At 71.3% G+C, this 45,165-nt stretch carries 36 protein-coding genes and 1 rRNA gene (1 of these 37 cut by a window edge); 19 read left to right on the forward strand and 18 right to left on the reverse strand.

The window, feature by feature from the left end; all coding sequences use genetic code 11:
* From ACZ5K7_RS05865 to ACZ5K7_RS05880, 4 genes are all read left to right on the forward strand, one after another.
* On the forward strand, positions 1-308 hold the final stretch of the coding sequence (locus ACZ5K7_RS05865) for a bifunctional glycosyltransferase family 2 protein/CDP-glycerol:glycerophosphate glycerophosphotransferase (RefSeq protein WP_468910819.1). It extends 1,894 nt beyond the left edge of the window; 308 of the gene's 2,202 nt are visible here — the last part of the coding sequence; the start codon falls outside the window, past its left edge; it ends in the stop codon at positions 306-308.
* A 2-nt stretch (positions 309-310) separates the two neighbouring features.
* Positions 311-2,509, forward strand: a complete 2,199-nt coding sequence (locus ACZ5K7_RS05870; protein WP_468910822.1) for a bifunctional glycosyltransferase/CDP-glycerol:glycerophosphate glycerophosphotransferase — start codon at positions 311-313, stop codon at positions 2,507-2,509.
* Positions 2,506-3,882, forward strand: a complete 1,377-nt coding sequence (locus tag ACZ5K7_RS05875; protein ID WP_468910824.1) for a hypothetical protein — start codon at positions 2,506-2,508, stop codon at positions 3,880-3,882. The genes ACZ5K7_RS05870 and ACZ5K7_RS05875 overlap by 4 nt, the downstream gene beginning before the upstream one ends.
* A gap of 78 nt (positions 3,883-3,960) precedes the next feature.
* Complete coding sequence (locus ACZ5K7_RS05880) at positions 3,961-5,643, forward strand: hypothetical protein (protein WP_468910826.1); 1,683 nt, start codon at positions 3,961-3,963, stop codon at positions 5,641-5,643.
* On the opposite strand, the gene ACZ5K7_RS05885 is transcribed toward ACZ5K7_RS05880, so the two are convergent.
* Positions 5,630-6,046 (reverse strand): organic hydroperoxide resistance protein, encoded by a 417-nt coding sequence (locus ACZ5K7_RS05885; protein ID WP_351701464.1) that lies wholly within the window; start codon positions 6,044-6,046, stop codon positions 5,630-5,632. The two genes, ACZ5K7_RS05880 and ACZ5K7_RS05885, sit on opposite strands and share 14 nt — an antisense overlap.
* Positions 6,047-6,171: 125 nt before the next feature.
* Between ACZ5K7_RS05885 and ACZ5K7_RS05890 the strand changes: the two genes are divergently transcribed.
* On the forward strand, positions 6,172-6,654 hold the full coding sequence (locus ACZ5K7_RS05890; protein ID WP_351701467.1) for a MarR family winged helix-turn-helix transcriptional regulator: 483 nt from the start codon (positions 6,172-6,174) through the stop codon (positions 6,652-6,654).
* 2 nt (positions 6,655-6,656) lie between these two features.
* Here the strand turns inward: ACZ5K7_RS05890 and ACZ5K7_RS05895 are convergent, their stop codons facing one another.
* Positions 6,657-8,219: a glycosyltransferase family 39 protein gene (locus ACZ5K7_RS05895; RefSeq protein ID WP_468910982.1), complete on the reverse strand. Its 1,563-nt coding sequence runs from the start codon at positions 8,217-8,219 to the stop codon at positions 6,657-6,659.
* 433 nt (positions 8,220-8,652) lie between these two features.
* Between ACZ5K7_RS05895 and ACZ5K7_RS05900 the strand changes: the two genes are divergently transcribed.
* Positions 8,653-9,870, forward strand: a complete 1,218-nt coding sequence (locus tag ACZ5K7_RS05900) for a glycosyltransferase 87 family protein (protein ID WP_468910985.1) — start codon at positions 8,653-8,655, stop codon at positions 9,868-9,870.
* Between the two features lie 39 nt (positions 9,871-9,909).
* The gene (gene galE / locus ACZ5K7_RS05905) at positions 9,910-10,890 is read left to right on the forward strand and encodes a UDP-glucose 4-epimerase GalE (RefSeq protein ID WP_468910829.1); all 981 of its coding nucleotides are present in this window, start codon (positions 9,910-9,912) and stop codon (positions 10,888-10,890) included.
* Between the two features lie 332 nt (positions 10,891-11,222).
* Here the strand turns inward: galE and ACZ5K7_RS05910 are convergent, their stop codons facing one another.
* The 3 genes from ACZ5K7_RS05910 to ACZ5K7_RS05920 all read right to left on the reverse strand — a co-directional run bounded on the left by ACZ5K7_RS05910 (position 11,223) and on the right by ACZ5K7_RS05920 (position 13,293).
* Entirely contained in the window at positions 11,223-12,146 is a 924-nt protein-coding gene (locus ACZ5K7_RS05910; protein WP_351701476.1) for an RNA polymerase sigma-70 factor, read from the reverse strand.
* 62 nt (positions 12,147-12,208) lie between these two features.
* Entirely contained in the window at positions 12,209-12,586 is a 378-nt protein-coding gene (locus ACZ5K7_RS05915; protein ID WP_468910832.1) for a DoxX family protein, read from the reverse strand.
* A gap of 80 nt (positions 12,587-12,666) precedes the next feature.
* Positions 12,667-13,293 carry a TetR/AcrR family transcriptional regulator gene (locus ACZ5K7_RS05920; RefSeq protein ID WP_351701481.1) on the reverse strand — a complete coding sequence of 209 codons (627 nt, stop codon included), beginning with the start codon at positions 13,291-13,293 and terminating at the stop codon, positions 12,667-12,669.
* A gap of 360 nt (positions 13,294-13,653) precedes the next feature.
* Between ACZ5K7_RS05920 and ACZ5K7_RS05925 the strand changes: the two genes are divergently transcribed.
* Together ACZ5K7_RS05925 and ACZ5K7_RS05930 are read left to right on the forward strand one after the other, a co-directional pair.
* On the forward strand, positions 13,654-14,571 hold the full coding sequence (locus ACZ5K7_RS05925) for an ABC transporter permease (RefSeq protein ID WP_351701484.1): 918 nt from the start codon (positions 13,654-13,656) through the stop codon (positions 14,569-14,571).
* Complete coding sequence (locus ACZ5K7_RS05930) at positions 14,564-15,433, forward strand: ABC transporter ATP-binding protein (protein WP_351701487.1); 870 nt, start codon at positions 14,564-14,566, stop codon at positions 15,431-15,433. Before ACZ5K7_RS05925 ends, ACZ5K7_RS05930 begins: the two co-directional genes overlap by 8 nt.
* A 132-nt stretch (positions 15,434-15,565) precedes the next feature.
* Here ACZ5K7_RS05930 and ACZ5K7_RS05935 read toward each other — a convergent pair whose 3' ends face one another.
* From ACZ5K7_RS05935 to ACZ5K7_RS05945, 3 genes are all read right to left on the reverse strand, one after another.
* Entirely contained in the window at positions 15,566-20,503 is a 4,938-nt protein-coding gene (locus tag ACZ5K7_RS05935; protein ID WP_468910837.1) for an NAD-glutamate dehydrogenase, read from the reverse strand.
* A 524-nt stretch (positions 20,504-21,027) separates the two neighbouring features.
* Positions 21,028-21,693 carry an HAD family hydrolase gene (locus ACZ5K7_RS05940; RefSeq protein ID WP_351701493.1) on the reverse strand — a complete coding sequence of 222 codons (666 nt, stop codon included), beginning with the start codon at positions 21,691-21,693 and terminating at the stop codon, positions 21,028-21,030.
* 91 nt (positions 21,694-21,784) lie between these two features.
* A complete protein-coding gene (locus tag ACZ5K7_RS05945; protein WP_468910841.1) occupies positions 21,785-22,300 on the reverse strand; it encodes a DUF6912 family protein in 516 nt (171 codons plus the stop codon).
* A gap of 328 nt (positions 22,301-22,628) precedes the next feature.
* On the opposite strand from ACZ5K7_RS05945, the gene ACZ5K7_RS05950 reads away from it, so the two are divergent.
* Complete coding sequence (locus ACZ5K7_RS05950; RefSeq protein ID WP_468910844.1) at positions 22,629-23,090, forward strand: Rv3235 family protein; 462 nt, start codon at positions 22,629-22,631, stop codon at positions 23,088-23,090.
* A gap of 369 nt (positions 23,091-23,459) precedes the next feature.
* Here the strand turns inward: ACZ5K7_RS05950 and secA are convergent, their stop codons facing one another.
* A complete protein-coding gene (secA, locus tag ACZ5K7_RS05955; protein ID WP_351701502.1) occupies positions 23,460-26,306 on the reverse strand; it encodes a preprotein translocase subunit SecA in 2,847 nt (948 codons plus the stop codon).
* 346 nt (positions 26,307-26,652) lie between these two features.
* Here secA and ACZ5K7_RS05960 point away from each other — a divergent pair, with 346 nt between their 5' ends.
* Both ACZ5K7_RS05960 and ACZ5K7_RS05965 read left to right on the forward strand, forming a co-directional pair.
* Positions 26,653-27,228 (forward strand): GNAT family N-acetyltransferase, encoded by a 576-nt coding sequence (locus ACZ5K7_RS05960; protein WP_351701505.1) that lies wholly within the window; start codon positions 26,653-26,655, stop codon positions 27,226-27,228.
* A 49-nt stretch (positions 27,229-27,277) separates the two neighbouring features.
* Complete coding sequence (locus ACZ5K7_RS05965; protein WP_351701508.1) at positions 27,278-28,468, forward strand: winged helix-turn-helix domain-containing protein; 1,191 nt, start codon at positions 27,278-27,280, stop codon at positions 28,466-28,468.
* 15 nt (positions 28,469-28,483) lie between these two features.
* Here ACZ5K7_RS05965 and ACZ5K7_RS05970 read toward each other — a convergent pair whose 3' ends face one another.
* From ACZ5K7_RS05970 to ACZ5K7_RS05980, 3 genes are all read right to left on the reverse strand, one after another.
* A complete protein-coding gene (locus ACZ5K7_RS05970) occupies positions 28,484-29,230 on the reverse strand; it encodes a response regulator transcription factor (protein WP_351701511.1) in 747 nt (248 codons plus the stop codon).
* Between the two features lie 206 nt (positions 29,231-29,436).
* Entirely contained in the window at positions 29,437-30,129 is a 693-nt protein-coding gene (hpf, locus tag ACZ5K7_RS05975; protein WP_450972439.1) for a ribosome hibernation-promoting factor, HPF/YfiA family, read from the reverse strand.
* A 316-nt stretch (positions 30,130-30,445) separates the two neighbouring features.
* Positions 30,446-31,342: a ComF family protein gene (locus tag ACZ5K7_RS05980; RefSeq protein ID WP_468910850.1), complete on the reverse strand. Its 897-nt coding sequence runs from the start codon at positions 31,340-31,342 to the stop codon at positions 30,446-30,448.
* A gap of 166 nt (positions 31,343-31,508) precedes the next feature.
* Between ACZ5K7_RS05980 and ACZ5K7_RS05985 the strand changes: the two genes are divergently transcribed.
* On the forward strand, positions 31,509-31,763 hold the full coding sequence (locus ACZ5K7_RS05985; RefSeq protein WP_468910853.1) for a hypothetical protein: 255 nt from the start codon (positions 31,509-31,511) through the stop codon (positions 31,761-31,763).
* Positions 31,764-31,841: 78 nt separating this feature from the next.
* Here the strand turns inward: ACZ5K7_RS05985 and ACZ5K7_RS05990 are convergent, their stop codons facing one another.
* From ACZ5K7_RS05990 to ACZ5K7_RS06005, 4 genes are all read right to left on the reverse strand, one after another.
* The gene (locus ACZ5K7_RS05990; RefSeq protein ID WP_468910855.1) at positions 31,842-33,680 is read right to left on the reverse strand and encodes an LpqB family beta-propeller domain-containing protein; all 1,839 of its coding nucleotides are present in this window, start codon (positions 33,678-33,680) and stop codon (positions 31,842-31,844) included.
* Positions 33,670-35,730 (reverse strand): MtrAB system histidine kinase MtrB, encoded by a 2,061-nt coding sequence (mtrB, locus tag ACZ5K7_RS05995; RefSeq protein ID WP_351701526.1) that lies wholly within the window; start codon positions 35,728-35,730, stop codon positions 33,670-33,672. Before mtrB ends, ACZ5K7_RS05990 begins: the two co-directional genes overlap by 11 nt.
* A gap of 1 nt (position 35,731) precedes the next feature.
* Positions 35,732-36,421, reverse strand: a complete 690-nt coding sequence (mtrA, locus tag ACZ5K7_RS06000; protein WP_187284748.1) for a two-component system response regulator MtrA — start codon at positions 36,419-36,421, stop codon at positions 35,732-35,734.
* A gap of 314 nt (positions 36,422-36,735) precedes the next feature.
* The gene (locus ACZ5K7_RS06005; protein ID WP_468910860.1) at positions 36,736-36,993 is read right to left on the reverse strand and encodes an HAD-IA family hydrolase; all 258 of its coding nucleotides are present in this window, start codon (positions 36,991-36,993) and stop codon (positions 36,736-36,738) included.
* Between the two features lie 86 nt (positions 36,994-37,079).
* Here ACZ5K7_RS06005 and ACZ5K7_RS06010 point away from each other — a divergent pair, with 86 nt between their 5' ends.
* The gene (locus tag ACZ5K7_RS06010; RefSeq protein WP_468910863.1) at positions 37,080-37,316 is read left to right on the forward strand and encodes a hypothetical protein; all 237 of its coding nucleotides are present in this window, start codon (positions 37,080-37,082) and stop codon (positions 37,314-37,316) included.
* A 485-nt stretch (positions 37,317-37,801) separates the two neighbouring features.
* Here ACZ5K7_RS06010 and mtnA read toward each other — a convergent pair whose 3' ends face one another.
* Positions 37,802-38,944: an S-methyl-5-thioribose-1-phosphate isomerase gene (mtnA, locus tag ACZ5K7_RS06015; protein ID WP_468910866.1), complete on the reverse strand. Its 1,143-nt coding sequence runs from the start codon at positions 38,942-38,944 to the stop codon at positions 37,802-37,804.
* 140 nt (positions 38,945-39,084) lie between these two features.
* Between mtnA and ACZ5K7_RS06020 the strand changes: the two genes are divergently transcribed.
* The 5 genes from ACZ5K7_RS06020 to ACZ5K7_RS06040 are packed head-to-tail and all read left to right on the forward strand — an operon-like array spanning position 39,085 to position 44,776.
* A complete protein-coding gene (locus ACZ5K7_RS06020) occupies positions 39,085-40,494 on the forward strand; it encodes a DUF7847 domain-containing protein (protein ID WP_351701532.1) in 1,410 nt (469 codons plus the stop codon).
* 4 nt (positions 40,495-40,498) lie between these two features.
* Positions 40,499-41,284 carry a DUF4129 domain-containing protein gene (locus tag ACZ5K7_RS06025; protein WP_468910869.1) on the forward strand — a complete coding sequence of 262 codons (786 nt, stop codon included), beginning with the start codon at positions 40,499-40,501 and terminating at the stop codon, positions 41,282-41,284.
* The gene (locus tag ACZ5K7_RS06030; protein WP_468910872.1) at positions 41,281-42,477 is read left to right on the forward strand and encodes a DUF4350 domain-containing protein; all 1,197 of its coding nucleotides are present in this window, start codon (positions 41,281-41,283) and stop codon (positions 42,475-42,477) included. The genes ACZ5K7_RS06025 and ACZ5K7_RS06030 overlap by 4 nt, the downstream gene beginning before the upstream one ends.
* Positions 42,477-43,466 (forward strand): AAA family ATPase, encoded by a 990-nt coding sequence (locus tag ACZ5K7_RS06035; protein WP_351701602.1) that lies wholly within the window; start codon positions 42,477-42,479, stop codon positions 43,464-43,466. Before ACZ5K7_RS06030 ends, ACZ5K7_RS06035 begins: the two co-directional genes overlap by 1 nt.
* Positions 43,466-44,776: a DUF58 domain-containing protein gene (locus ACZ5K7_RS06040; protein WP_468910875.1), complete on the forward strand. Its 1,311-nt coding sequence runs from the start codon at positions 43,466-43,468 to the stop codon at positions 44,774-44,776. Before ACZ5K7_RS06035 ends, ACZ5K7_RS06040 begins: the two co-directional genes overlap by 1 nt.
* Positions 44,777-44,885: 109 nt before the next feature.
* Here ACZ5K7_RS06040 and rrf read toward each other — a convergent pair.
* Positions 44,886-45,002 (reverse strand): 5S ribosomal RNA (rrf, locus tag ACZ5K7_RS06045).
* Positions 45,003-45,165: the final 163 nt, after the last annotated feature.

The following is a 45,165-nucleotide window of genomic DNA, read 5'->3' on the forward strand; positions in this document are numbered from 1 at the left end:
ACGACTGGGAGGTCTACCGGGAGACCCGGGGCGTCTACTTCGACCTGCTGGCCGAGCCACCGGGCCCGGTCGCGCGCACCCCCGAGGAACTGGCCCGGATCTTCCGCGAGGGTTCCCACCGGAGCCCGGAGTCCAAGCGGCTGCGGGCCGAGTTCCGGGCCCGTTTCTGCCAGTTCGACGACGGTCTGGCCGCCGAACGCGTCGTACGCCGGGTGTTCCTCGGCCAGCCGCCGGAGGCGCTCCCGCCGCTGATCCCGCTCGCGGAACGCCTGCCCGCCCCGGCCGCCACCGCCTTCGCGAGGAGCTGACCGTGCCCCGATTCAGTCTGGTCGTGCCCTGTTTCAAGGTGCAGGGGTTTCTGCGCGAGTGTCTCGACTCGGTCCTGGAGCAGTCCTTCCACGACATCGAGGTGATCGCCGTCGACGACCGCTCCCCGGACGGCAGCGGCGCGATCCTCGACGAGTACGCGGCCCGCGACCCGCGCGTGCGGGTCCTGCACCTGCCCGAGAACGTCGGCCTCGGCCACGCCCGCAACGCCGGACTCCCGCACGCCACCGGCGACTTCCTGCTCTTCCTGGACAGCGACGACACGCTCACCCCGGGCGCGCTGCGCGCGATCGCCGACCGGCTCGCGGAGACCGGCGACCCGGACGTCCTGGTCTTCGACTACGCCCGCACCTACTGGTGGGGCGGCACCCGGCGCAACGCCCTCGCCGAGGTGCTGAGTTCGACCGACGCCGTCTTCACCGCGGCCGAACACCCGGAGATCCTCGACCTGTTGATGGTGGTGTGGAACAAGGTCTACCGGCGTGACTTCGTCGAGGAGAACGGCTTCCGGTTCCCGTCGGGCTACTACGAGGACACCCCGTGGACCTTCCCGGTCCTGCTCGGCGCCGGCCGGATCGCCACCCTCGACCGGATCTGCCTGAACTACCGTCAGCGCCGCCAGGGCAACATCCTCTCCACCACCAGCCGCAAGCACTTCGACGTCCACGACCAGTACCGCAGGGTGTTCGCGTACGTCGACGCGCACCCGGAGCTGGCGGGCTGGCGGCCGTATCTGCACCGGAAGATGGGCGAGCACTGCCTGGACATCCTCGCCAAACCGGACCGGCTGCCGCCCGCGGCCAAGGGCGAGTTCTTCCGGCGTACCGCGGAGCTGTACCGGGCGTACCGGCCGGAGGGCGCCGACCTCGGGGTACTGGGCGGCTCGTACGCGTCGTACCGGCTGCGCGAACAGGCCGCGCGGATCGGCCGGGAGAGCGGACGCCAGGCGCTGCGGGTGCGGCGGGCGGCGGGGGCCCGGGCCCGGCACGCGCTGACCGGGCTGACCGGGCTGGGCGGTCACCGCGCGCTGGACGAGCAGCTGGTCCTGTACTCGGCGTCCTCGCACCGGGGCCTGCTGGGCGACCCGGCGGCCGTCTACCGCAAGGCCCGGGAGATCGCGCCGGGGCTGCGGGGCGTCTGGGTGGTGAAGGACGCGGAGGTGGCGGCGGCACTGCCCGCGGACGTGGAGTACGTACTGCTGGACTCCCCGGGGTACCGGCGGCTCACCGCCCGCGCGAAGTTCCTCGTGAACGACGTCAACTGGCCCGGCGCGCTGGTCAAGCGGCCCGGCAGCGTGCACATCCACACCCACCGGGGCACCCCGCTGAAGTACCTGGGCGCCGACCTGCTGGGCAAGCCCGGTGCCCGGCTCGGTCTCGACGTGCCGCAGATGCTGCGCCGGGCCGACCGCTGGGACCACAGCCTGGTCGCCAACCGCCACTCCGAGCTGGTGTGGGAGCGGGCCTACCCCTGCCACTTCACGTCGGCCCGCACGGGCAGCCCGCGCAACGACGTGCTGGTCCAGGGCGGCCCCTCGGACTTCCGTGCCCGGTACGGCATTCCGGCCGACCACACCGTCGTGCTCTACGCCCCGACCCGCCGGGACCACGTCCGGGGCGGTCATGCCGAGCGGATCGACCTGGCCCGGTTCGCCGCCGACCTCGGAGAGGGCCACACCCTGGTGGTCCGGCTGCATCCGTCGCTGGCGACCGGTCCGGCGCGCGGGATGGGCCTGGCCGAGCTGCACCGGCGCGGGATCGTGGTCGACGCGACCGGCGAACCGCACGGGGAGCAGGTACTGCTGGCGGCGGACGCCCTGGTCACCGACTACTCCTCCGTGATGTTCGACTACGCCAACCTGGACCGGCCGATCGTCGTGCACGCCGACGACTGGGCCACCTGCACCGCGAGCCGGGGCGCCTATCTCGACATCACCGCCGAGGCGCCGGGCCATGTGTCGCACTCCTACCGGGAGCTGGCGTGGCTGTTCGCCTCGGGCGGCTGGCGGGACGAGGAATCGGCACGGCTGCGGGCCGACTTCCGGTCCCGTTTCTGCGAGTTCGACGACGGACGGGCCGCCGAGCGGGTCGTACGGACGCTGCTGCTCGGCGAGCCGATGCCGGCCGCCGGTGTACGGGTGCCGGAACCCGTCTCGGGCCGCGATCTGCTGGCGTCGACGTGAGACCGCGCACCTGGGTGCTGGTCCTGGCCGCCGTGTTCGCGGTGCTGCAACTGGCCAACGTCACCGGCCGGGACACCCCCGACTCCGAGAACTACGTGTCCTACGCGCTGACCCTGGGCGGGGTGGACCACCGGGAGGCGGCGGCCCGGACGATCGACTGGGCCTGCGCCGGCCAGGCCTCCGAGGCGGCCCGCGCGCAGAGCGTGAACGTGCTGCACTTCCACGCGCCGAGCCCGGCGGGGCGGGTCTTCTCGGAGTGCCGTGAGGATGAACTGCGGCGCGTGGAGCGCCGGTTGGCGGCCGGACAGACGGACGGGCACGTCGTGCCCTTCGTGGCTCCCCGGCTGCGGGCGATCTTCGAGGTGCGGCCCGGCTATCCGGTGTTCCTGCTGCCGTTCGTCACCGTGTTCGGGGTGACCTGGGGGGTGTGGCTGGCGAGTGTGCTGGTCACGGCCGCGGGCGGGGTGCTGGCCTTCCTGGTCCTGCGGACGCTGTCGGTACCGGTACCGCTCGCGCTGACCGGGCAGGCCCTGTACTACGTCCTCCCGGTGGGCACGACCGCGATGCGGCCGATGACCGAGGGCCTGACGCTGGCACTGACCCTGACGGCGATGTGGGGCTGCGCGCTGACCCTCACCGGGCGGGCGGGGGCGGCGCGGGCGGGGACGGCGGGAACGGCGCGGGCCGGGGCGGCGGGGACCGCTCGGGACGGGACGGCGGGGACGGTGTGGGTGGGGACGGCGCTGGTGGCGGGGGCGTTGCTCGCGCTGTTCGCCGTGAAGCATGCGCAGGCGCTGTTCCTCGGGGTGTGCCTGGCCGGGGCGGGAGCGGTGGTCGCCGTGGGGCGGCGACGGCGCGGCCGGGCGCCCGGGCGCGGGGTGGTGGCGATCGCCGCGGCGGGCTGTGCGGCGGTCGCCGGCACCCTGCTGCTGGCCCGGCTGCTGCGTTATCCCTCCGAGGCGGAGAGCATGCAGGACCTGCTGACCGGCCACTACACCCACCCGGACCGGGTCCGGCCCTGGCCGGAGTTCCTCCATCTGGAGTGGGACTTCTGGGTGGAGTGGCTGCGCCGGCAGCTGCTGGCGCCGCTGTTCCCGGCGGCGCTGGCGGCCGGGGTGTGGGGAGCGCGGCGGCGGCCGGCTTTCGGGGTCTTCCTGCTGGCGGCCGCGGGCACCGGGTTCCTGACCCAGGCCGGGCATCCGGACATCACCATCTGGGGCGACCGGCTGATCGTGCTGGCCTGGCTGCTGCCGGTGGTGGGGGTGCCGTTGCTCCTTGAGCCGCTGGTGGACCGGGTAGTTCCGGTTCCCGCACAGGAGTCACTCGACAAGGTGAGCGGCGGGGGCCTGCCGGGGGCTCACTCGATGAGGTGACGGGCGGCAGAGCGGCCGGGACGCCACCGGGACGCGCGGGAACACTCGGCAAATGGTCCGCCCTGTCCGTTCTCTCCGGTGAGCACCGGCGCCCTGGTCCGGCGCGCCGCGCGCGGTTCCGCCGCTCTGCGCGGCGGCCGCGCCCGGAGACCCACCCCCTACCAGCTCTCCGGCCTGCTGTTCTGGCTGGTGATGACCCTGGCGTACTGGCGGGTGCCACCGTGCTGCGAGGCCGGACAGCACGCGGCGGCGGTGGAGCGGCTGCTGCGGGCGGGCCTGACGGACGCCGCCGTCTCCCCGTACGTACTGACCCAGGACGCGCTGGCCCGGCTGACCGGGCTCAGCGGCTGGCAGCTGCTGCGGGTGTGCGGCCCGCTGAACCTGCTGGTACTGCTGACCGGCCTCGGCCGACTGGTCCGCGTGCTCTCCCCGCGTCCCTGGGCACCGGTGCTGGCGCTGGTCTTCCTGTCCGTGCTGTGGGGCACCCGGCCCGGGTGGGGCGGCGGCTCGCTGGCCCTGCTGCCGCTGACCGGCAGCCTCGGCTACCCGTCCGCGTTCGCCCTCGGGCTCACCCTCTGGGCCTGGGCCCTGACCGGCGCCCGGGCCCGCGATCTGCGCCGGGTGCGCTATGTCGGCCCGAGCGGCCTGCGCAGCCTCTCCGGATACGCGGCGCTCGGAGTGCTCTACGGGGTGGTGGCCCTGGTCGACCCGGTGCTCGGCGTGGCGGCGGCGGCCGGTGCGGTGGCGTTCACGGCCGGGTGGCAGCGGGAGTGGCGGGGCGCGGTGTGGGGGCGGTGGGGGCTGACGGGCGCGGTGGCGGCCGGGGTGATCGCCTTCGGGACGCATGCGCACGTGCCGCCACAGCCGTACGGGGCGTACGAGGCCTTCGCCGGCTTCGGCGGCTTCGGCGGCTTCGGCGGCTTCGGTGGCTTCGGCGGCTTCGGTGGGATGGTCGGGCAGTGCTGGCTGGCGCTGCTCGGGGTGCCGGCGCTGTGGGTGCGGGCGCGGTGCGCGGCCGGGGAGGGGCCTCGACGGGCCGCAGGGCGAGCGGACCGGCAGGCGAATCTGCGGGCGAATCGACCGGCGGACCGGCAGACGGATCGGCAGACGGATCGGCGGGGGTGTCCGGTCGCGGGTTGGAGGGCGGGACGCGTCCATGGACGGGCCGCGGGACAAGCCCCTGCACGGGCCGCGACTTGGCGTGATCCGCTCGTACTGCTGTTCGTTCTGGAGGCCCTGTTGGCGGGGTACGGCGTCCGCCACGGCTTCGGCGAACTGCTCGGTCCCGCCCTTCTGGCGCCGCAGTGCGCGCTCGCGGTGGAGCTGGCGGCCGAGCGGCCCTGGCCGGGCCGACGGCGAACGCTGGGGTGGGCCGCGGCCGGCGGGGCCTGTCTGGGCTTCCTGACCGCGCACGCCGGGGCGGTCGTACCGCGCTCGCTGGACCCGGTCGGCTTCGTCCAGCCGCCGCGCTGGCCGTCGTACGACTGGGCGGCCCGGCACATCGGCCCCGGGGAACCGGTGATCACGGACGCCTACTACGCCGTACGCCTGCTCCCCGGATACGGCATCGAACTGGCCGACGCGCACGACCACCGCCCCCGGGTGCGCTGGCTGCTGCTGACGCGGCGCGAGCGGCTGCCCGGAGATGCGGTGGTCGTGGACTGGAGCCGGCGGACCGGGGAGGTGCTCGCGCGGCTCACCCGGACGGGGGACGTCCCGGTGGCCGCCCGGCCGACCGCCCGGCTGACTACTCGACGATGAGCTCGACCGGGATGTTGCCCCGGGTGGCCTTGGAGTACGGGCAGTACTCGTGGGCCTGGTGCACGAGCTTCTCGCCGGTCTCGTTGGAGAGCTCCTCGGGCAGCTCGACGCGCAGGGTGACCTTGAGCGCGAAGCCGCCGTCGGACTCGTCCTTGCCGATGCCGACCTCGGCGGTGACGGAGATCTCGCCGGTGTCCACCTTGGCCTGGCGGCCGATGGCGCCGAGGGCGCTGGCGAAACAGGCGGCGTAACCGGCCGCGAAGAGCTGCTCGGGGTTGGTGCCCTGGCCGTTGCCGCCGAGAGCCGGCGGGAAGGCCAGCGCGAGGTCCAGCTGCCCGTCCGAGCTGACCGCCCGTCCCTCCCGGCCGGTGGCGGTGGCGGCTGCGGTGTAGAGCGCGTCCATGGAAGACCATCCCTCTCGAAGTTCTGCGTTCCGGCGGCTCCGTTCCGGCCGCCCTCACGACAGCAAGTAGAGCACACAATTAAATTGCGCACAACTAAATGACTCGCAAGAGGTACGATCGAGCCATGACCGCGACGACCCCCACCCCCGCCCCCGAGGCAGAGTGGCTGCGCCTGGACCGCCAGATCTGCTTCTCCCTGCACGCCGCGTCCCGCGCCTTCAACAGCGTCTACCGCGTGATCCTCAAGGACCTCGGGCTCACCTACCCGCAGTACCTGGTGATGCTGGTGCTGTGGGAGCAGGGCGACCTGCCGGTCAAGAGGCTCGGCGAACACCTGCGCCTGGACTCCGGCACGCTGTCACCCCTGCTCAAGCGCCTGGAGGCGGCGGGCCTGGTCCACCGGGAGCGCAGCGCCCGCGACGAACGCTCGGTGGAGGTACGGCTGACGGAACAGGGCACCGAACTGCGGGAGCGGGCGTTCGAGGTACCGCGCAGGATCATGTCCGCGACCGGCTTCGACGTGGACGAGATACGGGACCTGAAGGCACGCCTGGACCAGCTGACCGGGGCGTTGGACACGGCGGCCTCGGAGGAAGGGGCGCGCTGAACTCAGCCCAGCCCACTCCGAATCGGCCGCACATACAGCCGCAGCGCGATCCGGTCGATCACCATCTCCTCCCGCAGCACGAACTGCTGGTTCAGCACGGCGAGTTTGGCGCGCTCCGTGGCGAGCCGCGGCCGGTACCCGCTCACCAGCGCGTACTTCTCCATCACCGCCCACACCTCGTCCACCCCGGCGAGCCGCCGCCGCAGCGTCCCCGCCCCGACCTCGCTCCCGTACAACGTCCCGGACACCGAAGCCGGTTCGGCCAGTGCGACGTCCCGCGTGCCCTTGAAATCGGCTGGGTAGGCCAGCTCCGTCCCCCGCGCATGGGCCGGCAGGTACAGCACGGGGTCACCGGGCCGCAACGCACGCGCCGCCGCCTCCGCGACCGCGCCGAGGTCGTCGGGCCGGGTGGTCGGCACCCGGTCCTGCCGCAGCAGCGGCACCTGGTGGGTGAAGGCGAGGGCGAGCGCCAGGACCCCGGCCAGGGTGACCGCGGGCGGCCTGGGCGTGCTCGCCGAGCCCTGCGACCGGAGCCGGCCGAGCACCCCGGCGACCCGGTCCGCGCCGAGCGCCACCAGCAGGGGCGCCCCGGTGAGCGCGTACAGCACATACCGGTCGACGTACAGCGGTGTGAGCTGCGAGGCCAGCATCAACGCCACCGGTGGCAGCACCGCGAGTGGCAGCGCGACCGCCGCGAGGGTCACCTCGCCACGCCGGCCCACCAGCCGGGCCAGCCCCAGCAGACCGAGCGCGAGGCATGGCCAGTACACCCGGTCGGTCGGTCCGAGGTACTGGCGCAGCAACTCCTGCGCGGTCTCCAGGTCCGGCTCCCGCAGCCAGGCCAACTGGGCCGACTGCGCGTGCGAGACGACGACCATCGGCAGCAGGGACAGCACCACACCCCCGGCCGCGCAGGCCCACCCCCGCCACACCCTTCCCGACGAACGGGCCAGCGCCAGAGTTCCCGCGTGCGCGAGCAGCAGCAGGACCGCGAACTCGTGCAGCCAGCAGGTGACTCCTAGGACGGCGCCGTACCACCACCAGACCCGCCACCCCCCTCCGGTCCCGCCCCGGGTCCCGCCCCCGGTCTCGCCCTCGATCCCGTCTTCGGCCTCCCCTCGGGTCTCCCCTCCGGCCTCCCCTCCGGTCTCCCTTTCGTCCGCCGCCCGTACGAACAGCAGGGTCGCGCCGGTCGCGCCGGCGGCGACCAGGGCGTAGGAGCGGCCCTCCTGCGCGTAGTGGCCGACCAGCGGAGTGACCGCGTACATCAGTCCGGCCCACAGGCCGACGCGCGGCCGGGCCAGGCGGGCGCCGAGGGCGGCCACCAGGCCCGCGGTGGCCGCCGCCGCGCACACCGAGGGCAGCCGGAGGTCGACCTCGCCCGGCCGGCCCGGCGCGGCGGCGAGGACGACGTGCATCAGCAGGTAGTACAGGCCGTGCACCGCGTCCACGCCGTGCAGCAGCCGCCAGATCTGCGGCACCGTGCGCCGGGCGACCTGGTAGGTGACGGCCTCGTCGCGCCACATCCCGCCGCGGTGCAGCCCCCAGAGGCCGACCGCGAGCATCACCGCGGCCGGGACGGCCACGACGACGGCACGGCGCGCGCGGCCCGGCGGCCCGGCGGACGGTCCCCCCAACGGCTTCGGCCGACTCGACGGAGTCGGCCGGCCGGTTGTCGTCGTTCGCGTCGTTCGCGGATGCGCTTTTACGAGAGGCCCGATACTCACCACGGCCCGATCTTTTGCGATTAGCCAACCTTTGCCGGGTATTGACGGCGTATCGGCATGGATACACCATCCGCGCGGCTTACGCTCGCGGTTGATGAATCGCCGCTCGTACTTCCCGCTCCCACGCGTCCCGTTCGCCCCAGCTGTTCGACTCCCGCGCCTGTGGCGCCCCGCGCGCACCGCACACCCCCCGCGCTCGCCGCGCCTCGCGCGCCCCCTCTGCCTCGCCGGTGTCTGCCTCGCCGGTGTCTGGCTCGCCACGCGCGCGTCGATGCTGTGGCTCCTCGCCCACAACAACGAGCGACTCCTGGGACACGGAGCGGTCGCGCGCGAAGTATGGCGGCTGTACTTCCACTGGTACGGCGTTCTGTCGCACGGCGCGTTCCCGGCGCACGACACGTTGTGGCAGTACCCGCCGGGCGCCGGCGCGGTGTTGCTCGCGCCGGGGCTGGTGCCCGGGCCGAGCTACTTCCAGGCGTTCGTGGCGCTCACCCTGGCGACCGACGCGCTGATCACGACGGTGCTCGCACGCGCGGGCACGCGCCCCGGGCGCACGCTGCTGGGCGCGGCCCTGTGGACCGGCGCCCTCCCCCTCCTGCTGCACCTCCCGCTCGCCCGCTACGACGTGGAGGTCACCGCCTTCGCCGTGCTCTCCCTGCTGGCGCTGGGGCGCGCCACGCGCGCGTGCGGGGCGCTCGCGGCTCTCGGCGCGCTGGTGAAGGTATGGCCGGCGCTGGTGCTGCTGGGCGTCGAGCGCGGGCGTCCGACGCGCACGGCGTGGACCTGGGCGGCCGTGACCGGGGCCGTGACCCTCGCGGCGTTCCTGCTCTCCTTCCGCAACCCGCTCGCCTTTCTCCGTCAGCAGGGCGGCCGGGGTGTGCAGGTCGAGTCCCTCGGCGGCACCGCGCTCAGCCTCGCCCGGCACGCCGGCTGGCGGGGCACGACCCACTACCGGTACGGCGCGATGGAACTGGTCGGCCCGCATGTGCACGCGGTCGCGACGGTCTCCCTCGCGCTCACCGTCGTCGCCTTCGCGCTCCTGCTGCTGTGGCGGGTACGGGCCCGGCACTGGACCGAGGCCACCCCGTACGACGCGGCGCTGAGCGCGGTGCTCCTCTTCACCGTCACCAGCCGGGTGATCAGCCCCCAGTACATGATCTGGCTGCTCGGCCTGGCCGCCGTCTGCCTGACCTCGCGGCACACCACCCAGCGCCCGGTCGCCGCGCTGATCGTGACGGCGACGGCGCTCAGCGCCGTCGCCTACCCCACGTTCTACGCCGAGGTCGTGCACGGCACCTGGACCGGCTGCCTGCTGATGCTCGCCCGCAACGGCCTGCTGGCCACCGCCGCCGTCCTCTCCCTGACCCGCCTGTGGCACGCCACGCGCCGCCCGGCGGACACCGTCCGCACCTCCCCGGGCACGAGAAGTCACCTCGGCCGTCCGCTAATGTCGGCGGCACCTGCTTCACTGAAGGTCGACCGCGGCTGACGAACACCACGGGCCAACTGACGGAGGGGACGGGCATACATGACCTGGCTCATCACCGGCGGCGCCGGTTACATCGGGGCGCATGTCGTACGCGCGATGACCGAGGCGGGCGAGCGGACGGTGGTGTACGACGACCTGTCCACCGGTGTCGCCGAGCGCGTGCCGGAGGAGGTCCCGCTGGTGGCGGGCTCCACGCTGGACGGCGAGAAGGTCGCGCACGCCCTGGCCGAGCACGAGGTGACCGGGGTCGTCCACCTGGCGGCGAAGAAGCAGGTGGGCGAGTCGGTGGACCGTCCCCTGCACTACTACCGGGAGAACGTGGAGGGCCTGCGCGTCCTGCTCCAGGCGGTGACGGAGGCGGGGGTCCCGTCCTTCGTGTTCTCCTCCTCCGCGGCGGTCTACGGCATGCCGGACGTCGAGCTGGTGACGGAGGAGACGCCGTGCGTGCCGATGTCGCCGTACGGCGAGACGAAACTGGCCGGTGAGTGGCTGGTCCGCGCGACGGGCCGGGCCACAGGTCTCTCCACAGCCTCGCTCCGCTACTTCAACGTGGCCGGCGCGGCCCGCCCCGAACTCGCCGACGTGGGAGTCTTCAACCTCGTCCCCATGGTCTTCGAAAAGCTCACGGAGGACGAGCCGCCGCGCGTCTTCGGCGACGACTACCCGACACCCGACGGCACCTGTGTCCGTGACTACATCCACGTGGTGGACCTGGCCGAGGCCCATGTGGCGGCGGCCCGCGCCCTCCAGGCCGAGCCGGGCCGCGAACTGACCCTCAACATCGGCCGCGGGGAGGGCGTCTCGGTCCGCGAGATGATCGACCGCATCAACGCGGTCACCGGCTACGACCGCCCCCCGGTCGTCGCCCCGCGCCGCCCCGGCGACCCGGCCCGCGTGGTCGCCTCCGCCGACCGCATCTCCACAGAGCTGGGCTGGAAGGCCAAACACGACGTCCAGGACATGATCACCTCAGCCTGGGAGGGCTGGGTACGCCTGCACCCGGAGGCAACCCGAGCCTGACCCACGCCCCCACCACCCCGACTCCACCCGCTGCCCCGGATCCACCCGCTGCCCCGGATCCACCCACCGCCCGGATCCGGCCGGCAGCCGCCCACACCCGTCGGCCGGCAGCAGGGCTCCCGCCCAGAGGCGGACACTCCCCCGGCCGGCACCCCGGCCCGCGACCGAGTTCAACCGCACCCTGCGGCCGTACCCCGTGCACCGCCGAGCGACATCGGCGAGGCGGCCACGACCGCCGGCCGCTCCGCAGCCCCGGCCCCGCGCCCCGCAGCCCCGGCCCCGCGCCCCGGAGCCCCGGCTGCGCGGTCCGGGCGCTGCGGACCCGGGGGTGGTCAGTCCGCAGGGCGGCGGGCTCGTTTGACTTCCTCCGTGATGGCCCAGGCGTCCGCCACCGGGCCCAGGTGGGCGAGTTTGTCGGGGTTGAGGACCAGGCGGACGGCCTGGATGCGGCCGTCGAAGATGTCGAGGGCGAAGGTCTGGAGGACCTTGCCGTCACGGTCGCGGAAGATCGCGCCGGGCTGGCCGTTGACCTCGTGCTGCTCGCAGGTGAGGTCGATCCGGAACAGCAACGGGATGACGGCGGCGAGGAGGCGGGCCACGTTCTGGCCGCCCAGGACCGCGCGGGCCAGCTGCGGGGCCTTGCCGCCGGCGTCGCTGACCAGCGACACGTCAGCGGCGAGCAGGTCCTGGAGGCCGGCCAGGTCGCCTTCTTGGAGGGCCTCGAAGAAGCGTGCGGCCAGTTCGTCGCGTTCCCTGCGGTCCGCCTCGAAGCGGGGGCGGCCGTCGGCCATGTGGCGCCGGGCCCGGACCGCCAGCTGGCGGCACGCGGCCTCCGAGCGGCCCACCGCCGACGCGACCTCGGGGAAGCCGAAGTCGAACACCTCGCGCAGCACGAAGACGGCCCGCTCCAGTGGGCTGAGCCGCTCCAGGAGCAGCAGGGCCGCCATCGACACCGAGTCGGCCAGCTCCGCCGACCGCGCCGGATCCTCGTAGGGGTCGGCGAGCAGCGGCTCGGGGAACCACGGCCCGACGTACTCCTCACGCCGGACGCGGGCCGAGCGCAGTACGTCGATCGAGATCCGGGTGACCGCGGCCGACAGGAACGCCTTCGGCGACCTGACCTCCGTCGGCGAACCCTCGAACCGCAGCCAGCTCTCCTGGACCGCGTCCTCCGCCTCGCTGACGCTGCCCAGGATGCGGTACGCGATCGAGAACAGCAGCGGCCGCAGCTCCTGGAACTCCTCGGTCCTGTTCATGTCCACTCCCCCATGTCCCCCTTCTCCCCCGACTCCCTCTTCGCCATCCATGAAGCGGCCGGTCAGAAGGACGCGGGGCCGAACCGGCCCACCGCGACGACCAGCGCGACCACGAGGTAGACCAGGTTGAGCGCCACGAACGCGGTCTCGCCGCGCCGGCCGTGGGTGATCATCGCACCGGTCATCAGCAGGACCCAGGCGGCGGCCGTCACCGGCACCAGTACCGGTGCGACACCGACGACCGCGGGCAGGACCAGGCCCGCCGCGGCCAGGAGCTCCAGCACGCCGAGCGTCCTGACGAAGCCGGCGCCCGCGTCGCCCGTCCAGCCCCCGCCGTGGGCCGCGGCCAGCTTCTCCAGGGGTACGAACGTCTTGCTGATCCCACCGGTCAGGGCCACCGCGGCGAGCAGTCCGGCGGCGATCCACAGGGCGAGGTTCATCGTCCACTCCTTGATCGAGGATGCCTGCGCCCTCTACGACGAGACGGCGGCCCCGGCCGTGACATCCCCGGCGGAGTGGCTCACAGCGCCTTGAGCGCCTCCGTGGTGCCACGGGCCAGTGCCGCCAGATATCCCTTCGGCAGCTTCGGGGTGCGGATCACCACCGAACGCCAGTACAGCGGGCCGGAGATCAGGTCCATGGCCAGGTCGTCGTCGAGGTTCGCGGCGAGTTCGCCGCGCCGCTGGGCCGCCTCGATGATCTTGCTGGCGACGCCGTCCTGGCCCTCGCGCAGTGTCTTCTGCATGGCCTCGGCGATCTCCGGGTTGCGGGCCGCCTCGGCCTGGAGGTCCGGGATGATCTGCGAGGCGACCGGGTGGCGCAGCGCACGGGAGGTGACCTCGTACAGGAGCCGCAGGTCACCCTCCAGGGAGCCGGTGTCGGGCACCGGCAGGCCCAGCACCGCGAGGGCCGAGACGACGTCGAGGACGAGGTGCAGCTTGGAGCGCCAGCGGCGGTAGACGGCGGTCTTGCCGACGCCCGCGCGGCGCGCGATGCCCTCGATGGACATACGGGCGTACCCGACCGCCGCGAGTTCCTCGAAGACGGCGGCCCGGATGGCCTCGGTCACGTCCTCGCGGAGGACGGCCGCCCCGGCGGGGGCTCGTCGGCGCGGACGCGTCTGGGACTCCTCGGCGTTCGTCGTCATGTCACCCAGCATAGGGGCGTAACGACGAAACGGTTGCGTCCCGACGAGGCTCACCACCCGATCGTCGCAACAGGGCCGCACTGAACGACTCCCAGCTCATCGCCGTACCGAACACGAGCGCGACTCGTCCCCCGGCAACGAATCGGTCGCGCCCCGACCTCGGAAGTGTTACGACCCACACGAGTCCGTGACGACGAAACGGTTGCGTTCCGACGCCAACTCGGCCTACGCTCCCGTTGCGACGATACGGTGCCGTCCCGACGTAAGAAAACGCGAAGAGAAGCGTAAGGAAACATCGGATGACGGGACCGGTGCCCAGCCGGACGCCGCACCCCCACCCCCCGAGTGAAAGCAGCGGATGTGACCCAGGTTCTCCACACACCGCCCCCGACCCCGGTCACGGCCGAGGACGACCTCGCGGCACTCGCCGCCCGGCACGGACTCTCGGTCAGCGGCGCCCGTCCCACCCTGCCGGCGTACGTCCGCCAGCTGTGGGCGCGGCGGCACTTCATCACCGCGTTCGCCACCGCCAAGCTCACCGCCCAGTACGCGCAGGCGAAGCTCGGCCAGGTCTGGCAGGTCATGACCCCGCTGCTGAACGCGGCGGTGTACTACTTCATCTTCGGTGTTCTGCTGCACACCAAGAAGGGCGTGCCGGACTACATCCCGTTCCTGGTCACGGGCGTGTTCATCTGGACGTTCACGTCGAGCTCGATCATGACCGGCACCCGCGCGATCGCCGGCAACCTCGGACTCGTCCGCGCCCTGCACTTCCCGCGCGCCGCGCTCCCGATCTCCTTCTGCCTCCAGCAGCTCCAGCAGCTGCTGTTCTCGATGGCCGCCCTGGTCGTGATCCTGCTCTGCTTCGGCGTTCCGGTGGCCGCCTCCTGGGTGCTGGCCGTCCCGGCGCTGGTCCTGCAGTTCACCTTCAACACCGGCATGTCGCTGATCATGGCCCGCTGGGGCGCCAAGACCCCGGACATCTCCCAGCTGATGCCGTTCGTGCTGCGTACCTGGATGTACATCTCCGGCGTCATGTGGAACATCGACAAGCTGACCGGCGAGCACAGCGGTCTGCCGAGCTGGGTGAACCCGGTGCTCAAGGCCAACCCGGCCGCCGTCTACATCGACCTGATGCGCTTCGCCCTGATCGACAGCTTCCACGCCGGCCAGCTGCCGCCGCACGTGTGGGTCATCGCGACCGGCTGGGCCCTGGTCGTCGGCGTCGGCGGCTTCATCTACTTCTGGAAGGCTGAGGAGACGTACGGCCGTGGCTGAGAACGTGAGCGACACCCGCATCCCCACCGTCGTCGCCGACGGCGTCGACATCGTCTACCGGGTCAACGGCACCGGCGCCGGCCGCGGCTCCGCCACCGCCGCCCTCAACCGCATGCTGCGCCGCAAGAAGGCCGAGAAGGCGGCGGGCGTCCGCAAGGTGCACGCGGTCAAGAACGTGTCCTTCGTCGCCTACAAGGGCGAGGCGATCGGTCTCATCGGCACCAACGGCTCCGGCAAATCCACCCTCCTCAAGGCCGTCGCCGGCCTGCTGCCGGTGGAGAACGGCGCCATCTACACCGACGGCCAGCCCTCCCTCCTCGGCGTGAACGCGGCCCTGATGGGCGACCTGACCGGCGAGCGCAACGTCTACCTCGGCGGCCTCGCCATGGGCATGTCCCGCGAGGAGATCAAGGAGCGCTACCAGGACATCGTCGACTTCTCCGGCATCAACGAGAAGGGCGACTTCATCACCCTCCCGATGCGCACCTACTCCTCCGGCATGGGCGCCCGGCTGCGGTTCTCCATCGCCGCCGCCAAGGACCACGACGTCCTGCTCATCGACGAGGCGCTGGCCACCGGTGACGCGAAGTTCCGGATCCGGTCCGAGGAGCGCATCCGGGCGCTGCGCGAGCACGCGGGCACGGTGTTCCTGGTCAGCCACAGCAACAAGTCCATCCGCGACACCTGCGAGCGGGTGCTGTGGCTGGAGCGCGGTGAGCTGCGCATGGACGGGCCGACCGAGGAGGTACTCCAGGAGTACGAGGCCTTCACCGGCGACAAGGCGAAGCCGAAGCCCAAGCCGAAGCCGAAGGCCGCGCCGCCGCAGCAGGCCGATGCTTCGAAGGTCGCCCAGCCCTCCTGAAGCAGATGTACGACCCCGAGCCGCGCCGTCCCCACACGGCGCGGCTCGTGTCCGTCAACCGGGAAAGAAAGGCGCCCCGAGCCGTCACCGGCCCGGGGCGCCTTTCTGTTGTACGACTACGCGTGTGTACGACTACACGTGCGTGCGCAGCAGCGTCCGCATCGTCCGCATGGCCACCGACAGGTTGGCCAGGTCGAACGAGTCCGAGCTGCGGATCTCCTCCAGCGTGGACCGGGCCCGGCCCAGGATGGCGGCGTTCTTCTGCTCCCAGGCCTGGTAGCGCTGTTCCGGCGTCGAGGTGCCGTTGCCCGCGGCGAGCACGTCGGCGGTGAGCATCGCGTGGGCCGCGTACAGGTCCTCGCGGATGGAGGCACGGGCCATCGACTGCCAGCGGTCGGCGCGCGGGAGTTCGATGATGCGGTCCATCAGCTGGCTCACGCCGAGACGGTCGGCGAGGTCGTAGTAGACCTCGGCGACGTCCAGCGGCTCCTTGCCCGTGCGGTCGGCCACCGAGACGATGTCCAGCGCCGGGAACGCCGAGGAGAAGCCGGCCACCCGGGTCGCCACCTCGTCCGGGACACCGGCTGCGGACAGCTCGTCGTACACGTGCTGGTACCACTCCAGGTCCGCGCCGCGCAGCAGCTTGGGCAGCTGCTGCCAGACCTGTTCGACCCGCTCGGAGAAGAAGTCGACGGTGTCGAGCAGCTCCAGCGGCTGCGGCCGGTTGTTGAGCAGCCAGCGGGTGCCGCGCTCCACCAGACGGCGGGAGTGCAGCCGGATCCGGGTCTGGACGGCCGCGTCGACCTTGTTGTCCAGCTCCTCGACCGCGTCCCACACCGGGGCGGAGCGGAAGATCGCACGCGCCGCGGTCTGCGCCCGGACGATCTCCTCCAGGGAGGCCCCGGTCTCCTCACGCAGCCGGTGCAGATAGGTCGTGCCACCGGTGTTGACCGTGTCGTTGACCAGGACCGTGGTGGTGATCTCACGGCGCAGCGGGTGGGTGGCGAGCGCGGCGGCGAACCGGTCGCGCAGGGCCGTCGGGAAGTAGGCGTGCAGCAGGCCGCTCAGGTACGGGTCGTCCGGCAGCGTCGTCGCCAGCAGCTCGTCGGCGACCGTGATCTTCGTGTACGCCAGCAGGACGGCCGTCTCCGGGCTGGTCAGACCCTGCCCGGAGCCGAGCCGCTCGCGGATCTGCCGGTCGGTGGGCAGGAACTCCAGGGCCCGGTCGAGGTGCCCCTCCCTGACCAGGTGACGGATGAACCGCTGCTGGGCGTGGAGCATGTCCTTGGACTGGGCCAGCGCGTTGGCGATCGCCACGTTCTGCGCGTAGTTGTTGCGCAGCACCAGCGAGCCGACCTCGTCGGTCATCTCGGCGAGCAGCTTGTTGCGCTGCTTGACCGTCATGTCGCCGTCCGCGACCACGCCGTTGAGCAGGATCTTGATGTTCACCTCGTGGTCGGAGGTGTCCACGCCGGCGCTGTTGTCGATGGCATCGGTGTTGATCTTGCCGCCCTGGCGGGCGAACTCGATCCGGCCGAGCTGGGTCAGGCCCAGGTTGCCGCCCTCGCCGACGACCTTGACGCGCAGGTCGGCGCCGTCGACGCGGATGGCGTCGTTGGCCTTGTCGCCGACGTCGGCGTTCGACTCGGTCGACGCCTTGACGTAGGTGCCGATGCCGCCGTTCCAGAGCAGGTCGACCTGCGCCTTGAGGATCGCCTTCATCAGCTCGGCCGGGGTCAGCTTGGCGACCTTCTCCTCGATGCCGAGGGCCTCGCGGATATGGGCGTTGACCTGGATCGCCTTGGCGCTGCGCGGGAAGATCCCGCCGCCCGCCGAGAGCAGCTCGGTGTTGTAGTCGCCCCAGCTGGAGCGGGGCAGGTCGAACAGCCGGCGGCGCTCGGCGTAGCCGGTGGCCGCGTCCGGGGTGGGGTCGATGAAGATGTGCCGGTGGTCGAAGGCGGCGACCAGGCGGATGTGCTCGCTGAGCAGCATGCCGTTGCCGAACACGTCACCGGACATGTCACCGATGCCGACGACGGTGAAGTCCTCGGTCTGGGTGTCGACGCCCAGCTCCCGGAAGTGCCGCTTCACGGACTCCCAGGCGCCGCGCGCGGTGATGCCCATGCCCTTGTGGTCGTAGCCCGCGCTGCCGCCGGAGGCGAAGGCGTCGCCGAGCCAGAAGTTGTAGCTGCCGGCGACCTCGTTGGCGATGTCGGAGAACGTCGCCGTGCCCTTGTCGGCCGCGACCACCAGGTAGGTGTCGTCCTCGTCGTGCCGGACCACGTCCTGCGGGGGCACGACCTCGCCGGCCACCATGTTGTCGGTGATGTCGAGCAGCGCCGAGATGAACGTCTTGTAGCTGGCGATGCCCTCGGCCAGCCACGCGTCCCGGTCCTTCGCCGGGTCCGGCAGCTGCTTGGCGACGAACCCGCCCTTGGCGCCGACCGGCACGATGACGGTGTTCTTGACCATCTGCGCCTTGACCAGGCCGAGGATCTCGGTCCGGAAGTCCTCACGCCGGTCGGACCAGCGCAGACCGCCGCGCGCGACCTTGCCGAAGCGCAGGTGCACACCCTCGACACGCGGTGAGTACACCCAGATCTCGAACGCCGGGCGCGGCGCCGGGAGGTCCGGGATGGCCTGCGGGTCGAACTTCATGGAGACGTACGTGTGCGGGGTGCCCTCGACCGTCTCCTGGAAGAAGTTGGTGCGCAGCGTCGCCTTGATGACGGTCAGGAAGGAGCGCAGGATGCGGTCCTCGTCGAGACTCGCCACCTGGTCGAGGGCGGCGTCCAGCTCCTCGTGGAGGGCGTCGGTGATCTCCAGGCCGGCCTTCTGCCGGTCCGGCGACATCCGCGCCTCGAAGAGGGAGACGAGCAGCCGGGTGGTGTGGACGTTGTGGCGGAGGGTGGTCTCCATGTAGTCCTGGCTGAACGTGGAACCGGCCTGCCGCAGGTACTTGGCGTACGCCCGCAGCACCATCGCCTGCCGCCAGCTCAGCCCGGCGCTCAGCACCAGCGCGTTGAAGCCGTCGTTCTCCGCGAGGCCGGTCCAGGTCGCGGCGAAGGCGTCCTGGAACCGCTCACGGCCGTCGTCGCCCAGGTAGTCGCCGTTGCCGCCGCCGGCCGTCTTCGGCATCCGCATCCCGAAGTCGTAGATCCACGCGGTCGCCCGGTCCGAGCAGCGCAGCTCGTACGGCCGCTCGTCGATCACCTCGACGCCCAGCCGGTTGAGAACCGGCAGCACCGCCGACAGGGAGATCGCCGCGCCCTTGCGGTAGATCTTGAAGCGGCGCTCGTCGGGGGCGGCGCCCACCGGCTCGTAGAGGCTGAGCGCGAAGTCGTTGCCCGCTTCCTCGGTGAGCCGCTCCAGGTGCACCAGGTCGGCGACCGCCGCGCGCGGGGTGTGGTCGGCCTTGTAGCCCTCGGGGAAGGAGTTGGTGTAGCGGCGCTGCAGCTCGGCCGCGCGCTCCTCGCCGCACTCGGCGTTGAGCGCCTCGGTGAAGCTGTCGGACCAGGAGCGGGCCGCCTCGACCAGGCGGGCCTCGATGCGGTCCTTGTCGGCGTCGGACAGCTCGGGCAGCTCGGTGCCCTGCGGGACCCGGACGACGAAGTGCAGCCGGGAGAGGATCGACTCGGTGTTCCAGGCCGTGAAGTCGACGCTGGTGCCGCCGAGCTCCTCCTTCAGGATGTCGATGATCCGCAGCCGGACACCGGTGGTGTAGCGGTCCCGGGGGAGGTAGACGAGGGCCGAGTAGTAGCGGCCGTATTCGTCCTGGCGCAGGTAGAGGCGGAGCCGCCGGCGTTCCTGGAGGTAGAGGACGCTCGTGACGATCGACTCCAGCTCGGGGACCGGGGTCTGGAACAGCTCGTCGCGCGGGAAGGTCTCCATGATCTGGAGCAGGTCGCGGCCGTCGTGGCTGTTGGGCGAGAAGCCGGCCCGCTCCAGCACCCCGTCGACCTTGCGGCGGATGACGGGGACCCGGCGCACCGACTCGGTGTACGCGGCGGACGAGAACAGTCCCAGGAAGCGGCGCTCACCGACGACGTTGCCGTCGGCGTCGAACTTCTTGACCCCGATGTAGTCCAGGTACGACGGCCGGTGCACCGTCGACCGGCTGTTCGCCTTGGTCAGGACCAGGAGCTTGTGCTCGCGGGCCTTGGCGCGCGCGTCGGCCGGGAGCCGCTCGAAGGAGGGGCTGACCGGATGGCCCTCCTCGCCGGCGTGGGGCGGGTCGGAGCGCAGGATGCCGAGGCCGGTGCCGGGCACGGCGCCCAGCGAGTCGTCCTCGCGCAGCTGGTACTCGCGGAAGCCGAGGAAGGTGAAGTGGTCGGTGGCCAGCCAGCGCAGCAGCTCGCGGGCCTCCTCGACCTCGGGGCGGGGCAGGTCGCCGGGGACCGGTTCGGCCGCGAGGTCCTCGGCGATACGGACCGCCGCCTCCCGCATCTTCTCCCAGTCCTCGACGGCCTCGCGGACGTCGGACAGCACCCGCAGCAGATCGGCGGTGATCTGCTTGAGGTCGGCGCGGTCGGTCTCGCGGTCGATCTCTACGTGGATCCAGGACTCGATGTGCGCGTCGTGCGGCAGTTCCTCGCCGACGGCCGGGGCGGGCAGCATCTCGATGAGCTTGCCGGTGAGGTCGCGGCGGACGACGAACTGGGGGTGGATGACGACGTGGATGCCGCGCCCCTGCCGGGTCAGCTCATTGGTGACCGAGTCGACGAGGAAGGGCATGTCGTCGGTGACCACCTCCACCACGGAGTGGCTGCAGGTCCACCCGTTCTCCTCGACCGTCGGGGTGTGCACGCGGACGTTCGCGGTGCCCTGCGGGCGGGTCTCGGCGAGACGGAAGTGCGAGACGGCAGCGCCGAAGACGTCGACCGGGTCGCGGTCGGCGAGGTCCTCTGGCGCGGTGTGCAGGTAGTAGCGCTGAAGGAACGTGAACACGGACTCCTGGTCCGCCGTCCCCGTCGTCCCAGTCGGTAGGTGCCCCCCTGCCGGGCTGTTCTCAGCTACCCGGGCGGCCCGTTCGAGCAGCTCGGCCTTGGCTTCGTCCAGCTTGGTCTGCATTGTCCTCTGGCTCCTGTCGCGCGCCATTGCGTGACGTAGAAGGAAGTACGGGCTCTTCCCCCTGCGGCTCGACGCCACGGCCGGGGTCTCCGGTCTGCTCCGACGCTATGCCGCAAGGTGAGACGAGCGGGGGGTATTCGGCCATTCTCGACATGCCCCAAGGGTGTGACATCGCTCTCGGCGGCGTCGCTACCAGGGCAGTCTTGGGTGCCCTCCGCCCGCGAAGACCAGCGACCGCCGCCCGGTCACGGAGGTGTTCCGTGCTCACCGGGCGCAGGGCAGGGGCGCCGACGCCCCCGCGAACTATCGCGCTGATCACGCCACCAAGGCTATCGCTCCTCACCCGGGAGCCGTCATGAGCCGTATGTGTACAAAACAGGGGGTGGAACTTTGACGTTCTGCACAGCGCGCTGCGCCGGCTCGGCCGACTCGAGGGGTTGGGGTGCGTGGTGATGGTGCGGGTGCGTGGGGGCCGGTCGCGCGTTCCCCACGCCCCCGAAGAGGCGCTCCGCCCGCACCACCGGTCACGCCACCAGCCGCTCCGCCTCCTCGACCGCCTCCGCCAGTGAGTCCACGACCGGCACCCCGACCTCCTCCAGGCTCGCCCTGCCGTGCGACCCCCCGGTGTACAGCACCGCCTTCGCCCCCACAGCCCGCGCGGCCACCGCGTCGTCCGCCGCGTCCCCGATCACCACGGTCCGCCCGGGCCGCACGTCCCCCAGCGACCGCAGATGCCGCACCATGTGCTCGGCCTTGCTGCCCCCGGACGGCCCGACCCGCCCCTCGACCCGTATGAAGTGCGGCTCGATGCCGAATCCCCGCACCAGCGGTACGAGTTCGTCATGCGTGTACATGCTCAGCAGCGACTGGCTGCGCCCCGCCGCGATCCACCCCGCCAGCAGTTCGGCGGCTCCGTCGGTCAGCCCGCACCGCCCCCGGTGCTCGGCGTAGTACCGGTGGAAGATCACGTCCATGACCTCCCACTCGGCGTCGGTCGGCAGCCGACCCATCAGCCGCTCGTAGAACTTCGGCACCGGCACGCAGTACAGCGCCCGGTACTGCTCCAGCGTGATCGGCGCCAGGCCCAGCTCGGCCGAGGCCGCGTTCGTCGCCCCGATGATCGCGTCGTTGTCGTGGAACAGCGTCCCGTTCCAGTCCCAGACGATGTGTGCGTTTTGGTGCTTCCCCATGCCAAAAACGCTACCCGCCACCACTGACAATCAAGACAGCTGGCACATCACCGCAGGTCACAGGTGTCCGGCTGGGCCGCGCCGACCCCGCTCAGCCGCCCAGCCCCACCAGGTTCGGGATCTCCTGCGTCGCGTACCAGAGCAGCTCGTGGTCCTCGGCCCCGTCCACGACGAACTGCGCGTCGTCGTCCCCGCCGTCCGCCGCCGGAAGCGCCCCGGCCGCCGCGGTCACGTCCGCCTCCGCGTCGTCGGAGTCGACGTGCACCGCCGCCGCCTTGGCCAGCATCACCGTCCCGGTCACCCGCACCTCGCCCAGTGCCGCCGGGTCGAGCCCGCGGTCCGGGTCGGCCGCCGCCGTGCCGTCGGGGACGTCCACGGCGACCACGACCCGGCGACGCATGGCACCCGGGTCGGCGGCCAGCAGCCGCAGCGAGGCGAGCGCGGCCCGGTTCAGCGCGGCGTACTCCAGTTCCTCTATGTCGTCGGAGAGGTACCACTCGCGCAGCGCGGGCGTCACGGCGTAGGCGACGAACGGACCGGTCCCCAGCTCGCCCGTCTTGTGCGCCTCGGCGAGCCCGGGGAGGGTCAGGGGGACGTACACGCGCATGGCTGGCCGCTCTCTTCCGGACTCTTCGACTTCTGCGTCTCCCGAAGGTCCTGGTGCCTCCCGGAGGGCCTTCAGGATACGTGCGGGCGTCCCCTTTCGGGTCCCGGGCGGTGACGTCGGGGGCGTCCACCCGGTGCCCGGCGATTCACCCGGTGCCGCCGCCCGCCCAGAGGGTTTCCCGCACCCTCGATCACTCGGATAGGTGAACCCTCCAGGGCCCCCGACACGGGCCGGCACCGCCTTGCTGCCGCCGTCCCGGCCCCCGTACAAGATCCCCAACCGCAAGTTACCGCCCGGTACCCGCCGGGCCCGCCGAACGGGGATCCCCATGAACAAGGTCATGACCAGGACCGCCCAGCTCCGCCCGGGCACCCGCCCGCCCGGCCGCCGCGACTCCCGCCGTCCCGGCGTGCCCTCCTCCCGCAGGCCGCTGACGCCTCCGGCGGCCCCGCCGAGCCCACGCCCCACCGATCTCTTCGCGGAGCGTCTGCTGGCCGTCCTCAGCGGCCGCCGTCCCGTCCACTGGATGCTCCGGCACACGGCGGGACCCGCCTACGACGACCTGGCCCGCCTCGCCGAACGCGGCCCCCTGCGCACCCGCGGCACCGACCCCGTCGTCCGCGACATCGGCTACTACGTCCCCCGCGCGGGCGCCCTGGAGGTCTTCGCCCGCATCGCCGCGGGCGACCGGCTGCGCGCCCTGGCCTTCCGCCTGGAACAGGGCCCCGACCTGCGCTGGCGCTGCACAGCAGTGGAACTGGGCGGCCCCCGCACACCGCGCGGCGACTAGAGCAGGGCTGGTGAAGTCCGCTGCGGTTCGGGCGTGCCCCCGAAGGGGCGGCTGGGGTACCCCCAGCCTTCGGCTGGGCGAGGAACCGCGCGACCGGCTACGACGGCGCCGCGGTCGGGCTACGGCCGAGCACGGCACTTCCAGCGGCGCGCTCAGCCCGAGGGCTGGGGCTACGACGGGCGGCCGACGTCCCAGGCCGTGGGACCGGGCCCTCGGCTGCGGCGGACCCGTCCCAGGCCCCCGGTCACCGACCGGGAACCCGCCCCTCCCCCGGCCACCGACCGGGAACTCACCCCACCCCCGGCCACAAGCCGAAGGGCCGGCCCCCCCTTTCGGGGCGGCCGGCCCTGGTGGGCGCTGTCGGTGCCGTCACTTCCGACGGCGGCGGCTGCCCTTCGCCTGCTTGCGGCGCTCCGCGCGGGTGAGGCCGTCCGCCTCGGAGCGGGCCGGCTCCTCGTCGTCGTAGTCGAAGTCGCCCTCGACGATGCCGCCCTCGCCGTCCACGGTGGCCGCCGAGAAGTGCATGCCCCGCCGCTGCGGCGCCTCCAGGCCCTTCGCACGGATCTCGGGACGCGAGCCCGCCTGGGCCGGCACCGAGTCCTGGACGCCCTCCGCGACAGCCTCGGCGGCCTCGACCGGGACCTCCTCGACCTGCTGCTCGACCTGGACCTCCAGGTTGAACAGGTAGCCGACGGACTCCTCCTTGATGCCGTCCATCATCGCGGTGAACATGTCGAAACCCTCACGCTGGTACTCGACCAGCGGGTCCTTCTGGGCCATCGCGCGCAGGCCGATGCCCTCCTGGAGGTAGTCCATCTCGTAGAGGTGCTCGCGCCACTTGCGGTCCAGGACCGAGAGCACGACCCGGCGCTCCAGCTCACGCATGATCTCGGAGCCGAGCTGCGTCTCACGCGACTCGTACTGCTCGTGGATGTCGTCCTTGATGGACTCGGAGATGTACTCGGCGGTCAGACCGGCCCGGTCGCCGGCCGCCTCCTCCAGCTCGTCGATGGTCACCTTGACCGGGTAGAGCTGCTTGAAGGCGCCCCACAGCCGGTCGAGGTCCCAGTCCTCGGGGAAGCCCTCGGCGGTCTCCGCGCCGATGTACGCGTCGATCGTGTCGTCCATGAAGTGCTGGATCTGCTCCTGCAGGTCCTCGCCCTCCAGGACGCGCCGACGCTCGCCGTAGATGACCTCACGCTGGCGGTTGAGCACCTCGTCGTACTTCAGAACGTTCTTACGCGTTTCGAAGTTCTGCTGCTCGACCTGCGACTGCGCGGACGCGATCGCGCGAGTGACCATCTTGTTCTCGATCGGCACATCGTCCGGCACGTTGGCCATCGACATCACGCGCTCGACCATCTGGGCCTTGAACAGGCGCATCAGGTCGTCGCCGAGGGAGAGGTAGAAGCGGGACTCACCGGGGTCGCCCTGACGGCCGGAACGACCGCGCAGCTGGTTGTCGATCCGGCGCGACTCGTGCCGCTCGGTGCCGAGGACGTAGAGGCCGCCGAGATCCTTGACCTCTTCGAACTCGGCCTTCACCGCTCGCTCGGCCTTCTCCAGGGCGGCGGGCAGGGCCTGCGCCCACTCCTCGATGTGCTCCTCGGGGTCGAGGCCGCGCTGGCGCAGCTCCGCCTCGGCGAGGTCGTCCGGGTTGCCGCCGAGCTTGATGTCCGTACCACGGCCGGCCATGTTGGTGGCCACCGTCACGGCACCCTTGCGGCCCGCCTGCGCGACGATCGACGCCTCCCGCTCGTGGTGCTTGGCGTTGAGCACCTCGTGCTGGATACCGCGCTTGGAGAGCTGCTGCGAGAGGTACTCCGACTTCTCGACGGAGGTCGTGCCGACGAGGATCGGCTGGCCCTTCTCGTGCTTCTCCGCGATGTCGTCGACGACCGCCTCGAACTTCGCGACCTCGGTGCGGTAGATCAGGTCCGACTGGTCCTTGCGGACCATCGGCCGGTTCGTCGGGATCGGGACCACGCCGAGCTTGTAGATCTGGTGGAACTCGGCCGCCTCGGTCATGGCCGTACCGGTCATGCCGGACAGGCCGGGCTGTTCCTTGCCGTTGTGGTCGTGGCGCTTGTACAGGCGGAAGAAGTTCTGCAGGGTGATCGTGGCGAGGGTCTGGTTCTCGTCCTTGATGTCCACCCCTTCCTTCGCCTCGATCGCCTGGTGCATGCCCTCGTTGTAGCGGCGGCCGGCGAGGATACGGCCGGTGTGCTCGTCGACGATCATGACCTCGCCGTCCATGACGACGTAGTCCTTGTCCTTCTTGAAGAGCTCCTTCGCCTTGATGGCGTTGTTCAGGTAGCCCACCAGAGGCGTGTTCACCGACTCGTAGAGGTTGTCGATGCCCAGCCAGTCCTCGACCTTGGAGACGCCGGACTCGTGGATCGCGACCGTGCGCTTCTTCTCGTCGACCTCGTAGTCGCCGGTCTCCTCGACGCCCTTGAGCGGGTTGCCGGCCTCGCCCCTCTTCAGGCGCAGGACCAGCTTGGCGAAGTCGCCGTACCACTTGGTGGCCTGGTCGGCCGGGCCGGAGATGATCAGTGGCGTACGGGCCTCGTCGACCAGGATGGAGTCGACCTCGTCGACGATCGCGAAGTTGTGGCCGCGCTGGACCAGCTCGTCCTGTGCCCACGCCATGTTGTCGCGCAGGTAGTCGAAGCCGAACTCGTTGTTCGTGCCGTACGTGATGTCCGCCGCGTACTGCTCGCGGCGCTGGGCCGGCGACATGTTGGCGAGGATGCAGCCGACGTTCAGGCCCAGGAACTTGTGGACGCGACCCATCATCTCGGAGTCGCGCTCGGCCAGGTAGTCGTTCACCGTGATGAGGTGGACGCCCTTGTCCGCCAGCGCGTTGAGGTACGCGGGCAGGGTGCCGACGAGGGTCTTGCCCTCACCGGTCTTCATCTCGGCCACGTAGCCGAGGTGGAGGGCCGCGCCACCCATGATCTGCACGTCGTAGTGGCGCTGGCCGAGGACGCGCTTGGCGGCCTCGCGGACGGTGGCGAACGCCTCGGGGAGCAGGTCGTCGAGGCTCTCTCCGTCGGCGTAGCGCTGCTTGTACTCATCGGTGAGGGCCCGCAGCTCGGCGTCGGAGAGGTCGACGAAGTCCTCTTCGATGGAGTTGACCTGGTCCGCGATGCGGTGCAGCTTGCGCAGGATCTTGCCTTCGCCTGCACGCATGATCTTCGAGAGGACGGACACGGGGGTTTGTCTCCTTGCCGGTCGGGCCTGGGACGGTCGGTTTCCATTGGACGTACTGAGCAACGGCCATCGTATGCGAGGACCCGGCCGCGCCGGGAGGCCTGGCGGCCCGACGGCCGTCCGCCGCTTTCCCGGGGGCTCCGCGAGCCCCCTTCGTGTGACTCTTCCGGGTGGGTATTCGGTTGTGCCGGATGGTGTCGCCAGGTTTTGCCGTTTCATAAAGGACAACGGCCGTGGTACGCGGATGGTGCCGCATCCCGGCGAGGAATTGCGCGAACCGTGATCACGCGGTCACGGAACGCGAAATGGATGGCGTCCCGGGTGCCGGGCCGAGCAGAATCGGCCGATGGAACCCGTCACGCTCACCACGCCCCGTCTGCTCCTGCGCACGGTCGGCCCGCAGGACACCGAAGCGGTGTACACGGCCGTCCAGGACCCCGACATCCAGCGCTGGACGACGATTCCCTCGCCCTACCTCCCGGAACACGCCCGCAGCTTCACGGAGCAGATGGTCCCCGACGGCTGGTCCGAGAGTTCGATGTTCACCTTCGGCGTCTTCCTGCCCACGGGGGACCTGGCCGGGATGCTCGCCCTGACCATGCGCTCCCTCGGGGTGGCCGAGGTGGGCTTCTGGACCGCCAAGGAGCACCGCGGCCAGGGCTACACCACGGAGGCCACCCTCGCCGCCGCCCGCTGGGGCTTCACGCGGCTGGCGATCGACCGGGTCGAGTGGCGTGCCGAGGTCGGCAACCAGGGCTCGCGCGCGGTGGCGGAACGCGCCGGTTTCACCGTCGAGGGCACCCTGCGCTCCGCCCTCAACAACAAGGGCGTACGACGCGACTGCTGGGTGGGCTCCCTGCTCCCGTCGGATCTGGGCCTGCCCTCGGCCGCGCCCTATCTGCCGGCCTCGTCGCAGGGATGAATGCCCAGGTCGCAGCGGACTGTCAGTGTCGCCCTCTATCGTCCGAGCCATGACGACCCTCCCGCGCCCCACCGCCGCCCTCTCGGCGGACGAAGCCCGCCGTATCGCCCTGAGGGCACAGGGTTTCCTCGGCGCCCCCGACCGCCGTTCGGGCGTCCGGGGCGTGCTCCGCCACCTCGGCGCGGTCCAGCTCGACACCATCTCGGTCCTCGCCCGCTCCCACGAGCTCATCCCGTACGCCCGCCTCGGCGCCGTCGGCCGCAAGACGGTCGAGGCCGCCTACTGGACCGACACGCACGCCTTCGAGTACTGGTCGCACGCGGCCTGCATCCTGCCCATCGAGGAGTGGCCGCACTTCGCCTTCCGCCGCCGCGCCTACCGCGACCGCCCGCACTGGAGCCACGAACTCCCCGACGGCGCCTACGACCAGGTCATCAAGCAGCTGCGCACCGAAGGGCCGTTGACCGCCACGGAACTGGGCGGCGCGAAGAAGACCAGCGAGTGGTGGGACTGGTCCGGCACGAAGGTCGCCGTGGAGCGCGCGCTGATGTACGGCGAGGTGGTGTGCGTCCAGCGGCGCGGCTGGAAGCGGGTGTACGACCTCGCCGAGCGCGCGGTCCCGGCCACGCTGCTGCACGACGACCTGGACGACACCGAGTGCCTGCGCCGCCTGGTCCGGCTGGCCGGGCAGTCGCTGGGCGTCGGCACGCGCGCGGACATCGCCGACTACCACCGGCTCAAGGGAGAGCAGGTCGACGCGGTGATCGCCGACTCGGGCCTGGTCCCGGTGGAGGTGGAGGGCTGGGCCAAGTCCGCCTGGGCGGACCCGGCGGCCCTGGCCACGCCTCCGCGCGGCCGGCACCGTACGACCCTGCTCTCCCCCTTCGACTCCCTGATCTGGGACCGGGCGCGCACCGAGCGGATCTTCGGCTTCACCCACCGCCTGGAGGCCTACGTCCCGAAGCCGAAGCGGGTGTACGGCTACTACGCGATGCCGGTGCTGGCCGGCGGCCGCCTGGTGGGCCGGGTGGACCCGGCGCGCGAGGGGGGCGGCGTCCTGGTGGCGCGCCAGGTCTCGCTGGACGGCCCGAAGGCGGTTCCGGCGGTGGCGGAGGCGCTCGTCGAGGCGGCGAGCTGGGTGAACTGCACGACGGTACGGGTGGAGCGGGTGGACGACCCGGAACTGCGCGAGCCCCTCGTCCGGGAAGTCACCCGCGCGCTGACGACCGCGCTGCGCTGACCGGCGTCGGCGGCCTCAGCGAATCTCCAGGATCTTCTCCCGCATCGCGTAGACCACCGCCTCCATCCTGGAGTGCAGCTGCAGCTTCTCCAGGATGTTGCGCACATGGTTCTTCACGGTGTTCTCGGAGATGAACAACTCCTTCGCGATATCGCGGTTGTTCATGCCCGTGGCGACGAGTTTGAGCACTTCGAGTTCACGGTCGGTGAGCCGTGGCGCCGGCACCAGCCTGCGCTCGTCGGTGCGCTGGATCATCGACTTGAACTCGGTGAGGAGTTTCGACGCCATGGACGGGCTGATCTGCGACTGCCCGTCGGCCACCGCGCGAATGGCGGTGGCCACCTCGTCGGTCGAGATCTCCTTGAGGAGATATCCGGTCGCGCCCGCCTTGATCGCGTCGTAGAGATCTGCCTCTTCATCGCTGATCGTCAGCATGATGATCTTCGCGCTGGGCGCGACCTCCTTGATGGAGGTGCAGGCCTCGATACCGCCGCGTTTGGGCATCCGGACATCCATCAGCACGATGTCCGGCAGCAGGTCGGCGGCCTTGTCGACGGCCTCGGCACCGTCGCCCGCCTCTCCTACGACCTGGATGTCCTCCTCGGCGGCGAGCACGATCTCCAGACCGCGGCGGAAGAGGGCGTGGTCGTCCACGACAAGGACTCTGATCGGTTCCTTGCGCGAGGTGCCTCCCGCGTCCGGGCCCAGGCCGACGACGCCGCCGTCGGCGTCGTCCTGCATCGGTCCGAAGCTGTCCGCCATCGTTCCTCCCCCTGAAGGCTGTGGCCTGTGGTGCTGTGCCATCGCCAACCCAAGGCAGCGACCCATCGGTTGGGCCGTTGCGGCCATGATTCCATGCCCGGGTGACAACGCGGTGCCGGAGCGGGGCGCGAAGTGGTCGCGCACCGGTGCCCCCGGGGGCGCACACACGCTTCCAGGGGCACAGGTCCTGCTGCCGGGCGGGCGGGTCAGCCGCCCAGTGTGCCTCCCGCCGCCGGGGGTTGCGCCTGGGCCACCATCGGGTCCGTGCTGAGGTGGATGACGCCGTAGTCGTACGCGTGGCGCCGGTAGACGACGCTCGGCTCCTTGGTCTCGGAGTCGACGAACAGGTAGAAGTCGTGTCCGACCAGTTCCATCTCGTAGAGGGCCTGGTCGAGGCTCATCGGGGAGGCGACGTGGGTCTTCTCGCGGACGATGAGGGGGCCTTCGCCCTTCACCTCCAGGGAGCCCATCTTCTTGGTGGGCACACCGTCGGGCTCTTCCTCATGGACGGGGCTGCCGTTCCCGTTGAGCGTCGCCGCGTCCGGTACGTGGTCGGGGACCTCGGCGGCCGAGATCCGCTGTGCGCCGCGGCGCGAGAACCGCTTGTCGTGCTGCTTGCGCAGCCGCGCGTCCAGCTTCTCCGCCGCCAGGTCGAGTGCCGCGTACGGGTCGCTGGCCGCTGCCTCCGCCCGGATCACCGGACCGCGGGAGCGGAGCGTGATCTCCACTCGGTCACAACGGTCGGCCTGTCGGGGGTTGGGCTCCTTGGACACCTCGACGTCGAGGCTGATCACCTTGCCGTCGAGCTTCTGGATCTTCTCCAGCTTCAGCTTCTCGGCCACGTGCTTGCGGAACCGCTCGGGCACCTCGGTCTTGCGGCCCTTGACGACGATGTCCACGCAGAACTCCGTTCCCGGAGCGCTCCGCTCCACTGGCGGAGCATCTCCCTTTTTGCACCCGACTCCGGTGAACCCCGGAGCCTCGGACTCGGCGACTTCACCTCCTCCTCCCCCATGGGCAAGATCTGCACCCCAGCACCGCGATGATTACGGAAAACCCGCGGCACGGCATTCGGATACGGGAGGCATGGCCTGCGGCTTTCTCCCTCACAACCGAACATATCTCGCCCGGACGGATGTCGTCACCCTCTACTGATGCGTACCTCCATTCAAGTGAATTGGCCCGGTCACTACCTGCAACGATGAGCGTTCGCAGTCAGTTCCGGTTCATTTCGAAAGAATCCGGTGCGGCCGCGACCACCGCCGCACGGACCGGCCACGTGGGGGCGTTCCCCTCGGCCATTCCCGGTGCGTCCAGCGTCCACTTCGCCCGCTCTTCCCTCGGTCCGGCGATCCGTTCCTCCCTACCTTCCCAGGCCGCGCGCCGATACACGGCCGTTGTCTTTTCTCCTGCCCCTCGGGGCCCCGTCGCCTCCCGTACCGCACGCGCCGCCTCCGCGAGGGTGGCGCCGGTCGTGACGAGGTCGTCGACGAGGACGACGGGGCCGCCCGCGAGCAGCCGGACACCACCCGCCGTCACCGCCAGCGCGCCGCCGATGTTCGCCAGCCGCTGCCGGGAGTTGAGCCCCGACTGGTCAGCCACGGCCCGCCGCTGCCGCAGCACCGGGGCCACCCGGGCCGGCGTCCCGGCGCGCCGCAGCTCCGCGGCCGCGGTGAGGGCGATGCGCCGCACCGGATCGTGCCCCCGGGCCCGCACGGCCCACGATGCGGAGGGCACCGGGACGACAAGCACCGGCCCGGCCGTCCGGGCACCACCTGGCGCATCGCCCCACGAGGCGACGATCCGCGCGGCCGGATCCTCCCGGAGCCCGACCCGCACCGCTCCCGCCAAAGCCGCGCCCAGGGCCCCGGCGAGCGCCAGCGCGCCCCGTTCCTTGTGGGCGAGGAGAGCCGCCCGCACCTCGTCCGCGTAAGGCGCCGCCGCATACACCGCCGGCAGCCCGGGCGGCTCCGGCACCGGTCGCACCCGGCGTGGCACGGCCCCGCTCAGGGCGGCACGGCACTCGGCGCAGAGGACCGTGCGAGGCATCCCACAGCCTCCGCACTCGGCCGGTAGCACCAGGTCGGTCAGTTCCTGCCACCACCCCCGCATGACCACCACTGTGCCAACGGCTCAGCCGGTCGGCCACCCCTGTGGACAACCGGCACCGATGCGTTCCCGCCGCGATTGTCCTGCTCCTGCCAACTCAGGCGCAGGCCTCCCCGGTGTGGGTCACCGACACGACCGACGCCGCCAGGGCACGATCGACAAGGACACCATGAACGCCGGCGTCCGTGACATCAAGGCCGACGGCCAGAGCGCGGTGAAACGCCGGCAGGCACGGACCAGCAGCGGCACCGTCCTCGACAAGGACGACTGCGTGGACTCCGACGGCGCCGACAACGGCTACGTGAGGTGTCACGTCTACCCCGGTGGCACCTACTTCTACATCAAGGTCTGTACGCGCGACTTCAGCAACGACATCGGCTACGAGGGGTGCACCGGCTGGGAAGCCTACGGGTGGGCGAAGTAACCGGTCCCGTAAGGGGTTCGGTGCCGAAGCCGTCCGTCGGTGCGTCCGGCGGACCGCTTCGGCTTTGCGACCCCGGCGCTACCCCGGATAAACCGGCGCAGACCCGTCCTTGGCCACCTTCTGCCACTCCGCCCCGGACGGCAGCCGGATGATCCCGTCGTCCTGCGAGTCGGCCACCAGCGGTGCCCGGTCGTTCTCGGACGCGGCGATCGCCAGAACGCCCGTGAGGGCCGCCGGCGCCTGTTCGTCCACCGTCGAGCCGTCGACCTGGACGTACCGCGTCTGCTGCACTCCGCCCTTCTCCCGCCCGACCACCACGAGCTGGCTGTCCCCCGCCCAGGAGATGGCGGTGACCTCCTCGGAGCCGGGGGTGGCGTCGCGCAGTTCGTGGACCGAGACCTCCTGCTGATCGTCGGACTCGGTGCGCTCGATCCGCCCGATGAACAGGGACTGCTTGCCGCCCTTCTCCACGACGAGCGCGATCCGCACCCCGTCGGCGGCGACCCGCACGTCCTTGATACGGCCGTCCACCTCGGGAATCTGCACGGCCAGCGGCCGACCCGAGCCATGCGTCAGCACATACAGCCCCGGACGGTCGGGGTTCCGGTCGGCCACCCACAGGTCGCCCCGGGCATCCCAGCTCGGCTTCGTCAGCCGGTCGTCCGCGGTCGCCCCCTGACTGGTCACCACCGGGGCGCCGAGCTCACCGTCCGACACGATCGAGGTTACATACAGCGACTTGCCGTCGCCGCTCACGCCGGCCGCGGTGCGCTCGTCGCGGGCGACCGCCACCGACCGGAGCGGCTTGGTGCCCGTACCGAACGCACCGGACACCGCGGCGACCGTGGTGCCGGTGCTGCCGGTCGGCATCCGCACCAGCCGGTGCTTGGCGTCGAGGTAGTACAGGTATTCGGGCCGCTTGGTGGATGCGCGCCAAGCGGTCATATCTGCCTGCCGCTCGTTGACCTCGCACATCGGGGAGCCGTCGGCACCCTCCAGCGCGACCGAGTCCACGGCGGTCGTCAGGTTCCGCAGCGTGAACACCAACTGGGTCGCCATCTCCGTGCACCTGCCCGAGCCGACCTTGGACGCCTTGATGTTCAGCGGCACGGTGAGCCGGTTCCGGTCGTCGGGCGTCAGCCCGGACACGCCCTTCCTCAGTTTCGTGCCAGTCGGGAAACTCGACCGGACCACCGGACCGAGCCAGGTGGTGGGCCCGTTGAGCAGCGAACGCACGACCTGGGTCACGGCATCCACCTGGCTACGCACGTAGACGGGGTCGGCGACCGCCACCGGCTGTCCGCTCATCTCGTCCGAGGTGTCCGACGCGAAGTAGTACTTGTCGACGGACGTGTAGCGGCGCTGGAAGTCGGACTTGCCTATCACGACACCCTGCGGCAGTGAGTCGATCCGCCACTGACCGGACTTCGCGTCCTTCGTCAGATGCACCTTCTCGTTGTACGACCCCGCGGCGGGCGTGTACGACTGCTCAGCGTCGACGGTGGCGACCTGGCCGCCCCCGAGCGTGTACGTGATGCTGTCCGCGTCCTCGCGGCCGGCCGGCCGCGAGTCGGTCTGGATACTCGGCCCGTTCTCCAGCACCATGGCCTGCGCGTCCGGCCGCCAGGTCTTCGCCGCGCCCGTGGTCAGATACTTCCGGGCCGTGTCGTAGTGCGGATCGTCGCTGGTCAGAGCCTCCAGGAAGCCCTGGACTATCGCGCTGGCCGAGGCGTCCTGCTGCGGCGGCATGGCGAAGACCCGCACCTGTGTGTCCTGCCGCGGCGTGGACTCGACATCCCGCAGGTCGCCGCTGTCCGGCATGGAGGCGCAGCCCGCCAGCACCGCAGTTCCGCAGATGGCGTACACCACCGCGCGCACCGACGTGCGCCGGGCGCTCCGCTCGCGGTCAGCGCCCACGAAATGCCTCCCCTGACTTGTTCGACTCGTCCGCTACGGCGGCGCTCCCGTCGCCCGCCGGGCCGGTCCCGGGCGTGCCCTCCTGATGCCTTGCGCCGTTGGCCGGCCGGGGCACCACGCGCGCGCCGTTTCCGGGCAGCGCGGTCGGGTCGGCGGTGGGGGCCATGGCGGCCGCCCGCTGCGCCATCGGAGCGAGCGACGACGTCTGGCCGCCGCCGTGCTGCACCGGCACGGTGGCCCGCTTGTCCGCATCGCCGCGCGGCAGAGCGGCGTTGCTGAGACCCCGGTTGCGCCGGGAGTCCTTGGGCTCCAGCGGTATCGGCGAGCCTCGCAGCGGCTCGTCCGCGGTCCTCGGCAACGTCAGCCGGAACTGCGAGCCGCCGCCCGGCTCGCCCCACGCCTGCAGCCAACCGCCGTGCAGCCGCGCGTCCTCCAGGGCGATCGACAGCCCCAGACCCGTACCACCGGTGGTACGCGCGCGTGCCGGGTCCGCCCGCCAGAAGCGGCTGAAGACCCGGGTCGCCTCACCGGGCTTGAGGCCGACGCCGTAGTCGCGCACCGCGACCGCGACCGCGCCGCCGGCCGCGGCCAGCTTGACGATGACGTCCTTGCCCTCACCGTGCTCCACGGCGTTGACGACGAGATTGCGCAGCACCCGCTCCACGCGCCGGGCGTCCGCCTCGGCCACCACGGGCTGCTGATCGCCGACCACCCGTATGTGCGTCCCCTTGCGCTCCGCGAGCGGCGCGGCCCCGCTGACCACCCGCCGTACGACCTCCCTGAGGTCTATCGGCTCGGCCTCCAGCGCAGCCGCGCCCGCGTCGAAGCGGCTGATCTCCAGCAGGTCGGCGAGCAGTGACTCGAACCGGTCCAGCTGATCGGCAAGCAGTTCCGCCGACCGCGCGGTCACCGGGTCGAAGTCCTCACGGGCCTCGTGTATGACGTCCGCGGCCATCCGTACGGTCGTCAGCGGCGTCCGCAGTTCGTGCGAGACATCGGACACGAACCGGCGCTGCATCCGCGACAGGTCCTCCAGCTGCTGGATCTTCAGCTGAAGGTTCTGCGCCATCTTGTTGAAGGCCTCGCCAAGACGCGCGATGTCGTCCTCGCCGGTGACCTTCATCCGCTCCTGCAGCCGTCCCGCCGACAACCGCTCGGCGATCCCGGCCGCCATCCGCACCGGCGTGACGACCTGCCGCACGACGAGCCAGGCGATGGCTCCGAGGAGTACGACCACGAAGAGCCCTGCGGTCGCCAGCGTGCCCTTGACCAGGCTGAGGGACTTCTCCTCCTGGGTGAGCGGGAAGAGGAAGTACAGCTGGTACGGATCGCCGTTCGGGTCGTTGACCTGCTTGCCGATGACCAGGGCGGGCTGCGACTGCTTGTCGCTGTCCCAATAGATGATGCGGGTGTAGCTCTGAGCGGCCACCGCGCCGCCGTTGATCCGCGTGCGCAGCTCCTCCGGCACGCTCGCCGTCGGGTCCACATGGCCCGAGCCGCGCGGGCTGCGCCCGCCGCCGCTGTTGTTGCCCGCAGGCAGGGTCACCACGTCAAAGGCGCCCTGGCCGCCGCTGGAGAGGGACTCGACGAGGTCGCTCATCCACTGGATGACGTTCTGCGACTGCCGTCCGCCCGCCGACGCGGCGGCGTCACCGGTGCCGGTCGCGGCCTCGTCGGCCTTCTGCTTGGCCACCGCGAAACCGCCGGTGGCCTGGCTCTGCGAGGCCTTCACCTTGGCGTCCAGCAGGCCGTTGCGCACCTGCCCGATGACGACGAATCCGAGCAGCAGAACGACGCCCAGCGACATCAGCAAGGTCGTGGCGACGACCTTGAGCTGGATGTTGCGCCGCCACAGCCGCATGACCGGCAGCAGCGGCCTGCGCACCCAGCGCATGAACAGCCGCAGCACCGGGCTGCCCTGGACCCCGCCCTGCAGCAGCCCGCCCTCGAAGAGCCGCGCCCAGCGCGAACCGGGCCTCTTGCCGCCGACAGACCGCCCCGGACGGTCCCCGGACCGGCCGGGGGCCGAAGCGGCACTGTCCCCGGACATGTCAGCTCGGCCCGGCCTTGTATCCGACACCACGGACGGTCACCACGATCTCCGGCCGCTCCGGGTCCTTCTCGACCTTGGAGCGCAGCCGCTGGACGTGAACGTTGACGAGACGGGTGTCCGCCGCGTGCCGGTAGCCCCAGACCTGCTCCAGGAGCACCTCACGCGTGAACACCTGCCACGGCTTGCGTGCGAGCGCGACCAGCAGGTCGAACTCCAGCGGAGTCAGCGCGATCGACTGCCCGTCCCGCTTCACCGAGTGCCCGGCCACGTCGATGACCAGGTCACCTATGGCGAGCTGCTCCGGCGCCGGCTCCTCCGACCTGCGCAGCCGGGCCCGGATCCGGGCGACCAGCTCCTTCGGCTTGAACGGCTTCACGATGTAGTCGTCCGCGCCCGACTCCAGGCCCACGACCACATCGACGGTGTCGCTCTTCGCCGTGAGCATCACGATCGGCACCCCGGACTCCGCCCTGATCAGGCGGCACACCTCGATGCCGTCCCGGCCTGGCAGCATCAGATCCAGCAGCACCAGATCAGGCTTGCTCTCCCGGAAAGCGGCCAGCGCCTTGTCGCCGTCGGCTACGAAAGACGGCTCAAAACCTTCACCACGCAACACAATGCCGAGCATCTCGGCCAGTGCGGTGTCGTCGTCGACGACAAGGACTCGTCCCTTCATAAACGACATCATCCCATTCTCATAACAGTGAAGGTTGCGCAGGTGACCAGGCTCACCGGCCAGTGACCATAGTCGCAGGGGGCCGTCACTGTCTGCCCCCGTCCGTCGACGTTGATGTCAGTGACGGATGTCAGCTCTGACCGCCTGCGAACACGGACTCCTCCTGGCCCGGCCAAGCGAGGATCACGCCGACGCGCCGGCACAGGTCGATCCATCGTCCCTCGGTCGGTACCCCCTGGACCCACAGGACCGCGGACACCCCCGAAACGCGGTCGCTGACTGAGCCTGATCAATCGGCAAGGCCTGCCAGCCTCGGCCCGGCCATGTCAAAGGAGCCGGAGCACTGCCGCCAGGGCGTTTGGACCCCGGTCCACGGGCAAGTGATCGACCAGGTGGACCTGGCAACCAAGCGCGGCAGCACCGGAGTCCGCAACACGTTCGTCGCCGACCATGAGAGCCTCGTCGGGTGCCACCTCGAGTTTGTCGCAGGCGGCCCGGAAGATCCGGGGATCCGGCTTCTTCACGCCGCACTCGAATGAGAGGAAGTAGGCGTCGCCGGCATTGGCCGCTGTCGGACGGCCCACAGACGGCCCGGACCAGACCCGGATGAGCCGCTCGCCGCGCCTCCCAACCCAGGATGGACACGGGCGGGGGTGGGCATCGTCACCTTATGCATCAGGTGCTCGTAGCAGGCCTCGCCATAGCCGCCGTGATCCTCTCGGTGCTGGTCGTCGTGGTCCTGGCGCTGACTGTCAGAATGTGGGACGCCTGGTGGGCCAGATCGGCCCACGCCCTGCTCTTCTTGGCAGTCGCGACGGCCGTGGCGTTCGGGATCCGCTGGGGAATCCATGTCCTGCCGCCGGACGGATGCGTGCACCATCCATGCGTGACCGCGCCCGGCGACTAGTTGGCACGAGGACCTTGGCCTGATCCGGGACCCCGAGATCACCCCAACTCCAACCGAAAAAGGGGCGAGTTGAGCCGATTCGGCGTTTCACGTGAAACCAGCCACTTGGTGCGCTTTTCCACGGGCCGGGGGAGAGAGTTTGAGGTCTGGTGATCTGTGGGGCGAGAGCATGAAAGGGGGCCATTGAACTTGATCCAATGGAGAGGGTCATTGATCCTCACCCGAGGATCGTGAAGGCCGTCCTCCGGCACAGCCGGATCGCCACGACCATGGACATCTACGCTGAGGCGCTGGCCCCGGACGTCATCGCTGCGGTGGGTCAGCTCGATCGTCTGCTTCGGCAGCCGGCTCAGATCCGGGAGTTGGAAGCCTCACAGCCGGCTTCCGACACCCGTTGATGTCGCCGTTGGATGTCACGGCCCCTTGGCCTGCGAATCGCCGCAGGTGGAGGGGCCGTTTCCGTCGGGCGAGCCGACATCACCCCATTAGCTAATCGTTACCTGGCGTGACCTGGCACACAGCTCGGCAAGAGCCTCAGCCGTCACGGGCGAAACGGCGCCTTCCTCGGTGACGATCGCCGTCACCAGCTCGGGCGGCGTCACGTCGAACGCCGGGTTGTACGCCTGGGTCCCCAGGGGTGCCACCGGAATCCCGCTTCCCGCTCCCGTCATCGGCACCTGCGGTGCTGTGATCTCGGTCACCTCATATCCGGGGCGCTGTTCGACCTCGATGGACGCCCCGTCCGGCGTCTCCGGATCCACTGTCGTCACCGGCGCCACCACGATGAACGGCACATGGTGGTACCGCGCGAGCACCGCGAGCGGATAGCTCCCCACCTTGTTCGCCACCGAACCGTCGGCCGCGATCCGGTCCGCCCCGATCAGCACCGCGTCCACCTCTCCCGCCGCGAACAGCGAACCGGCCGCGTTGTCGGTGAGCAAGGTGTACGCCATGCCGCTGCGAGCCGCCTCGTATGCCGTCAGGCGAGCACCTTGCAGCAACGGACGCGTTTCGTCCACCCAGAGCCGCCTGAGCCGTCCCGCCCGATGTGCCCGCAGCGCCACCGCGAACGCCGTTCCCTCCCCTCCCGACACCAGCGAACCGGTGTTGCAGTGGGTGAGGATCCGGTGCCCTCCGCCCGGCAGCAACTCGTCCAGGAGCGCCAGCCCGTGCCCGGCCATCCGGGCGCTGGCCTCGGCGTCTTCCCGGTGCAGCGCCCGCGCCGCAACCAACGCCGCCACGGCCGCCGCCCCGGTGTCACCGCTCCTGGCCAGAGCCGACCGGTACGCCGAAGCGGCCCTGCGCACCCCGACGGAAAGATTCACGGCCGTGGGCCGCGCACCCGCCAGCGCCGCCGCGGCCTCGTCCACGTCGAAACCCCGTACGGCGGCGAGCGCGACGCCGTACGCCCCCGCTATCCCTAGCAGCGGCGCCCCGCGCACCGCGAGCGTCCGGATCGCCTCCACCAGCGCCGACGCATCCGTGCACACCAGCTCGACCTCCTCGGCCGGCAGTCTGGTCTGGTCAAGAAGGACCACCACGGGACCTTCGGGCGGCTCCTCCCACCGGATCACGGGCATTCCCGTCGGCCGCTTGTCCTCGCCGGTTTGCGCGTACTGATCAGCCATGCCGTCAGTCTGCCCCGTATCCGGCGGACAATTGAAGGTGCGGAGCCTCTACCGCGGCAGGTCACTGGGTGACCACCCCATGGCACGATGGCTGCCAACCTGCCACCGCGACCGCGGACGGGCACCGTGAAGGAGCTTCGATGAACGACACTCCGGGCTGGGCCTCGCCCGGATCCGCCCCGTCCGACGGGCGGGAACCCGGCGCGTCCGCCCCAGCCGACCGCCCCGTCCCCGCAGGCCCTGCCGAGCAGCCCACCGATCAGCCGGGTACGGACCCACAGGGCTCCGGCTCGAAGTGGTCCAAGGAACAGCCACCACCCGGTCAGTGGTCCGCGCCCACGGGAGCCCCGGCACCGGGCCAGGCGCCACCGCCACCGCCCCCCGGCCCCGGCTGGGGCGGACAGCCCCCCGGCGGCGGTTACGGAGGCTACGGCGGGCCCGGTGGGCCCGGCCCCGGCGGTTACGGCGGCCCGGGCGGATACGGGCCGCCCGGCGCATACGGCCCGCCCGGCGGATACGGAGCCTGGGGCGGCGGCTGGGGCGGTCCCCCGCCCGCCGCCAAGCCCGGCGTGATCCCGCTGCGCCCACTCGGCGTCGGCGAGATCCTCGACGGCGCCGTCTCCACGATGCGCACCTACTGGCGCACGGTCCTCGGGATCTCGCTGACCGTCGCCGTCGTCACCCAGGTCGCGGTGATCCTCCTCCAGGGCCTCGTCCTGAACGACACCGAGACCACCGACGCCCTCAACGACCCGAGCGCCTCCCTCACCGAGGTGTCCCGTGCCGCGGCTGAGGTCATGGTCAGCTCGGGCGCCGTCCTGCTGATCTCGCTGGTCGGCACCATCATCGCGACAGCCCTGCTGACCACCGTCACCAGCCGCGCCGTGCTCGGCAAGTCCGTCACCACCGGCGAGGCCTGGCGCGACGCCCGCCCGCAGGTCATCAAGCTGTTCGGCCTCATCGTCCTGACGGGACTCATCGCGGTCGGCGTCCTGCTCGTCGGCGCGCTGCCCGGCATCGTCGTCGCGATCGCCGGCGGACCGGGCGGCGCCATCGCCGCACTGCTCATCGTGGGCATCCTCGCGGGCGCCGTCGTCACCCTGTGGCTGATGATCCGCCTCTCCCTGGCCTCCCCCGCCCTGATGCTGGAGAAGCAGAGCATCACGAAGTCCCTGGGCCGCTCCGCCAAGCTTGTCCGCGGCTCCTGGTGGCGGGTCTTCGGCATCCAGATCCTGGCCACGATCATCGCCAACATCGTCTCCTCGATCGCCGTGATCCCCTTCGCCGTGGTGGCCGCCTTCCTCAGCGGCGACGGCTTCACGGGCTTCCTCGAGAGCAACAACGCGAACGTCGGCTGGACGTTCCTCATCGTCAGCGGCATCGGCTCGGTGATCGGCTCCATGCTCACCTTCCCGATCAACGCGGGCGTCACCGTGCTCCTCTACATCGACCAGCGCATCCGCCGCGAGGCCCTCGACCTCGAACTGGCCCGCGCCGCCGGTGTCGAGAACTACGGCACCACCACCCCCGGCACCGTCCCGGGGAGCTGATGCGGTGAGCTCGACGGGGGGAGTCTTCACAGCGGTGCCGGCGGCCCTGCCGCGCGCCGCCGACGAGGCCGTACGCGGCCTGCTGCGGGCCCGGGAGACGGTCCTGCTGTCGCTGACCGGCTCAGGCGACGAACCGCCCGTGACGATCCCGCGCGACCCCGCACGGGAGGCGGCACGGCGTGAGCTGTCCAAGCGGATGTACCACGAGAACGACCCCGGGCTGTTCCAGCGCGCCCTGAACGCCGTCCTGGACTGGGTCGACCGCATGCTCTCCGCCGCCGCGTCCGCGACACCCGGAGGCACGCTGGGCCTCGTCGTCGTGGTCCTGGCCGTCGTCGCCGTCCTGGGCGCCCTGTGGTGGCGCCTGGGCACCCCGCGCCGCCAACCGGTCTCTGCCGCCGCCCTGTTCGACAACCGCCCCCGCAGCGCCGCCGAACACCGCGCGGCCGCCGAGGCACACGCCGCCCAGGGCCACTGGAACCAGGCCCTCCAGGAACGCATGCGTGCCGTCGTCCGCGCCCTGGAGGAACGCGCCCTGCTCGATGCCCGCCCGGGCCGCACCGCCGACGAGGCCGCCGCGGAAGCCGGTCGCGTCCTGCCCGCCCACACGGACCGGCTGCGCGCCGCCGCCCGGGAGTTCGACGACGTGACGTACGGCGGCCGCAGGGCGACCCAGGCGTCGTACGAGCGCATCGCCGAACTCGACCGAGACCTGGAACGCACCAGACCGATGCTCGCCAGCAGTACCCCGAGCACGGCCCACAACACCCGCCAGGGAGCCGCCGAATGACCACCGGCGTAGCCCTCCCACCCACCTCCACCGCGCCCACCACCCGCCAGGTGTGGACCCGGACCCGGGGCATCGTCCTCGCCGTGGTGCTCCTCCTGGCCGGTGCCGTCGCCATCGCTGTCGTCCGTTCCGACAGCAGGCACGGAGACCTCGACCCGCGCTCCGCCGACCCCTACGGCAGCCGCGCCGTAGCGGAACTCCTCGCCGACCGGGGCGTGTCCACCCGCGTGGTCACCACCTCGGCGGAGGCCCGCGCCGCGGCCGGCCGCGACACCACCCTGCTCGTCGCCGTCCCCGACCTGCTCACCCCGGGTCAGCAGTCCCAGCTGCGCGTGTCGACCGCCGGATCGGGCGGCCGCACGATCCTGGTCGCCGCCGGCAGCACGTCCGTCGAACGGCTCGCCCCCGGCGTCACCGCCGACCCCGCCACCAGCCTGAAGTCCACGCTCGACCCACACTGCAGCCTGGCCGAGGCCCGCCGCGCGGGCAGCGCCGACACCGGCGGCATCCGGTACACCACCACCCACCTCAACGCCGACTCCTGCTACCCCAGCCAGCGCCTGGCCACCCTGCTCCGCATCCCCGCGGCCTACGGAGGCGGCGACACCGTCGTCCTGGGGGCGCCCGACATCCTGCTCAACGACCGTCTCGACGAGCAGGGCAACGCCTCGCTCGCACTCCAGCTCCTCGGCTCCCGCCACCATCTGGTCTGGTACCTCCCCTCGCTCTCCGACGCCTCGGCCTCCGGCACGGGAGACCAGAAGTCCTTGTTCGACCTGCTCCCCTCCGGCTGGCTCTGGGGCACACTCCAGCTCTTCTTCGCCGCGGCCCTCGCCGCCTTCTGGCGGGCACGCCGACTCGGCCCCCTGGTGCTCGAGAAACTCCCCGTGGCGATCCGTGCCTCCGAAACCGTCGAAGGCCGCGCCCGCCTCTACCGCAAAGCCAACGCCCGCGACCGCGCGGCCGCCGCTCTTCGCTCCACCGCTCGCACCCGCCTCGCCCCCCTCGTCGGCGTCCCCGTCTCCCAGGCGCACGCGCCCGAGGCCCTGCTCCCCGCCCTGTCCGCCCACCTCCAGGGCGACGGCCAACCCCTGCACTCCCTCCTCTTCGGTCCGCCGCCCGGCGACGACGCGGCCCTCATCGCCCTCACCGACCAACTCGACGCCCTCGAAAGAGAGGTACGCCGTCCATGATGGACCCGACCACTGACAACGCCGGGAACACCGGGAACCCGGCCGACGCCCGGGCCTCCCTGGAGGCCCTGCGCGCCGAGATCGCCAAAGCCGTGGTCGGCCAGGACCCCGCCGTGACCGGCCTCGTCGTCGCTCTCCTCTGCCGCGGACACGTGCTACTTGAAGGAGTCCCCGGGGTCGCCAAAACGTTGCTCGTCCGCGCCCTCGCCTCCGCGCTCGAACTGGACACCAAGCGCGTCCAGTTCACCCCGGACCTCATGCCGAGCGACATCACGGGCTCCCTGGTCTACGACACCCGCACCGCCGAGTTCTCCTTCCAGCCCGGCCCGGTCTTCACCAACCTCCTCCTCGCGGACGAGATCAACCGCACCCCGCCCAAGACCCAGTCGGCCCTCCTCGAAGCCATGGAGGAACGCCAAGTCACGGTGGACGGCACACCACGCCCACTCCCCGACCCGTTCCTGGTCGCCGCGACCCAGAACCCGGTCGAGTACGAGGGCACGTATCCCCTCCCGGAAGCCCAACTCGACCGTTTCCTCCTCAAACTGACGATCCCTCTCCCCTCCCGCCAGGACGAGATCAGCGTCCTCACCCGCCACGCCGAGGGCTTCAACCCGCGTGACCTGCGCGCCGCCGGCGTACGCCCCGTGGCCGGGCCCGCCGACCTCGAAGCCGCCCGCGCCGCGGTCGCCAAGACGACCGTCTCCCCCGAGATCACCGCCTACGTCGTGGACATCTGCCGCGCCACCCGCGAGTCGCCGTCCCTCACCCTCGGCGTCTCCCCCCGCGGCGCCACCGCCCTCCTGGCCACCTCGCGCGCATGGGCCTGGCTGACCGGCCGCGACTACGTCATCCCCGACGACGTCAAGGCCCTCGCCCTGCCCACCCTCCGCCACCGTGTCCAGCTCCGCCCCGAGGCCGAGATGGAAGGCGTGACGGCCGACTCCGTCATCAACGCGATCCTCGCCCACGTCCCGGTCCCCCGCTGATGCCCCTCACCGGACGCGCCGCCCTCCTCGCGGCCATCGGATCGATCCCCATCGGCATCTGGGAACCGAGTTGGACAGGCATCCTCGCGTTCAACGGTCCACTCGCCCTGGCCTGCGCCTGCGACTTCGCCCTGGCCGCTCCGGTACGACGGCTCGTACTGACCCGCTCCGGTGACACATCCGCGCGCCTCGGCGAGACCGCCGACATCACCCTGACCGTGACCAACCCGTCCGGACGCACCCTCCGGGCCCGGCTCAGGGACGGTTGGCCGCCGAGCAGTTGGCAGCCCGGCACAGAGATCGACGCTTCACGCCATCGCCTCACCGTGCCGCCGGGCGAACGCCGACGCGTGACGACCCGCCTGCGCCCCACCCGCCGCGGCGACCGGCAGGCGGACCGCGTCACGATCCGCTCCTACGGCCCCCTCGGCCTGTTCTCCCGCCAGGGGGGTCACAAAGTGCCCTGGACTGTACGGGTTCTGCCCCCCTTCACCAGCCGCAAGCACCTGCCGTCGAAACTCGCCCGATTGCGTGAACTCGACGGCCGCACCAGCGTCCTGACCCGCGGCGAGGGCACCGAATTCGACAGCCTGCGCGAGTACGTCCCCGGCGACGACACCCGCTCCATCGACTGGCGCGCCACGGCGCGCCAGTCGGCGGTCGCCGTACGGACCTGGCGTCCCGAACGCGACCGCCACATCCTCCTGGTCCTCGACACCGGCCGCACTTCCGCCGGCCGTGTCGGCGACGCCCCACGCCTGGACGCCTCGATGGACGCGGCACTGCTCCTTGCCGCCCTCGCCTCACGCGCGGGTGACCGTGTGGATCTACTCGCTTACGACCGCCGAGTCCGCGCCCTCGTCCAGGGCCGTGCCGCGGGCGATGTTCTCCCGTCCCTGGTCAACGCGATGGCCATGCTGGAGCCCGAGCTCGTCGAAACGGACGCGCGCGGGCTCACGGCCACGGTGCTCCGTACGGCTCCACGCCGTTCCCTGGTCGTCCTTCTGACGACGCTCGACGCGGCGCCGGTCGAACAGGGCCTGCTTCCCGTTCTCTCCCAACTGACCCAACGCCATACGGTCCTGCTCGCTTCGGTGGCGGACCCGCGTGTCGCCCGCATGGCGACGGCACGCGGAAACGCCGACGCGGTGTACGAGGCGGCGGCAGCAGCACAGGCGCAGAGCGAACGGCACCGCACGGCGGAACAACTCCGTCGGCACGGTGTGACGGTTGTGGACGCGACGCCTGATGATCTCGCTCCCGCACTGGCCGACGCATATCTGGCCTTGAAAGCGGCGGGCCGGCTCTGAAACTCCGCGGCAGGCCCGTTGTCGGGCCTGCCGGTTCCTCCGCGAATTCAAGAACATCCAGAAATGCAGAAAGGCCCACGCCATACGGCGTGGGCCCTTCCCAAAATTTGTTCGGCGGTGTCCTACTCTCCCACAGGGTCCCCCCTGCAGTACCATCGGCGCTGTAAGGCTTAGCTTCCGGGTTCGGAATGTAACCGGGCGTTTCCCTCACGCTATGACCACCGAAACACTATGAAACTGTTTCAGCCGCACCATGCCGTGACCTGACATGGGGCTGTTCGTGGTTTCAGAACCAACACAGTGGACGCGAGCAACTGAGGACAAGCCCTCGGCCTATTAGTACCGGTCACCTCCACACCTCACGGTGCTTCCAGATCCGGCCTATCAAC

The sequence above is a fragment of the Streptomyces sp. NPDC031497 genome (genome assembly GCF_055580905.1).

Coding starts and splice junctions, on each gene's coding strand:
- ACZ5K7_RS05885 (WP_351701464.1), bottom strand. CDS start 6,046: ATGGACGCGCTCTACACCGCAGCCGCCACCGCCACCGGCCGGGAGGGA.
- ACZ5K7_RS05890 (WP_351701467.1), top strand. CDS start 6,172: ATGACCGCGACGACCCCCACCCCCGCCCCCGAGGCAGAGTGGCTGCGC.
- ACZ5K7_RS05895 (WP_468910982.1), bottom strand. CDS start 8,219: ATGCTCGCGGTCGGCCTCTGGGGGCTGCACCGCGGCGGGATGTGGCGC.
- ACZ5K7_RS05900 (WP_468910985.1), top strand. CDS start 8,653: ATGCTGTGGCTCCTCGCCCACAACAACGAGCGACTCCTGGGACACGGA.
- galE (WP_468910829.1), top strand. CDS start 9,910: ATGACCTGGCTCATCACCGGCGGCGCCGGTTACATCGGGGCGCATGTC.
- ACZ5K7_RS05910 (WP_351701476.1), bottom strand. CDS start 12,146: ATGAACAGGACCGAGGAGTTCCAGGAGCTGCGGCCGCTGCTGTTCTCG.
- ACZ5K7_RS05915 (WP_468910832.1), bottom strand. CDS start 12,586: ATGAACCTCGCCCTGTGGATCGCCGCCGGACTGCTCGCCGCGGTGGCC.
- ACZ5K7_RS05920 (WP_351701481.1), bottom strand. CDS start 13,293: ATGACGACGAACGCCGAGGAGTCCCAGACGCGTCCGCGCCGACGAGCC.
- ACZ5K7_RS05935 (WP_468910837.1), bottom strand. CDS start 20,503: ATGCAGACCAAGCTGGACGAAGCCAAGGCCGAGCTGCTCGAACGGGCC.
- ACZ5K7_RS05940 (WP_351701493.1), bottom strand. CDS start 21,693: ATGGGGAAGCACCAAAACGCACACATCGTCTGGGACTGGAACGGGACG.
- ACZ5K7_RS05945 (WP_468910841.1), bottom strand. CDS start 22,300: ATGCGCGTGTACGTCCCCCTGACCCTCCCCGGGCTCGCCGAGGCGCAC.
- ACZ5K7_RS05950 (WP_468910844.1), top strand. CDS start 22,629: ATGAACAAGGTCATGACCAGGACCGCCCAGCTCCGCCCGGGCACCCGC.
- ACZ5K7_RS05960 (WP_351701505.1), top strand. CDS start 26,653: ATGGAACCCGTCACGCTCACCACGCCCCGTCTGCTCCTGCGCACGGTC.
- ACZ5K7_RS05965 (WP_351701508.1), top strand. CDS start 27,278: ATGACGACCCTCCCGCGCCCCACCGCCGCCCTCTCGGCGGACGAAGCC.
- ACZ5K7_RS05970 (WP_351701511.1), bottom strand. CDS start 29,230: ATGGCGGACAGCTTCGGACCGATGCAGGACGACGCCGACGGCGGCGTC.
- ACZ5K7_RS05980 (WP_468910850.1), bottom strand. CDS start 31,342: ATGCGGGGGTGGTGGCAGGAACTGACCGACCTGGTGCTACCGGCCGAG.
- ACZ5K7_RS05985 (WP_468910853.1), top strand. CDS start 31,509: ATGAACGCCGGCGTCCGTGACATCAAGGCCGACGGCCAGAGCGCGGTG.
- mtrB (WP_351701526.1), bottom strand. CDS start 35,730: ATGTCCGGGGACAGTGCCGCTTCGGCCCCCGGCCGGTCCGGGGACCGT.
- mtrA (WP_187284748.1), bottom strand. CDS start 36,421: ATGATGTCGTTTATGAAGGGACGAGTCCTTGTCGTCGACGACGACACC.
- ACZ5K7_RS06010 (WP_468910863.1), top strand. CDS start 37,080: ATGCATCAGGTGCTCGTAGCAGGCCTCGCCATAGCCGCCGTGATCCTC.
- mtnA (WP_468910866.1), bottom strand. CDS start 38,944: ATGGCTGATCAGTACGCGCAAACCGGCGAGGACAAGCGGCCGACGGGA.
- ACZ5K7_RS06020 (WP_351701532.1), top strand. CDS start 39,085: ATGAACGACACTCCGGGCTGGGCCTCGCCCGGATCCGCCCCGTCCGAC.
- ACZ5K7_RS06030 (WP_468910872.1), top strand. CDS start 41,281: ATGACCACCGGCGTAGCCCTCCCACCCACCTCCACCGCGCCCACCACC.
- ACZ5K7_RS06035 (WP_351701602.1), top strand. CDS start 42,477: ATGGACCCGACCACTGACAACGCCGGGAACACCGGGAACCCGGCCGAC.
- ACZ5K7_RS06040 (WP_468910875.1), top strand. CDS start 43,466: ATGCCCCTCACCGGACGCGCCGCCCTCCTCGCGGCCATCGGATCGATC.